48 protein-coding genes, 2 tRNA genes and 2 pseudogenes (2 of these 52 running past the window's edge) are annotated in these 57,671 nt (G+C 45.0%); 17 read left to right on the top strand and 35 right to left on the bottom strand.

Annotated features, from left to right (window positions below; genetic code table 11):
- Both D0A37_RS18515 and D0A37_RS18520 read left to right on the top strand, forming a co-directional pair.
- Nucleotides 1–2,188: the final stretch of a sll1366 family intein-prone helicase gene (locus tag D0A37_RS18515; RefSeq protein ID WP_242716535.1), read on the top strand. The gene continues 2,600 nt to the left of window position 1, outside the view; the window shows 2,188 of its 4,788 coding nt (coding positions 2,601–4,788); its start codon lies off the left edge, out of view; its stop codon occupies nt 2,186–2,188.
- Nucleotides 2,189–2,406: 218 nt separating this feature from the next.
- Nucleotides 2,407–3,234, top strand: a complete 828-nt coding sequence (locus D0A37_RS18520) for an SWIM zinc finger family protein (protein WP_242716537.1) — start codon at nt 2,407–2,409, stop codon at nt 3,232–3,234.
- Between the two features lie 181 nt (nt 3,235–3,415).
- On the opposite strand, the gene D0A37_RS18525 is transcribed toward D0A37_RS18520, so the two are convergent.
- From D0A37_RS18525 to queG, 3 genes are all read right to left on the bottom strand, one after another.
- The gene (locus D0A37_RS18525; protein ID WP_242716539.1) at nt 3,416–4,723 is read right to left on the bottom strand and encodes an NF041680 family putative transposase; all 1,308 of its coding nucleotides are present in this window, start codon (nt 4,721–4,723) and stop codon (nt 3,416–3,418) included.
- A gap of 283 nt (nt 4,724–5,006) precedes the next feature.
- The gene (locus D0A37_RS18530; RefSeq protein ID WP_242716540.1) at nt 5,007–5,645 is read right to left on the bottom strand and encodes an HAD-IA family hydrolase; all 639 of its coding nucleotides are present in this window, start codon (nt 5,643–5,645) and stop codon (nt 5,007–5,009) included.
- Between the two features lie 186 nt (nt 5,646–5,831).
- Nucleotides 5,832–6,797 carry a tRNA epoxyqueuosine(34) reductase QueG gene (queG, locus tag D0A37_RS18535; protein ID WP_242716541.1) on the bottom strand — a complete coding sequence of 322 codons (966 nt, stop codon included), beginning with the start codon at nt 6,795–6,797 and terminating at the stop codon, nt 5,832–5,834.
- Between the two features lie 279 nt (nt 6,798–7,076).
- Here queG and D0A37_RS18540 point away from each other — a divergent pair, with 279 nt between their 5' ends.
- A complete protein-coding gene (locus D0A37_RS18540; RefSeq protein WP_242716542.1) occupies nt 7,077–8,039 on the top strand; it encodes an orange carotenoid protein N-terminal domain-containing protein in 963 nt (320 codons plus the stop codon).
- Nucleotides 8,040–8,390: 351 nt separating this feature from the next.
- The gene (locus D0A37_RS18545) at nt 8,391–8,825 is read left to right on the top strand and encodes a nuclear transport factor 2 family protein (protein WP_242716543.1); all 435 of its coding nucleotides are present in this window, start codon (nt 8,391–8,393) and stop codon (nt 8,823–8,825) included.
- Between the two features lie 429 nt (nt 8,826–9,254).
- Here the strand turns inward: D0A37_RS18545 and D0A37_RS18550 are convergent, their stop codons facing one another.
- The 3 genes and pseudogenes from D0A37_RS18550 to rsmH all read right to left on the bottom strand — a co-directional run bounded on the left by D0A37_RS18550 (nt 9,255) and on the right by rsmH (nt 13,330).
- Entirely contained in the window at nt 9,255–9,677 is a 423-nt protein-coding gene (locus tag D0A37_RS18550; RefSeq protein ID WP_006633914.1) for an ATP-binding protein, read from the bottom strand.
- A gap of 509 nt (nt 9,678–10,186) precedes the next feature.
- Nucleotides 10,187–11,860 (bottom strand): SpoIIE family protein phosphatase, encoded by a 1,674-nt coding sequence (locus tag D0A37_RS18555; protein WP_242716544.1) that lies wholly within the window; start codon nt 11,858–11,860, stop codon nt 10,187–10,189.
- A 568-nt stretch (nt 11,861–12,428) separates the two neighbouring features.
- Nucleotides 12,429–13,330 (bottom strand): annotated as a pseudogene (gene rsmH / locus D0A37_RS18560) (16S rRNA (cytosine(1402)-N(4))-methyltransferase RsmH).
- 58 nt (nt 13,331–13,388) lie between these two features.
- On the opposite strand from rsmH, the gene D0A37_RS18565 reads away from it, so the two are divergent.
- The gene (locus tag D0A37_RS18565) at nt 13,389–14,573 is read left to right on the top strand and encodes an NAD(P)H-quinone oxidoreductase subunit H (RefSeq protein ID WP_242716546.1); all 1,185 of its coding nucleotides are present in this window, start codon (nt 13,389–13,391) and stop codon (nt 14,571–14,573) included.
- A 223-nt stretch (nt 14,574–14,796) separates the two neighbouring features.
- Nucleotides 14,797–16,032, top strand: a complete 1,236-nt coding sequence (locus D0A37_RS18570; RefSeq protein ID WP_242716548.1) for a class I SAM-dependent methyltransferase — start codon at nt 14,797–14,799, stop codon at nt 16,030–16,032.
- 51 nt (nt 16,033–16,083) lie between these two features.
- On the opposite strand, the gene D0A37_RS18575 is transcribed toward D0A37_RS18570, so the two are convergent.
- The 7 genes from D0A37_RS18575 to pedR all read right to left on the bottom strand — a co-directional run bounded on the left by D0A37_RS18575 (nt 16,084) and on the right by pedR (nt 21,718).
- Nucleotides 16,084–16,731 carry a hypothetical protein gene (locus D0A37_RS18575; RefSeq protein WP_242716550.1) on the bottom strand — a complete coding sequence of 216 codons (648 nt, stop codon included), beginning with the start codon at nt 16,729–16,731 and terminating at the stop codon, nt 16,084–16,086.
- A gap of 140 nt (nt 16,732–16,871) precedes the next feature.
- Nucleotides 16,872–17,390, bottom strand: coding sequence for a hypothetical protein (locus D0A37_RS18580; RefSeq protein WP_242716552.1), 519 nt, complete (start codon nt 17,388–17,390; stop codon nt 16,872–16,874).
- A gap of 98 nt (nt 17,391–17,488) precedes the next feature.
- Nucleotides 17,489–18,622, bottom strand: a complete 1,134-nt coding sequence (locus tag D0A37_RS18585; protein WP_242716554.1) for a DNA cytosine methyltransferase — start codon at nt 18,620–18,622, stop codon at nt 17,489–17,491.
- A gap of 96 nt (nt 18,623–18,718) precedes the next feature.
- Nucleotides 18,719–19,468 carry a Uma2 family endonuclease gene (locus D0A37_RS18590; protein ID WP_242716556.1) on the bottom strand — a complete coding sequence of 250 codons (750 nt, stop codon included), beginning with the start codon at nt 19,466–19,468 and terminating at the stop codon, nt 18,719–18,721.
- A 264-nt stretch (nt 19,469–19,732) separates the two neighbouring features.
- Nucleotides 19,733–21,010, bottom strand: coding sequence for a histidine--tRNA ligase (gene hisS, locus D0A37_RS18595; protein ID WP_242716558.1), 1,278 nt, complete (start codon nt 21,008–21,010; stop codon nt 19,733–19,735).
- Between the two features lie 116 nt (nt 21,011–21,126).
- Entirely contained in the window at nt 21,127–21,408 is a 282-nt protein-coding gene (locus tag D0A37_RS18600) for a hypothetical protein (protein ID WP_242725620.1), read from the bottom strand.
- 34 nt (nt 21,409–21,442) lie between these two features.
- Entirely contained in the window at nt 21,443–21,718 is a 276-nt protein-coding gene (gene pedR, locus D0A37_RS18605; RefSeq protein ID WP_006633901.1) for a photosynthetic electron transport-dependent transcriptional regulator PedR, read from the bottom strand.
- 60 nt (nt 21,719–21,778) lie between these two features.
- Here pedR and D0A37_RS18610 point away from each other — a divergent pair, with 60 nt between their 5' ends.
- The gene (locus tag D0A37_RS18610; RefSeq protein ID WP_242716559.1) at nt 21,779–21,964 is read left to right on the top strand and encodes a hypothetical protein; all 186 of its coding nucleotides are present in this window, start codon (nt 21,779–21,781) and stop codon (nt 21,962–21,964) included.
- 209 nt (nt 21,965–22,173) lie between these two features.
- A complete protein-coding gene (locus D0A37_RS18615; RefSeq protein ID WP_242716560.1) occupies nt 22,174–23,151 on the top strand; it encodes a carbohydrate kinase family protein in 978 nt (325 codons plus the stop codon).
- Nucleotides 23,152–23,477: 326 nt separating this feature from the next.
- Here D0A37_RS18615 and D0A37_RS18620 read toward each other — a convergent pair whose 3' ends face one another.
- The 6 genes from D0A37_RS18620 to D0A37_RS18645 form a co-directional block, all read right to left on the bottom strand.
- Nucleotides 23,478–23,966: a gluconokinase gene (locus D0A37_RS18620; RefSeq protein ID WP_242716561.1), complete on the bottom strand. Its 489-nt coding sequence runs from the start codon at nt 23,964–23,966 to the stop codon at nt 23,478–23,480.
- Nucleotides 23,967–24,188: 222 nt separating this feature from the next.
- Nucleotides 24,189–24,947: a DNA-binding protein gene (locus tag D0A37_RS18625; RefSeq protein WP_242716562.1), complete on the bottom strand. Its 759-nt coding sequence runs from the start codon at nt 24,945–24,947 to the stop codon at nt 24,189–24,191.
- A complete protein-coding gene (locus D0A37_RS18630; RefSeq protein WP_242716563.1) occupies nt 24,944–25,852 on the bottom strand; it encodes a HipA domain-containing protein in 909 nt (302 codons plus the stop codon). Before D0A37_RS18630 ends, D0A37_RS18625 begins: the two co-directional genes overlap by 4 nt.
- 34 nt (nt 25,853–25,886) lie before the next feature.
- Complete coding sequence (locus tag D0A37_RS18635; protein WP_242716564.1) at nt 25,887–27,209, bottom strand: 3-isopropylmalate dehydratase large subunit; 1,323 nt, start codon at nt 27,207–27,209, stop codon at nt 25,887–25,889.
- Nucleotides 27,210–27,460: 251 nt separating this feature from the next.
- Nucleotides 27,461–28,192, bottom strand: coding sequence for a DNA/RNA nuclease SfsA (sfsA, locus tag D0A37_RS18640; protein WP_242716566.1), 732 nt, complete (start codon nt 28,190–28,192; stop codon nt 27,461–27,463).
- A 95-nt stretch (nt 28,193–28,287) separates the two neighbouring features.
- Nucleotides 28,288–29,460 (bottom strand): DUF3095 domain-containing protein, encoded by a 1,173-nt coding sequence (locus tag D0A37_RS18645; protein WP_242716569.1) that lies wholly within the window; start codon nt 29,458–29,460, stop codon nt 28,288–28,290.
- Nucleotides 29,461–29,527: 67 nt separating this feature from the next.
- Between D0A37_RS18645 and murJ the strand changes: the two genes are divergently transcribed.
- Nucleotides 29,528–31,141 (top strand): murein biosynthesis integral membrane protein MurJ, encoded by a 1,614-nt coding sequence (gene murJ / locus D0A37_RS18650; RefSeq protein ID WP_242716571.1) that lies wholly within the window; start codon nt 29,528–29,530, stop codon nt 31,139–31,141.
- Nucleotides 31,142–31,215: 74 nt separating this feature from the next.
- On the opposite strand, the gene D0A37_RS18655 is transcribed toward murJ, so the two are convergent.
- The 3 genes from D0A37_RS18655 to moaC all read right to left on the bottom strand — a co-directional run bounded on the left by D0A37_RS18655 (nt 31,216) and on the right by moaC (nt 32,450).
- Nucleotides 31,216–31,518 carry a DUF3181 family protein gene (locus D0A37_RS18655; protein ID WP_242716573.1) on the bottom strand — a complete coding sequence of 101 codons (303 nt, stop codon included), beginning with the start codon at nt 31,516–31,518 and terminating at the stop codon, nt 31,216–31,218.
- Nucleotides 31,519–31,582: 64 nt separating this feature from the next.
- The gene (locus tag D0A37_RS18660; RefSeq protein WP_006633890.1) at nt 31,583–31,840 is read right to left on the bottom strand and encodes a 2TM domain-containing protein; all 258 of its coding nucleotides are present in this window, start codon (nt 31,838–31,840) and stop codon (nt 31,583–31,585) included.
- A gap of 88 nt (nt 31,841–31,928) precedes the next feature.
- On the bottom strand, nt 31,929–32,450 hold the full coding sequence (gene moaC / locus D0A37_RS18665) for a cyclic pyranopterin monophosphate synthase MoaC (protein ID WP_242716574.1): 522 nt from the start codon (nt 32,448–32,450) through the stop codon (nt 31,929–31,931).
- Between the two features lie 78 nt (nt 32,451–32,528).
- On the opposite strand from moaC, the gene D0A37_RS18670 reads away from it, so the two are divergent.
- A tRNA-Arg gene (locus D0A37_RS18670) sits at nt 32,529–32,602 on the top strand.
- A gap of 95 nt (nt 32,603–32,697) precedes the next feature.
- Here D0A37_RS18670 and D0A37_RS18675 read toward each other — a convergent pair.
- From D0A37_RS18675 to D0A37_RS18685, 3 genes are all read right to left on the bottom strand, one after another.
- Nucleotides 32,698–33,942 (bottom strand): MFS transporter, encoded by a 1,245-nt coding sequence (locus D0A37_RS18675; RefSeq protein ID WP_242716575.1) that lies wholly within the window; start codon nt 33,940–33,942, stop codon nt 32,698–32,700.
- 154 nt (nt 33,943–34,096) lie between these two features.
- Nucleotides 34,097–35,284: a glycosyltransferase family 4 protein gene (locus tag D0A37_RS18680; RefSeq protein WP_242716576.1), complete on the bottom strand. Its 1,188-nt coding sequence runs from the start codon at nt 35,282–35,284 to the stop codon at nt 34,097–34,099.
- A 248-nt stretch (nt 35,285–35,532) separates the two neighbouring features.
- Nucleotides 35,533–37,221, bottom strand: coding sequence for a DUF2079 domain-containing protein (locus D0A37_RS18685; RefSeq protein WP_242716577.1), 1,689 nt, complete (start codon nt 37,219–37,221; stop codon nt 35,533–35,535).
- A gap of 88 nt (nt 37,222–37,309) precedes the next feature.
- Between D0A37_RS18685 and D0A37_RS18690 the strand changes: the two genes are divergently transcribed.
- Complete coding sequence (locus D0A37_RS18690; protein ID WP_242716578.1) at nt 37,310–38,548, top strand: histidine kinase; 1,239 nt, start codon at nt 37,310–37,312, stop codon at nt 38,546–38,548.
- Nucleotides 38,549–38,637: 89 nt separating this feature from the next.
- Here the strand turns inward: D0A37_RS18690 and D0A37_RS18695 are convergent.
- Nucleotides 38,638–39,077, bottom strand: a pseudogene (locus D0A37_RS18695) (transposase); the annotation flags it as partial.
- A gap of 77 nt (nt 39,078–39,154) precedes the next feature.
- On the opposite strand from D0A37_RS18695, the gene D0A37_RS18700 reads away from it, so the two are divergent.
- On the top strand, nt 39,155–40,465 hold the full coding sequence (locus D0A37_RS18700; protein WP_242716580.1) for an IS701 family transposase: 1,311 nt from the start codon (nt 39,155–39,157) through the stop codon (nt 40,463–40,465).
- 52 nt (nt 40,466–40,517) lie between these two features.
- Here the strand turns inward: D0A37_RS18700 and D0A37_RS18705 are convergent, their stop codons facing one another.
- The 8 genes from D0A37_RS18705 to ald form a co-directional block, all read right to left on the bottom strand.
- Nucleotides 40,518–41,096 carry a winged helix-turn-helix domain-containing protein gene (locus D0A37_RS18705; protein ID WP_242716582.1) on the bottom strand — a complete coding sequence of 193 codons (579 nt, stop codon included), beginning with the start codon at nt 41,094–41,096 and terminating at the stop codon, nt 40,518–40,520.
- A gap of 69 nt (nt 41,097–41,165) precedes the next feature.
- Nucleotides 41,166–41,570, bottom strand: a complete 405-nt coding sequence (gene mutT / locus D0A37_RS18710; protein WP_242716584.1) for an 8-oxo-dGTP diphosphatase MutT — start codon at nt 41,568–41,570, stop codon at nt 41,166–41,168.
- 188 nt (nt 41,571–41,758) lie between these two features.
- A complete protein-coding gene (locus tag D0A37_RS18715) occupies nt 41,759–42,100 on the bottom strand; it encodes a DUF760 domain-containing protein (protein ID WP_172187001.1) in 342 nt (113 codons plus the stop codon).
- Nucleotides 42,101–42,321: 221 nt separating this feature from the next.
- Entirely contained in the window at nt 42,322–43,281 is a 960-nt protein-coding gene (locus tag D0A37_RS18720) for an RNA polymerase sigma factor, RpoD/SigA family (RefSeq protein ID WP_190661889.1), read from the bottom strand.
- A gap of 790 nt (nt 43,282–44,071) precedes the next feature.
- A protein-coding gene (locus tag D0A37_RS18725) for an IS630 family transposase (protein ID WP_242716586.1) occupies nt 44,072–45,071 on the bottom strand; the annotation gives its coding sequence in 2 pieces (ribosomal slippage) (nt 44,072–45,022 and nt 45,024–45,071; 999 coding nt in all).
- Between the two features lie 154 nt (nt 45,072–45,225).
- The gene (locus tag D0A37_RS18730; protein ID WP_242716588.1) at nt 45,226–46,002 is read right to left on the bottom strand and encodes a TrmH family RNA methyltransferase; all 777 of its coding nucleotides are present in this window, start codon (nt 46,000–46,002) and stop codon (nt 45,226–45,228) included.
- 73 nt (nt 46,003–46,075) lie between these two features.
- Nucleotides 46,076–46,157, bottom strand: a tRNA-Leu gene (locus D0A37_RS18735).
- Nucleotides 46,158–46,420: 263 nt separating this feature from the next.
- On the bottom strand, nt 46,421–47,509 hold the full coding sequence (ald, locus tag D0A37_RS18740; RefSeq protein WP_242716590.1) for an alanine dehydrogenase: 1,089 nt from the start codon (nt 47,507–47,509) through the stop codon (nt 46,421–46,423).
- A gap of 716 nt (nt 47,510–48,225) precedes the next feature.
- On the opposite strand from ald, the gene D0A37_RS18745 reads away from it, so the two are divergent.
- The 4 genes from D0A37_RS18745 to D0A37_RS18760 all read left to right on the top strand — a co-directional run bounded on the left by D0A37_RS18745 (nt 48,226) and on the right by D0A37_RS18760 (nt 52,650).
- Nucleotides 48,226–49,764, top strand: a complete 1,539-nt coding sequence (locus tag D0A37_RS18745) for a DEAD/DEAH box helicase family protein (RefSeq protein WP_242716592.1) — start codon at nt 48,226–48,228, stop codon at nt 49,762–49,764.
- A 245-nt stretch (nt 49,765–50,009) separates the two neighbouring features.
- Nucleotides 50,010–50,471, top strand: a complete 462-nt coding sequence (locus D0A37_RS18750; RefSeq protein ID WP_242716593.1) for a hypothetical protein — start codon at nt 50,010–50,012, stop codon at nt 50,469–50,471.
- 15 nt (nt 50,472–50,486) lie between these two features.
- A complete protein-coding gene (locus D0A37_RS18755) occupies nt 50,487–51,701 on the top strand; it encodes a DUF790 family protein (RefSeq protein WP_242716594.1) in 1,215 nt (404 codons plus the stop codon).
- Between the two features lie 229 nt (nt 51,702–51,930).
- Nucleotides 51,931–52,650 (top strand): DUF2786 domain-containing protein, encoded by a 720-nt coding sequence (locus tag D0A37_RS18760; protein WP_242716595.1) that lies wholly within the window; start codon nt 51,931–51,933, stop codon nt 52,648–52,650.
- Between the two features lie 78 nt (nt 52,651–52,728).
- Here D0A37_RS18760 and D0A37_RS18765 read toward each other — a convergent pair whose 3' ends face one another.
- Complete coding sequence (locus D0A37_RS18765) at nt 52,729–55,197, bottom strand: hypothetical protein (protein ID WP_242716596.1); 2,469 nt, start codon at nt 55,195–55,197, stop codon at nt 52,729–52,731.
- Nucleotides 55,198–55,281: 84 nt separating this feature from the next.
- On the opposite strand from D0A37_RS18765, the gene D0A37_RS18770 reads away from it, so the two are divergent.
- Nucleotides 55,282–57,671, top strand: partial view of a dynamin family protein gene (locus tag D0A37_RS18770; protein WP_242716597.1) — the 5' portion only. Its footprint extends 211 nt past the window's final position; only the first 2,390 of its 2,601 coding nucleotides appear in the window; the start codon lies at nt 55,282–55,284; the stop codon falls past the right edge of the window.

Below are 57,671 nucleotides of genomic sequence, written 5' to 3' on the forward strand. Positions count from 1 at the left end.
ATCGTACCAAAGCTTTCTTGAGTCTCAAGGCTACGAGTGGGGGAAACTGTCAGCCGAGAAAAGCTTCCCACAATTTATCATGCAAGCCAATCTTGACAGCATACGGATTTTCCTCAAAAACTACTTTGATGCTGAAGGTTCTGTCATTCCTAAAATGCGGACTATCGAAATTAGCACCGCTTCGCCTTTAATCATCCAACAACTTTCTACGTTGCTGCGGCGCTTTGGAATTTGGCTGCGAATCGCCACTAAACAGAAACGCGCCACCAATGGCAGCGGTATTTTTCGCACGTATTACATCGGCACTTTCGGCGGTAACTCAGCGCGCATATTTTTCCAAGAAATTGGTTTTGGCTATCCCGAAAAACAGCGGAAATTAGAGCAAATTTGCGAATCGGCTTGCAACACCAATGTTGAGGGAATTCCTGCTTCCGATCTCGTCGCTCGTGCAGTAGAAATTACAAAATTACCATTGCGCCATTTCGGAATGCACAATCCTGTTTATATTAACGGTTCCCAGCAGTTTTCCCGCATCAGCCTAGGAAAGGTGGTAGCAGGTATGGAAAATGTGCTGGGTGGTTCCGCAGAGCATGAGTACCGCCAGCTAAAGCCTTCTAAATGGACGAATCAGACCCTAGAGGCTTACGCAAATCTCAATGTAGCGCAGCTAGATACTGTCCGAGAAAATTTGCAACTTATACTCGATCGCGAAGTATTTTATTGCAGAATAGAAGAAATTGAGGATTTTGAGTACAGCGGGTGGGTTTATGATTTTGAGGTGGGCAAACATCACAATTTTGTTGCCAATAATATTTTGTGCCACAATACTGTTCAGCTAATTGCTTTTCTCCTGCATTTACAAGAAAAAGATTCCTTGGAAGGGCCGACATTACTGGTTTGTCCGACATCGGTATTGGGCAACTGGGAACGCGAAGTCAAGAAGTTCGGCCCCACGCTGAAAGTATTGCTACACCACGGAGACCAACGCGCTAAAGGCAAAGCATTTGCTGCAGCAATTAAGGGAAAGCATTTAATAATTACCAGTTACGCCCTGGTGTTTCGCGATGCGAAGGAATTTCAAGGCATTAAATGGCAAGGATTGGTTTTGGATGAAGCGCAAAATATTAAAAATTCCGAGGCGAAGCAGTCGCAAGCGGTGCGACAAATCGAGGCATCTTTTAGAATTGCGCTGACAGGAACTCCGGTGGAAAATAGACTGCAAGAATTGTGGTCTATTTTAGAATTTCTGAATCCGGGCTATTTGGGGCCGCGCAATTTCTTTCAGCGCCGATTTGCAATTCCGATCGAGAAATACGGAGATAGGGAATCTTTGCAGACTTTGCGATCGCTCGTTCGGCCTTTCATCCTCCGCCGCCTGAAAACTGACAAAGAAATCATCCAAGATTTGCCCGAAAAACAGGAGATGACTGTATTTTGCGGGCTGGCGACTCAACAGGCGGTATTATATCAGAAAATAGTCGAAGAGTCAATAGCTGAATTAGACTCAGCCGAAGGTATTCAGCGCCGGGGAATGATTCTGGCTTTGCTGGTAAAACTCAAGCAACTTTGCAACCATCCGGCTCTTGTGAAAGCCGAAGCTAAGCCGAAAGAATTGGAGATTAAAAGTCAGGAATCAGGAAAATTGCAGCGGTTACTGGAAATGTTAGAAGAGGTGCTCGCTGAGGGCGATCGGGCTTTAATTTTTACTCAATTTGCCGAATGGGGAAAACTCCTGAAACCGCATCTACAACAGCATTTAGGGCGAGAAGTTTTGTTCTTGTACGGAGGAATTCGGCAACAGCAGCGGGAAGAAATGATCGATCGCTTCCAGCACGACCCCCAAGGCCCGCCGATTATGATTTTATCTTTAAAAGCAGGTGGCACAGGTTTGAACTTAACCAGAGCAACCCACGTTTTCCACTATGACAGATGGTGGAATCCCGCAGTAGAAAATCAGGCAACTGACCGCGTATTTCGCATTGGTCAAACTCGCAACGTGCAAGTCCACAAATTTGTCTGCACGGGTACGCTAGAGGAGAAAATTCACGATATGATCGAAAGCAAGAAAGCTCTAGCCGAACAAGTAGTCAGCGCCGGCGAAAACTGGCTTACCGAACTCGATACAGACCAACTTCGCAATTTACTAATCCTCGATCGCAATGCTATTATAGAAACTGAAGAAGAATAATATAGCATTTCTCAGAAAGAGTATGTGCTATCGGTCATAGGGCATAGGGCATAGGGCATACCTCACTTTCTTGAGAACCACTATATGACCCATTCCCAACACCATGACACGGAAGTAAAGAATACACGGATAGCTGTTTTTTTCTTTCTGAATTCAACATCCCAATTACCAATGCCCGATGCCCAATTCCCGATGCCCAATTCCCAATTCCCAAATAAATGATTGACAGAGAATGGTGGACCCAACAGTGGTTAGATTTAATCAATACCTATCGCTTCAAAAAGCGCTTAGAACGTGGCTGGCAATACGCGCGGGAAGGTAAAGTTCTCAGCATTAAATTTCCCGATCAAGAAGTAATTGCCATAGTTCAAGGAACAGATCCTAAACCCTATCAAGTTTCTTTAGGACTCGATACATTGACTGATGAAGATTGGGATTATGTGATTGAAAATATGTCGCAAAGAGCAGTTTTTTCAGCTAAACTCTTAGCAGGAGAAATGCCGCACAATATTGAAGATGTATTTGCAGCAGCAGGCAAAACGCTATTTCCGTTAAGCTTGTCAGATATTCGATCGCGCTGTAGCTGTCCTGACCCGCAAAACCCTTGCAAACACATCAGTGCAGTATACTACTTATTGGGCGATCGCTTCAGTGAAGACCCCTTCGTACTCTTTCAAATGCGGGGGAGAACCAAAGAGCAAATCTTGACAGCACTCCGTCAAAGACGAGGTACACAAGGAGAGGAAAATTCCCAACTCAACTCCGGCGAAAATTCCCCCACAGCGAATTCTAAATTGCCAAAGGTCGATCGCTTTTGGGAATACAACCAGCAGCTAGAATCATCTTTAGTAGTGATTGTACCGCCGCCCAGCAGCGAAACAGTATTAGATATCTTAGGCCCAATTCCCCTCGCAACCGACGGAAAAGGAACCGCTAGTAAATCCTCGCCCGCATCTGACGCACTCAAGCAGCATTTTAGCAAAATCTACCAAGCAGTTAGCCAGCAAGCAGTTTTAGCAGCACTGAAACGGGGCGAAGGAGATTAAGATAATTTACTCCCAGAGATGATACTAGGGAATATGGCTGATAACAAATCAGGCTTTCATACCCCTTTCATTCTTTAGTCTCTCTCTGCTGGAACGAGAGTTTTGGAGTTTAGACTAAGCACAAATTGACTCAGCTAACGCTGAGTGAAATTCTAGTGAATTTAGAAAGAGTTTTCTAAGGTTAAATTACGAATTTGGGAGAGTTTTGGAACCGACCTTTACCCTTTTTGACCACGGGATAGCGACATCTTTGAGCGCGCAGTTTACCGGATGACCATCCAGCCGATTTTCCTCGGGATTTGGGAGCAACAGCCGGACTCCCAATCCTAATTAAAAGTGGAAGCATTGATTGTGCAACCCTTCCAGGTGTCAATTCAGGGAGAGGCTTTTGCCAGGGTAGACGAATTTCCCTGACTAAATCTTGAGCTAACCATAATTGCCAAGTTAGCAATGGCATCAAATCACTCCATCGTTCACATTGTTCTGGAGTGCTTAGCTTCGGAATTGTCCAATGCAATGTTTGTTTCGCTAAGCGATACCAGTGTTCGATGGCAAAACGACGTAGATATAGTTGCCAAATTTCTGTAAGAGGTGGCATTTGAACACCAACCCAAACTAACCACAAAGGTTGAGTTTTTAATTGACCCGTTACAGTGTCTAAGCGTTCTACTAAAATCAGAGTCATCGGATGTTTGGGACTACCTCGGAAATGTAAGTTATCCCATGTTCTCAACCTGATTCGTCCGAGTTTCGGCTCAAGGGATTCCAGGGTTTGTTCTGGTTCCCACCAGCTTGAGGAGTCGTTAAGCTTAAACTGGTTTCCATGAATTTTTGACCGTCCTCTACCACTATAGGCTGGGGGTGTTGACCATAAGCAACGATTGGAGCGAATACGCATTAGTTTATCAGCGGCGATCGCAGCAGTAGCTTTAACCAGAGGGGCGCACCCATACTCACTATCAAATAGGGCGATGGGTCTATTCTGAAGATATTCACAGACTTGTGCCAATTGTTCAGCGCCTTTACCGATTGGGTTGTCCCAACTGGTAATACGTTCGTGTCTTAATGGCAGCGCCCAACTCCCGCTAATCGTTGGTATCAGTGCGATCGTACTATATCCTTGACCGATACCAACAGGTATGCCGTGAGGTAAGGCTGTGGGTTGATGTTCATAGGTCCGTTCTTTGAGAGTAGGTGCATGGGGTCTCAACCATGCTGTATGATCGATCGCTAATACTGGACGTTCCACTTGTGACATCTGTTGGATATATAGTTGCATCAATTGGTCTCGGTCTGGTCTACAATCTTGCAGCGCTTCGTAGACGCTTGACCACTCACGCCGAAATAAGGGATTGAGGGCTAAATCTCCTAAACATGAGACGTGGCGAGTCGTCATTATCGCGTCTGCTAGTTCAAAGGTGGCGTCTTTGGCATTGCCGAGACATTCATAAGCTTGTTGACGAAATTCCCGTAATTGTTCAAACTTCATGGCAGGTAGATTTGAGATTTTTAGCTGAATTCTCAATCTTCTACCCTTACGCTGTCTGTTGAAACTATCGCAGACAGTTTTTTTTTGAGGTTGTCAGCCGAAGAGAACGTCAACGGTCGTCGGCATCTATGCTAGTGGTTGAGCCTCATAGCTCTTCACCAGCGACCATTGCCGTTCTTAAGTTGAAATCTAACCGTGCTTTAAGAGGTGCTTAGTCTAAACTCCAGGAGAGTTTGTTTAGAATAGATTTCAACCGAGGATTCTTACTTTTTACAATTTCCGTTTACACTTCCCGCAAATTAGTCATAATCTCTATCAATTCCTGGGGGCGTTTAATCAAAAAATCGGGATTGTGTGCCGCCAAAGCCTCCTGAGAATTAAAACCCCAAGCTACAGCCATTACCTTAATTCCTGTTTTTCTAGCAGCTTCTATATCTCTAATCTCATCTCCCACATAAACAACTTCTTTAGCATTTATATTTTCTCTTTTTAGCCATTTATTAATAACTTTATGTTTGCCAAAAGTTGACCCAGAGTAAATAAATGTGAAAGTGTCTTGCAAACCATTTCTTTCCAGCGAGGCCAAGACGTTCTCTCGGGAATTAGAGGTGATAATGCCGAGTTGAAATCCCAGTTTTTTTAACTCCAGTAAAACTTCTTTAATTCCCGGAAATAATTGAATGTTGGGAATTTCGCTGCGTAACTCTGCTTTCAACATTCTAATTAACAGCGGGAATTTGAAGATAGAAATGCCAGAATACTGAAGGAGTTGCCAAGAAGTTAAATTGCTCAGTTGAGCGATTTGCTCTTTGGTCGCAGACTTAAAGCCTAATTCTACTGACAAACGGTTGGTGATGCTCAGGAGAATATCGATTGTATCTGCTAAAGTACCGTCAAAATCAAAAATAATTACTTGGGTCATTGGACAATAGCAAATAAGGAACGGGGGATCATACAATTTTAGATTTTAGATTTTAGATTTTAGATTTTAGATGGGGAATGACTTACTGCATAATGTATTGAATCTTGGCGAGCCGTACATACCCTAGAGTTATTATCTATAGGGTAAGATGCCGCCTCAGCACCCTGAGCGCGAACATCTCACCTTTTAAGGGTTAATTTGATTTGCTTTCGCATTTCGCCGCAGCATTTCGGGTTTAATGCGCCGCAGCGCCGAAGCGGTAAATCTGCGGTTCCATTCCTCGTCGGAAATGTCGGCTAATTCTGCAAGTGTCGGTGCTATATTTTCAGGATAAGGCTCAAACTCTGCCACATCAGTTGGTTTTGCAAATCGCTGATTCCAAGGACAAACATCCTGACAAATGTCGCAACCTGCTACCCAACCTTGTAAATTAGATGCAATTTCGTCGGGCAATTTTTCGGCTCGATTCTCGATCGTGTGATAGGCTATACATCGATCGGCATTCACCACAAAAGGCTCAGTAATTGCTCCCGTCGGACACGCCTCAATGCAGCGAGTACAAGTACCGCAATGTTCTGTATGAGACTCATCCGACGCTAACTCCAAATTAGTCAAGATTTCGCCCAAAAACACCCAAGAACCGTATTCGCGCGAAATTACATTACCATTTTTAGCAATCCAACCAATCCCGGCACGCTGCGCCCACATTTTATCTTGAACTGGCCCGGTATCAGCATAATACCGCGCTTCAATTCCCTCGCCTTGCGATTGCAGCCAATTTGCCAAAATTTTCAGTTTTTTGTGCAAAATTTTGTGGTAATCCCGCCCCCAACCGTAGCGAGAAATTTTAGCATATTCGACCGCTGCATCGTCCCCCCCCTGCGACAGGGGATTTTCGGGGCGTTGGTGGGGCGTGTAGTAGTTGATGGCGACACATATTAATGACTGCACATCTGGCATGAGCGATCGAATATCCTGCCGTTTCGGGTTTGCCATCCAGGCCATATCCGCCTGATAACCCTTGTCCAGCCAAGCCTGCAATCTTTGTTTTTCTAAATCAAAATCCGCGTCTTTTGAGGCTATCCCGACTTTGTGAAATCCCAACTCAAGGGCTTTTTGCTTCACCAAAATGCTGCTAATTGGCGCTTTCATTTGATACCCGGTAAATATTTACCTTTTGTATTGACTCTTTTGATTTTATATGATATGTAAAGCAATTTTTAACGATCGGCTTCCGAAATAAACTAATTCGCCAGACGGTCTAGTGACAGCGATCGCATTTGACCAAATTATTGATTATAGTTTTGTAACTCAGATATATGTAATTTATATTTGCAAAAATTAACAAACCGTTACATAATGTTAATCAAGGGAGCTTGAGGTTTCCTAACTCAACTACCTCACAAAAACCACAAATCCCACAGCATACACATGGCAGTTAGCATTCAATCCGCTCAATCTATCTTCTCAAACACCGAGATTGCTAGCGTTGTTCCGGCTACCACCGAAGCCTTCTACAAACTCAGCGTTGAAGACCAACTAGCCTTGCTCTGGTATGCCTACACCGAAATGGGCGTTTCCATCACCGCAGCAGCTCCGGGAGTAGCCAGCATGGCACTTGTCGAAGGCATCCTCAGCGAAATTAAGCAGATGTCGCCGGAGGCTCAAAGCAAAACCATGTTTGACCTCGCCAGCAACGCCGACACCACGATAGGCCGGATTTACACTTCATTGCGCGTCAACACCAAACTCGGTTTCTGGTACGAGTTGGGACAGTTGATGAAACAGGGCCTTGTCGCTCCGATCCCCGCTGGCTATCAAATGTCTTCCGAAGCCACCCAAGTCCTTGAAACCATCAAGAAACTAGATCCAGGCCAGCAAATTACCGTACTTCGGAATACCGTAGTTAACATGGGCTATGACCCTGCTTTTAACCAAGAGTACAGCAAACGCTCTGCCCCCCGCAGCACTCCCACCGCTCCAGAAGAGCGGGTGAAAAGCACAATTGAGGGTATTAGCGAGCAGACTGTGCTCAGCTACATCGACTACATGAACGCCTTCGACTTCACCCCAGCCGTCGGTTTATTTGCTGAAGAAGGTGCCCTGCAACCGCCTTTCCAAAAGCCGATCGTTGGTCGCGAAGCTATCCTCAACTATATGCGGGAAGAGTGCATCGGACTGAAAATGATGCCGCAGCAAGGCGTATCGGAACCCGCAGAAGATGGCTACCGCCAAGTGAAAGTCACCGGCAAAGTCGAAACTCCCTGGTTCGGATCGAATGTGGGAATGAACATCGCGTGGCGGTTTTTGCTCGATCCCCAAGGTCAAATTTTCTTTGTGGCGATCGACTTGTTGGCATCTCCTAAGGAATTGCTCAATTTGATCCGCAAATAGAATATTCTGGTTCGGTCAGTCAAACAGACTTGCCCAGAAACCCAGATGCCTTTCGGTGTCTGGGTTTATATCATTTTAGATTTTAGATTTTAAATTTTAGATTCAAGAATTGAAGGATGGAAAATGACGGATGGTATCAGGGTTTACAGCTTGGCTACACTTGTATGTTTTGAAAGTAGGATTGATTCGGGTCGATCGCTCTGAAAGATAGATGCGCTCGATGCTCTCCGGTTCGCGGTTCCTCCTTTTTTCGGAGAATTATTTTCCTACCCCTACTTATATCTTTTGAGGGATTTGCTGCGACAAAGAGAATGATTACAGTATACTCATTCATTTGAAATCACTTCTTTTATGACCGCCACAACTCAACCTATTTTAACTAACTCTATAAAGACTGCAGGCATCACAATTCCAGCCGTACTGCAATATTTTGAAACTTTAAACGCGGGAGATTTTGAAGCGACGGCTAATTTGTTTGCCGATGACGGGGTTCTGCACGCGCCGTTTGAAGAGCCAATTATCGGCAGTATTTCGATCGCCACTTATCTCAAAAAAGAAGCGCGAGGAATGCAGCTAGAACCACAGGAATGTGTCAGCCAAATTTTAGAAGATGACCAAGTAGAAGTCCAGGTCAGCGGTCGGGTGCAAACTTCCGCATTTGGTGTTAATGTCGGATGGCTGTTCTTGCTCAATTCGGAGCAACAAATCCTTTCTGTCACGGTCAAACTGTTAGCTTCTCCCCAAGAATTGCTAAATCTGCGGTCGCAGAAGAAATTGGATGTTTGATAATCTGTTTCAGATTTAAATTGCCTATTTGGGTTTGACCGAAAGCATCCAGGATACAAGCCCCCCAATTTATCCGTGGGGTCAATGCTTCAATCTAAAATCTAAAATCTAAAATCGATTGACCTGTCGATCGCACGTAATAGCTAAAGTCGTGCGATCGACAGGTTAAGCGGCTTTTTCTGGCAAGAATGAGGCAGAAACCGAGTGTTTATCCAAATTTTTGGTAAAGTGCCACTCACGGTATAAAAATCCCGTTGCTTAGGTATTTGGGCGATCGGGACTCTACCCCTACAATCTTACAGTCTGGCGTTGTGCGGACAATATTGCACGACAAAGTGGCTGTCACCGCAGCGTGCGACAGACAGCCAAAGCGAGTCAAAAAGTGCATTGTCAATCACTAATCACTTATGACTAATGACTAACGACTAATTAAGATTTTTCCGGCAAACTCGCTTCCAACTTTAGACAGTTGCGACCGTCTATTTGCAAGGTGTAGTCCACCCGATCCATAAGTCTACTCATAATCAGCCAGCCGTAGCCGCTTTCTTGTTTAGCTTCCGGCCTCGGGGGATTGTAAGTATCCATTTCGTAACCTTTACCGTAATCCCAAATTTCTAAACCAATATCCCTATTTTTTAAATTCAAACGAATTAACACGGGCAAATTGGGTTGATCTTTGTGAGCATGGCGGATCACGTTAGAATAGGCTTCTGCTAACACCAAGCGCAAACGATTCGACTGACGCGGCCAATCGACGTGCTCTCCTAGCTCTACTTCCAAACTGCTCAGCAACCAATTTTCAACAATTGTTAAAAACCGCAAGTCGCTTGGCACATGAAGCTCAGTATTCATAAAAAAATCCCGTAAGTTTGAAAACCCTGTGTCTTCACACCAGGTATGAAACACGACGCGCCGAATTGATTCGGCCTCAATACTTGTCGCTACTGGGGGAATACTAGCCTTTTCTGTTTAAAAATCAGGCTTTCGTCATTCGGTAGAAGGCAGAAGGTAAGAGTATAGTTGAAAACTTTAGTTATGGGTCTAAAGCCCATTAACAATTGATAATTATACCGAGACTGCAAGCAGCGAGGTATAAAAAATCTGTGTTTCAATCCCTGGCTTTTAAGCGTTGGTTTTTTCTCACGAAGGCCTTCTACGTTAACCTTTTACAGGCGTTTAATCCCCCAGGAAAGCGATTCAGGAAACTAGCAGCGTGATAGCGCGCTAGGTTTTTTTACTGTTGTTTTTGACTGTTGACGATCGCGCCGTCCTTTGCAGGACTACTCTATGGGCCGTCAACAAGCAGAGCTTAAGTTTTTTCGGTCTCACCCCCGACTACGTGTCGGGAGTCGCTGACAGATTCAAAGAACCTCCAGAGAGAGTATGGTTTGGTCGTCTTCCTGAACGGGATTGTCAGCTCGGATGTGAGCCAACAAATTGTCCAAGTTGAAAGAACCAGGTTCCTGAATCAAAAGTTGCCAAAGCCCTTCTTGTTGTAGCATAGAACGGGTTGGTAGACCCCCTGCGACCGCTTCAGTAGTCACGCTAGCTTCAGTAATCCCGTCACTTGTCAGCAGAAATACATCTCCTGACTTTAATTCGATCGTACCTGCTTTGCCTCTCCAAACTGGTAGTATCCCCAAGGGAATGCCACGAGCTTTCAGGAAATTCGGCTCGACTGGCGTTTGACCGCTAGCGGCTTGAGCTTTCACCTCCGAGTGAGACCAAACAATCGGGTAAATGTGACCGGCATTAGCAAAAGCGAGGTGTCCCGTTGACGGAGTGTAACGAGCTACAACCATTGTAATAAAATGGTTGTTGCCGATCAGGTCGTCAGACATAGTGCTATTCATGTTCTGCATAACTTGATCGGGCTCTGGAGAAACTTCTTGGGAAAGTTCCCGCCGCATCACCGAAATCGCGCTGGCCATAAATAGAGCAGCCGGAACTCCCTTACCCGAAACATCTCCCACCGCTATCCAAATATCCCCCTGAGAGTGGACGTAGACTTCAAAAAAGTCGCCGCCAACTTCCCGCGCGGGATAACAGCAAGCTTGCACCCTGACTGTTTCAAAATCCGGCCAACTTTGGCGCAACAAGTTTGTTTGGATTTGGCGAGCCACTTCCAACTCGTTTTGCATCTGCTTGGCTAAATCCAGAGTGCGCTGGTAGAGCTTAGCTTGAGACAGGGCCAGAGCAGCTTGAGCTGCTACACCTTCTATTAACTCTATATCTTCTGCCGACCAAGGGTTAGCGCCGCCAATCTGGCACAAAGCCAGTACCGCCAGCAATTCTTGCTGGTAAGTCAGGGGCACGGCAATCTCAACCGAGTTACCATCCCCCCCACTGTTTGGGTTCACTTGAGTTTGGCGGCTGGCTACGGCTTGAACCAGCAAATTTTCATCAAAAGAAAAGCTACTGGCTTCAGAGGTTTGGGCTTGGTAGGGGAAGGTACTCGGCAATAGTCGATCGGTCTCTACCGGCCGCAGCATACAATAGTTGGCCTCAAAAGTTTGACCTACGGTTTGAACAATAGTTTGTACCATACTAGAGTAATCTAGCGACCCGCGAATCACGCTCATTACCTCATTGAACAGAGATTCCTTGCGTAAAGCGCGGCGCAATGCAACGCTGCGCTGCTTGTAGTATTTGTAAGTGTCTGAGGCTTGATTGATCACCAATTTGAGTTCTTCTGGATTCCACGGTTTGGTGATGTATTTGAAAACTTGACCTGAGTTGATGGCCTCAACCAAATCTTCAACATCTGTGTATCCCGTTAGCAGAATCCGAATCGTATCGGGAAATCGCTCGACTGTTTTCCCCAAAAACTCGGTGCCATTCATTTCTGGCATCCGCTGGTCAGATATAATCACAGCCATCTCGCCCTGTTCGTCTAGAACTTCCAGGGCGCTGAGGGCGCTATCTGCTTTGTAAACCTGAAAGTCGCGTCGAAACGTCCGGTACAATAAATCCAAGTTGTCGGGTTCGTCATCGACTACCATCAGTTTCAGCTTGCTTCCATCTCCCCGACTCATCTTTCTTCCCCCTTGAAAACCCCCACCATAGCTGTAATCAGCAAGGTGGCGGGAGGAAAAGGGGGGCTGGATATATGCAACATATCAGTTACGTCAAGTTGAGTTAAAGAAACCCGTTTTACCTCAAGGTGAGCATTCCTTTCGCACCATCTGTTCGCACAACAGATGAGAGGCTTTCGATACTGTAACCCGCCTCGGTAGGCCGCTTCAATAGGGAAAATTCCCGAGTCAGCTTTCACGCTGTGATACTAGCAATGACCTTGTTAGCAGTCGGTACTTTTCTAAACACACCAGCATTCAACACGGCTAATTAATGGTCTGATTGCAGAGTTCTTAACGAGCTGGGCACTGTCGTGGGTGTGAATTTTAACACTTACTACTAAGGCAGGTATTGCTACCTAAGTCTGGTCAACACCGACTGTATTTCAAGCCGCACTGTACCCGGAGGGTTAGTGGTGGGTTGTTGGCGCTATTCCCTACATCTTTGCCGAATCGCACTTGATTGCTGCATTCAAGTCCCCCTAATCTCTGAACTGTTTGCAGCAAGCATATTACTACGACTGCCGAATCAAGTTAATCTTTCTGCCAGTCTGAGCTTAGCAGAACGAGAGCGAGGATTTCTAGCTACTTCTTCGGATTGTGGCCCGATCGGCTTTTTTGTAAGTACCTGCAAACTGGGTGTTCCTCTGAGTTGGTGCTTGACTGGTCGGTCTTCCAGACTGTGAAATGTAATGATTCCGATTCTCCCACCTGGTTTTAACCACCTCGGCGCCCGGTGGAGGAAAGCTTCTAAAGAAGCGAGTTCGGAGTTGACAGCTATCCTTAAAGCTTGGAAAGTACGGGTGGCTGGATGGATTCTGCCGTTGCGCTGCTTGGGGGGAAGCTGGAGGCGATCGCCCCTGCAAGTTCTGTTGTAGTTTGAAAAGGACGCCCTTGCACAATCCGCCTTGCGATGCGCCGCGACAGTCGCTCCTCGCCGTACTTGTAAATAATATCTGCTAGTTTAACTTCTTCCCAGTGGTTGATAATCTCTTCTGCCGTCAAAGATTGCTGCTGGTTCATACGCATATCTAGTTGAGCTGGGTGGCGAAAACTAAATCCTCGTTCCGGTGTATCGAACTGAGCAGAGCTGACGCCCAAGTCTGCTATGATACCATCAAATTCGGCTTCTGAGGACTGATATTCAGCAAAGTTGCCGTGCCAAAACTCAACGGGCGAGTTGGCAAATCGGGCTTGGCAAAAACGGATGGCTTGTTCATCGCGGTCGATCGCCACCACTGTAACATCTGGCGCCGCCGCTAAAATCAAACTCGTGTGTCCGCCGCCCCCAAGCGTCGCGTCCAAATAGTGCCCGCCTGGACGCACAGCCAAACCCGCAATTAATTCTTGACCCAAAACTGGAACGTGATAGGTGTCAATACTGACATCTGATCCAGGGGTATCCTTCTCACAGAGCTCGATATCCTTCATAATCTATAACAGCGAAACAAAAATCAACAATAGTCAGTAATCATTAATTCATTTAATTATGTCAAGAATTGAGACTAGAACCGAACCGATGGTGCTCAACATGGGGCCGCACCACCCTTCCATGCACGGGGTACTCCGGTTAATTGTCACCCTGGACGGGGAAGATGTGGTGGACTGCGAGCCAGTTTTGGGCTATCTGCACCGCGGGATGGAAAAAATTGCCGAAAACCGCACCAACGTGATGTACGTGCCCTACGTGAGCCGCTGGGACTATGCCGAGGGGATGTTTAACGAAGCGGTGACAGTCAATGCACCGGAAAAGTTGGCGAATATTGCTGTCCCCAGACGGGCGAGTTACATTCGCGTAATCATGCTGGAATTGAACCGGATTGCTAACCATTTGTTGTGGTTAGGGCCGTTTTTGGCGGACGTGGGGGCGCAAACTCCTTTTTTCTATACTATGCGCGATCGCGAGATGATTTTAGACTTGTGGGAAGCAGCCACAGGTTATCGCATGGTGAATAATAACTATTTCCGCATCGGCGGAGTAGCCGCGGATTTGCCTTACGGTTGGGTAGATAAGTGCGAAGATTACTGCGATTATTTGATTCCCAAAATTGACGAGTACGAACGTTTAATTACCAACAATCCAATCTTCCGCCGCCGGATTGAAGGCCTGGGTACTATTTCTCGCGAAGAAGCGATTAACTGGGGACTTTCCGGCCCCATGTTGCGCGCTTCCGGCGTTAAGTGGGATTTGCGGAAAGTTGACCATTACGAATGTTACGACGACTTCGACTGGGAAGTTTGTACCGAAGCTGCTGGCGATTGTTTGGCCCGGTATGTGGTGCGGATTCGGGAGATGCGCGAGTCGGTTAAGATTATCTATCAAGCCTTGAAAGGACTCCCCGGTGGCTCTTACGAGAATTTGGAAGCGAAGCGCTTAGAAAGCGGGCCAAAATCTGAATGGAATGGTTTTGACTATCAGTTTATTGGCAAAAAAGTTGCGCCGACTTTTAAGATTCCCAAGGGCGAACATTATGTCCGCGTTGAAAGCGGCAAGGGTGAGTTGGGGATTTATATTATCGGGGATGATAGTGTTTTTCCATGGCGCTGGAAGATTCGGACTGGGGATTTTAATAATTTGCAGATTTTGCCTCACATTGTGCGCGGTGTAAAGATTGCGGATTTGGTGGCAATTTTGGGCAGTATCGACATTATTATGGGCTCGGTTGACAGGTAGGTTTTGTCGGTTTTTATCTGAGAATTTAACCCGGTTTTTTTAGGGAACCGGGTTGATTTTTTTTGAACCGCAGATAAACGCGGATAGATATCGATTAATTTTGCTCTTAAGGTAGTTAAAATGTACCTTGTTTCTCTCTTGTCTCTTCCTCTGTACCCTCTGCGGTTAATAAAAAAATCTCTTCTTCACAAATGAAATAACATCAACTTTGATTCGATAAATTATGAAAGTTCAGCAACCAGATATCAATGACAGCAACCCGGAGCTCTGTGCTTTAATCTGCGAAAGAATTGCCGCCAGCCCGCAGCGGCGTATTACTTTTGCTGAATATATGGATTTGGCCTTATATCATCCGCAGCACGGTTACTATAATAGCGATCGCCCGTCGATCGGCAAACAAGGCGATTTTATCACGTCGTCTCATTGGGGTGCTGATTTTGCGGAGGTTTTGGCAAAGCAGTTTGTGGAAATGTGGGAATTGCTCGATCGCCCTCAAAACTTCGCGATCGTAGAAATGGGCGCTGGGCGGGGAAACTTTGCCGAAAATGTGCTGCAATATCTGCAAATACAATATCCTGATTTCTTTCATATTTTAGAATACATTATTGTTGAACTTTCCCCTGTGCTCCAAGCCGAACAGCGGCAAATGCTAGCCGATATCAAGTGTGTTAAGTGGTGCAATTGGGATGAGATAGTTAATAACTCAATTGTCGGTTGTTTCTTTTCTAATGAGTTAGTAGATGCTTTACCAGTGCATCAATTTATTCTGGAACAAGGACACGTTAGGGAGATTTACGTTACCACCCAAACACCCAAAAATGAGCAAGAAGAAATTAAATTTGTTGAGGTAGTTGGCGAAGTTTCCACGCCTAAAATTGCTGAATATTTTGATTTGGTGGGACTCGATTTGTCGGCGAGTGTTTATGGGAATGGTTATCGCAGTGAGGTGAATTTGGCGGCTTTGGACTGGATGAGTACAGTTGCTCAAAAGTTGCAGCGGGGATATTTGTTAACTATTGATTACGGTTATCCGGCGCACCGCTATTACAATCCGAGGCGCAGTGAGGGGACGCTACAGTGTTATTACCGCCACCGATATCACAGCAATCCTTATATTAATGTGGGGCGGCAGGATTTAACGGCTCATGTTGATTTTACGGCGTTGGAAAGGCAGGGTGAATTGTGCGGTTTAGATGTGGTAGGGTTTACTCAGCAGGCTTTATTTTTGATGGCGTTGGGTTTGGGCGATCGCCTTGCTTCTCTGTCTACAAATGATGCGGAAGCATTGGATGTGGCAACGTTTTTGCGGCGCCGGGAGGCTTTGCATCAGTTGATCGATCCGATGGGTTTGGGGGGTTTTGGGGTTTTGGTGCAGTCGAAGGGGTTGAGGGAGGAGGAAAAGTCCGCGCGAGCGAAGCTATCCCGTAGGGAATCGCTCAAAGGTTTCACGGTGCCTTAAGTTAAATATAATCAGCAACACGCACTCTTTTCCAATTACTTTGGTCATCACTTAAGCGCACTGACTCAGTGGCGGAAATTCCCATTTTCCAGAATATAAAGTAGATGGCAGCTTTAAACAATAGGCAGCAGGAATCACCTCTATCAACCACCAATTAAACATATCTCGTTGAGCCGCAGCAAAACCAGAAATAGCATCTCCGGTAATGGCATCATACAAAATATCCAAGATGGCATTATAGGCTGTTTTGGTGTTGAGTGTTTGCAGCAAGCCGTAGAAGATATTATAAGCTTCGTTACTAGCTTGATATTTTCCAAGTTTGTTGATATTAGGAAACAACGTATCAGCCCAAGTTTCTGGGATTTCACAACCATCCTTAAGCCAACAAGATACAATTCCTTCAACGATATCAGCTTTGTGTTCTTCAGGAAAGTAATGTTTAATAGTCGGTTTAGCTGCTAATGCTATTGCATAAGCCATATAGACGTATCGCTGATGGGATATTGGATCATTAGGCATTCCAAAGGCTGTCATTACTTCTACAAAAGCTTCTTCTACATTGCACTTTCCACCTCGTTCGTATAAATCGTCATATTTTCTGTCCCAAACGGTCTGAAGTGTTTGCTGTAATTGCTCTGGAATAGCTGAGTAGCTCGGCAATTTAAAATCGGTGTAGTGACCTAGATCAAACTTGATCATTGACTTTCCCTCCTTATGTATTTTCCTTGATCGTCAACCAAGATCAAGCTAATTTTAAGATTAATATCACCTCCATTCTACCTTACCCAGAGAAGCCAGTAAAGCCTTCCTTGGCTCTACTGGCTTTTTATCCTATATTTCTACGGATATGGCTCCTCGTAGAAGATAATCACTTCAATGTTGGGGAACCACCTAGCAAAGTCTTCATCGCAGGTAGTGTTGCAGCCTGAACACATATCCATCTCCGTGTAAATGTAAAGCCTTCCTGTCACCTCAGAAGGTACACTATCTCGTTCCAACTCTCCTGCAAGTGCATTGAAGAGCTTGTACTCAGCGTGTTTTTCGTTGAAATTTTTAGGGAATGCTGCTCTGTCAATCCTTGCCGGAAAACACAACTTTGGCCCATTGTCTTGGCCTGGAATATTGAGAGGCTTTTTCTTGCTGGTAGCTTCTTCGCTATAAACTCTACCCATTGCGAGTTCTAGTTTGGCAGCCGCAGCATTACCAGAACTGGGTTTTCCAATATGGCTCGATCGAACCTCTTGAGCCTTAGTCCGCAGTTCCTCTACGATATCCGCATACTTCTCAGGTATGTCTTGGGGATACTCGTAATGAGGTGTGTTTCTATAGGGGTTTCCTGTAGTTAAGTTGTGTTTCACGCGATTATTTTTATTTTTATAGAAATTTTATATATAACCTGACTTAGACATAAGCTTAAAGCCTGGTATGACTCAGGTATTTTGATTATATCGTACTTTCAAATAAACTGCCAACTGCGCTCTAACACTTCTAATTCTGCATTTTTTAATCGTTCCTGAATTGACATACCCTGCAACTTTTTACTCATTTCATATAAATCAACTGGGGGATAATCCCCCTTAAATAACGGAATTAAAGCCTCAACAACAGCAGCGATTCCCTGCGGCGGCACTGCATTGCCAATCTGCCGCCGCACTTCAGTCGTAGAACCTTCAAAAACAAAATCATCGGGAAATGTTTGCAATCTTGCCCTTTCACGATTTGTCAAAGAACGCGGTTCTAAATAATGATAACCCCAAGTTCCGCCACCTCCACCAGCAATGATTGTCGATGATGGTTTATCTGGATGAATTCGCCGATAAACGTGGCTGATCATGCCTTTGACATAGTAGGGACTGTCCTTGGGAATATCAGAGAAATTGCCTCCCGGTTTAATTCGATTTAAAATTTCAACGGTGCGGGCTTGAATTTTATGATGTTTGTTATTGTCAAGAACTGCTTCCACATTTTTTAGTGCTTCGCCCGCAGTTCGATAAGGATTTTTGCAATTTTGACCGTATTCTGGCTGAGGATGCACAAAGTTAAATCCTGTATCCATCCGAATGCCAACTAATAACACTCTTTGGCGAAATTGCGGAACTCCGTAATCAGCAAAGTTGTAGAGTTTAGGCTTAACTAAGTAGCCTGGAGCGATACTTTCAAAATCAGAAATTATTTGTTTTATTGCTTGATAATTATTGGCACTTAATAAGCCTTTGACATTTTCTGCTACAAAAGCTTTGGGCTTTTTTTTATTTACAAATTCGAGAAAGTATGTATATAAATTCCCTCTAGTTCCTTCAAGTCCCGGACGTTTCCAAATTAAGGAGAAATCTTGACAGGGGAACCCCCCTATACATATTTCTGCTTCGGGCACTTGTGCAATGTCTATATTTTCTATGCTGTCGTTGATGATGACATTGGCGATGTTTCTGCTGAATGTTTTGCAGGCGTATTGATTGGAGTCGATCGCCCAAACTACCTCAAATCCGGCTTGGTGGAATGGCAAATCCATGCCGCCGCAACCAGAAAATAAGGATATGAGTCGCGGTTTTTTTGTCCAGGCGATCGGCTGGAGACGTTCGATTAACATAGGAGTGTAAAGTTAGCCCGGGGCGGGCTGGATGCCCACACCACAAGAGTGTCATCATACCAAAACACGATCGAGCTCGACTCATCCATTGATATTTCACTCTTCATCATCTAACTCGATCCCCGCTTGACGCAATTTTTCAGCCAATTTTTCAGCGCGCAGTCTTTCGCGATCCGCTCTTTCTTCCGACCACAGCAACAACTCGCCTTCAGAATCCCACCACCTCAACCAACAGCCTGTTCTCCCTTCGTGCGTTCCTTCCCACATTCCTAAAAATAAGTCTAATCCCGGTATCCAATAACGTCCGTTTTCATCGGGTTTTTGCAAGTTGTAGTGCTCTGATTCTAAAGCGTAAACTTCTAAATGAGCTGTTTTTGCTCGGAATATGACGTATCTCGGTACTTTGATTACTTGCTCGTAAAAATACCACTTTCCCACCCGCGAGGTAAACTCTACAGAATATTCTTCTCCATAGGTTTCTGAAAGAAATTCCATCACGATTTGAGGAATGGTTCCTTCTGTGTGTGGCGTGTAACTACGGCGGACTTGCGAGACATTTTTTGGATTGACGGGTTTCACGTACATCCAATCTGGTGCTTTGCAGATAATACGCTGTTCGTCACTGGTTGAACCTGGGAAACTAATTCCGGCACACAAGGCAAAGTTGGAAACAATTAAAGCATCCTGCATTAATTCAGGAAATCCTGTTAGCGGCTGGCGCAAAGCGGCGGCTAATAATGGTTGGCTTTCGTCTTCTACGGGGTCGTCTGGTAGTTGAAATTCTTCTGGTAGTAGCGGCCAGGTGATTGTGAGTTTTGTTTCAGGATTTTTAGTTGCTACAGACATAGTTTATCAGAGGTTAAATATTTTAATTATATCTCTGGGTTTTTGGAATTCATGTTAATGCCTTAATGACGAGGCAGAGCCTTTGGATCTGGGTTGCCAAGCAGACCCAATGAGTAACGACTTAAGCCGGCAGTCCGCCAGGGGTTTCAACCCCTGGCTAATAGCTAAAGTCCTCTTAAGAGGACTGAGAAGAAGACTGTTAAAATAATTAGTCCTCTTCAGAGGACTTTAGCTTTGAGGCAGGGAATTCATTCCCTGCCGGACTTAATATGCAGCTATGATCTTCTGCTGTAGTTCGTTTGTCATTGCTAGTAATTCTGATTGCCCGATCGCACTTTGTTCACCACTCGCCAACCACTTCAATTGTACCGTCTCGTTTTCAGCTTCCGCATCTCCCAAAACTAAACACCCAACTGCACCGCTTCTGTCGGCTCTTTTAAACTGTTTTCCGAAAGCACTGCCGCTCAAATCTATCTCTACACTAAACCCCGCACTTCGCAATTTTTGAGCTAACAATACCGATTGTTTTTCAGCTTGATCGCCTCTGGATACCAAATAGAAATCTAACTTCGGCGCGGGCAAAGGTTGCAACTTTTGCAGGAGGAGAATTAACCTTTCGATACCCATTGCCCAACCGACTGCAGCCGTATCTGGGCCGCCCAATTCCTTGACTAAACCGTCGTAGCGGCCCCCTCCGCAAACTGTTGCTTGCGCTCCCAAATCGTCGGAGATAATTTCAAATGCGGTGTAGGTATAGTAATCTAAACCGCGCACTAATCGGGGATTTAACTGATAGGTAATTCCTAAGTTTGTGAGCATTTGCTGCACTTGCTCGAAGTGCGATCGCGATTCCTCTCCCAAATAGTCCAAAATACTCGGCGCACCAGCTACAATTTCTTGAGTACGCTGATTTTTGCTGTCCAAAATCCGCAGCGGGTTTCGAGTCAAGCGGTCTTGAGAATCCGCGTCTAATTCGTCTTTGTGCGGTGTAAAATAATCTATTAATGCTTGGCGATAATTTTGTCTGTCTTCCTTGTTTCCGACAGAGTTAATATCTAGTCGCAAATTTTTTAAACCGAGGGTTTGCAGGATATCGCAGGCGATCGCAATTACCTCGACATCCGCACGAGGATTCGCACTCCCCAAGACTTCCACGCCAATTTGATTAAACTGCCGCTGTCTTCCTTCTTGCGCGCGTTCGTAGCGAAACATCGGCCCCGCATACCACAGACGCTGCACGTCTCCTGCTGCGTACAAACTGTTTTGAATAAAAGCTCGCACTACTCCGGCGGTGCCTTCTGGACGCAAAGTAGTCGATCGATCGCCCTTATCCTTAAAAGTGTACATTTCTTTGCCCACAACATCGGTAGCTTCGCCAATGCCGCGTTCAAATAAAGATGTCTGCTCAAAAATTGGCGTCCGAATTTCTCGATAAGCCGCTTTTCTTAAAATGGTTCTAGCGACTTCTTCTATATTTTGCCAATATTGAATTTCAGCGGGCAAAATATCCCGCGTTCCCGGTAAAGTTTTAATTGCACTCATTGTGTTAGTCAGTTGTCAGTTGGCAGTTGTCATTAGTAATTAGTAATTAGTCATTAGTTCTTAGTTATTAGTTAACAGTCAACCGTCAACAGTCAACAGTTAACAATTCCCAATAACTAATGACTTAATAATTCCCACGCTCCATAACGATCGCCATAATAAGCCAAAATGCGATCGATCCGCTCGCGACCTGCCAAATCGAACCCTTCAGGATACTGTATCCACAAACCCCCAACTTGGCTGTCGTAGTAATCAAACCGCTGCGACTGCTGCGGAATTAAACCGGTTTCCACCCCTTCAACTTGACGCAAATGGATCGCCACTTCGCGATATACCGCCAGCGGCAATCCAGGGCTTTGAATTTGATAGCGGAGTTGTTTTTCTTGTGCCGTTTGCATCATTTCTTTGCCTGTCCCCAACCAGAATCCCTACTTAAGATACTTCTTTATCGATCGGCCGCGGTAAAGGGCAGCAGTTAATATTATCCAAACATACTTTTCCCCACTGCAACGCCCAGCGTACAAGCGTAACTCGATTGTCAGCGCGTGTCTTGTTCAAGATATTGCTAATGTGGTTGTCAACTGTACGCTTGCTAATCTCTAACTTTTCGGCAATTTTCTCATTAGTCAATCCCGCCGCTACTAACTCTACCACTTGCAATTCTCTGTCCGACAGGGTGACAGGGGTCCCAGAGACAATCCCACTCATAAATTTTTCCTATGTCTGCATATTTACCTATCTACAATTCTAAAGGATGAGGGATCAAGTATGAAGAGAAAATTAAAGTTGCTGTGCTACTCTTTCGGGCCCGAAGCACCAACTGGCTGGCAGAATCACCCGGAGTGCAAACCAGGGCCGACACAACAAGACGCACAGCCACTTGCACTGCTTGTGCGTCGGGTGGCCGATGCTGCCTTTACCTACGCCTATCTCACCTCCGGGCCCAACCTGTAGATGTTTGCACGTAAAACAACTAACTGATACGCCCGCACTATACTTCAGCCTTAAGGGAGTAACTGCCAATAATATCAGTAGGTCTGATATTATAGGAGCAGCCATTAAAAAATAACTTGCAATTTTTCTGGGATGGGTTAAAAATAATTATTGACCTGTCTACTGCTGGTCTAAAATCTAAAATCTAAAATCTAAAATCTAAAATTCCTATGACTTATCCTCGCGTTTTGTGTCTGGGTGAAATTTTATTTGATTGTTTAGCAGATAAACCAGGAGTATCTCTCGAAGAGGTAGAATCTTGGACGGCATATCCCGGCGGTGCTCCTGCTAATGTTGCCTGTGGTTTGGTTAAATTGGGGACGGCGGCGGGATTTATTGGTGCTGTAGGTGGGGATGAATTGGGGAATTCCCTAGTGCAGGTATTGCAAGAAGTAGGGGTGGATATCGCTGGAGTGCAGCGACATCCAAGTGCGCCGACGCGACAAGTTTATGTGTTGCGGAATCAAGCGGGCGATCGATCTTTTGCCGGTTTTGGCGAATTCGATACTGCGGATTTTGCCGACACCCGCCTCCTCGCTGCACAAATACCGCAGATGCTGTTTGAAAATGCCGAATTTTTAGTGCTAGGCACTTTAGAATTAGCTTATCCTGAAAGTCGAGAGGCGATCGCCCGAGCGATCGAACTAGCAGAACAGTACGACGTTAAAATTATACTTGACATCAATTGGCGTCCGGTGTTTTGGCACAATCCAGACGAAGCAAAAGCGCGCATTAGAACAATCTTAAAAAAAGTTGATTTTGTCAAGTTATCTGAGGAAGAAGCCGAATGGTTGTTTGACACTACCGACGCTGGAGCTATTACCTACCGCCTCGATTCCGTAGAAGGCGTTTTGGTGACTGCGGGCGAGAAAGGTTGCGCCTATTGTCTATCCGAAAATGAAGGAAAAATCCCCGCATTTAAAGTAGATGTTGAGGATACAACAGGGGCCGGCGACGGGTTTCTGGCTGGTTTTGTCAGCCAATTGTGCAAGGTGGGAATTAAGAGTTTAGCCGCTCCAGAAATAACAAAAAAAGTTGTAACTTATGCGAGTGCGGTAGGTTCGATGACAGCGATGAAACCGGGTGCAATTGCGGCTCAACCAACCGCCGCTGAAGTAGAAGCTTTCTTGTATTTGTACAAAAATTAGGGCGCCAAACCTCTCCCCCGGAAACGGAGAGGGGGCTAAATTTGGTTCAGAAACCCGGTTAATCCGAAAAAAAAATAACTCTTATACTACATCCGCGTTAAATTAAACTCTCAATAATACTGTTTGAAATCGCTACTATACAAACTCTCCTCATAGCTGACAGAAACTAAGAAATCAAGGGGTATTTAAGCCAGATTTGGTATTAAACTGTTGTGCATTAAAATTATATGTTGAGGACGGGCTTTCCTGAGGACCCCACAAGAGTAAAGATTTATTTTACTATGCAATTTAAATGCGGATTAGCTGAGAGGTTTTATTGTGGCCAATTAACCACGCATCAGATGAATTTTAATTTGGCGCAAGATCACCTCTAACGGCTGCGAAGCATCTATGATAATTGCATCTTCAGGTTCTTCCAGACTGCCTAACTGACTTAACAGCAAATCTGCTTTCATGTAGTGATTTTCGCGATTTTTTAACCTTGTGGCTAATAGCTGAAAAGAACATTTTAGATAAACTATGTTCATTCGCTTGTGGTCTCGGTAGAGCATTTCGCGGTAAGATGTTTTTAAAGCAGAACAAGCCAAAACCACATTTTTATTTTCTAAAAGCCACCTGTCTATTGTAGCTTGCAATTGTAATAGCCAAGGAAGGCGATCTGCATCTTCTAAAGGAATGCCCCGACTCATTTTCTCGATATTAGCTGATGGGTGAAAATCGTCGGCATCGCTGAAATCCCAGTTGAGAGATTGCGCCAGCAACTGGCCAACAGTAGTTTTTCCAGAACCTGAGACTCCCATCACGATCGTAATCATGGCGCATCTTTACCTAATACTTGCAATTTTATCGAGTTGTGCGATCGAGAAACCGGGTTTCTTAAGTGACCCGATGAATCATACAATTATAAACAATTCAGCCAACCCAGTCTATTTCTAATTCTAGAGCAATTTTATTCCCGAGTGGGTCTAATGAATTCACAATAATTAACTTGGGTTCTTGCCTAACTTTGTGATGATAATTTTACTTCTTGTTGCTGATTATCCGATCGCACTTGCAGCTAAAACATCACTGCTAACCGGCTGGTACATCGGGCCTTGGAAGGGGCGAAAGTCTCGCCAATCGGCGGTCATCTTGCACAGCAAGCGAAACTGTAGCGGCGTTGGGGGTTGGTTGAGGCGATCGACTTCTACGCGAACCAATTCTGGATGCTGCGAAATAATTTCCAAAATATCCTCCACAAGATAGCGCTGACAATAGCCGACAATCCAGTGATCTTTAGTACAAAGAAGCACACGGGAAGTGTGCGGATTTTGAAATTCCTGGGCTAAGTACAAAAGTTCGCCCACTTGAAGCCGATTAATCCGTTCAATTGCCGACTTTGATAGGTATCGCAGTCCATCTGCAAAAAAATGGATGCGGTAACGTCCATTTTCATCCGGTTCGGGACAAGGGAACACCTCAAATTTATCAGTTACCCGTTTCCCTCCGCTGCGGGCCAATAAAGCAATTGGGTCATCTTGGTGTTGAGGGATATTCAACCACTGTACAAATTCAGGGTAGTCAGGGCGCGATCGCGGCATCACTCGATTGGAAAACAAGGGAAACAGTTTCTGTGAAGTGTAAACATTATTGAAATTCGGGAAAGATGGCAAGGGTTCAAACCCGCACTTAAGTTTCGCTTCTAGAACACCATTTGTATAATTGAACTGATATTCTTTACCGTTAAATGTCAATCGACCAATCGGAAACCAAGAACCTCTGCCGGGGTCTTGCCAAGCCACAAATAGTGTTTTCAAAGCAAATCTCCTGTCAATTCAAGTAGCCTTTCTCTGTTAAATTTAAGTATTTGTTGAGAAAACTCAATGGTAATTTGTGAAATTCTCTCGCGCGGTATCCCGTTAAAAATAGCTAGCGTATCATTAGCTGAAATCCTGGTAAGGCAATTTAGCCAAACTTGGGCTGCTTGGGGATAGTATAGCGCTGCGGAGCGGAATGCCTCAAAAGTCTTGAGAGGCTTTGGTTCATTATCGCTAGCATATAACTGAGAAAAGCATCTTTTCGCATAAGCTTGGACAGAATAGCCAGTATCTTTTGTAATCAATCTCTTTTGCCGTTCTTCATCAGATATCCGCACTGCCAAACTAGAGGCATGGTCGTGAGTTGGTGCTAGATATCTGGCGATATTTAAAGTAGGATCACTTTCGGGTTTATCTAATACACCCCAATTCTCTGAGTGACGGTCTGTATTGCCAATCCAGGCATCTAATAGCAAAGATCCGACAAAAGTTTCTACGGCTGTTTCTATCCCGACTGGCGGAACCCAATCGAGGGGCAAATTAACAGAATTGTCTGCGATCGCATTTAACACAATATTAACTCTGTGCGGTGCGATCGCAGACAAAACTTGATTCCCCGGAATGAAACTGCCACCATCGGGCAAAAATGATGGTGAGACAGTTCCGCGTTGACTTTTCCAAGTGGCCAGTTCATATTGAGCATGGGGCAATCCGAGCAGTTTGCACAACTCGGCTGCAATTTTTTCCGCCCAATCTTCACCTGTATTTGGTCGAGACTGTTTGTACAAGCAACGCCCTAAATTTGGATGGTCAAACCAGAACTTGTACTTAGTTCCCATAGTCTCGGTTTCAGATAGCTCATAGGCTGCTTCTGGAACTACAATAATAGGGAACTCTTCAGCCATTGTGTCAACCTTACAGAATGCTAAAAGCAACTATCTAACACAGGAATTCTCGCGGATCGGTGACATACCCAGTCAGCGCAGACGCCGCCGCAGTGTAAGGCGAAGCTAGATAAACTTGCGCTTCTTTATTCCCCATCCGGCCGGGGAAATTGCGGTTAGTTGTAGATACACAAATTTCGGGTTCGTTCATCCGCCCAAAAGTATCTTTCGGCCCGCCCAAACAAGCGGCGCAAGAAGGCGCTGCGGGTTCGATGCAGCCGGCCGCTAAGAAGATTTCCGAAAGCGTTTGACCTTCGTATTTTGTGAGAAACAAATCTTCGTAAACTTTCTGAGTTGCTGGTACTAAATAAGTCGGAACTTTGACTTGGTTTCCTTTGAGAATGCGGGCGGCATTCAGAAAGTCGGAGGTTTTGCCGCCGGTGCAGGAACCGATGTAAACTCGATCGATCTTGACATCGCGGCAGTTGCGGGCTAAGTCGCGGTTGTCGGGAGAGTGCGGTTTGGCGACGACTGGTTCTAATTTGCTGACATCGTAGGTGCGATCGCTATAAAATTTAGCATCCCCATCGCTGTAAAATGAATCGAAGGGTTTGTCAGTCCGCGAAGTAACGTAATCAAACGTAGTTTTGTCGGGCGCAACCGTGCCGTTTTTACCGCCAGCTTCAATTACCATATTGCACAGCGTCATCCGTTCTTCCATCGTCAAACGCTCAACTGTATCGCCGGCAAATTCCATCGTTCGGTAGTTAGCACCGGCAACGCTAATATCACCAATAATCTGCAAAATCAGGTCTTTTGCTAACAAATAATCCGGCAGTTCACCGTTGAACACAAAGCGCATGGTTGCGGGAACTTTGATTAACAGTTTGCCGGTTCCCATGATAAAAGCCGCGTCTGTATTGCCGATACCGGTGGCAAATTGTCCGAAAGCGCCGGCATTGCAGGTGTGGGAATCTGTGCCGAAGAGCACTTCGCCTGGCCGGGTGTGGCCTTCTTGTGCTAAGGCGATGTGGCAAACTCCTTTGTAGTCGGGATTTGCTTTGAAGTCCGATCGATCCGTGATGTCGTAAAAGTATTTTATCCCTTGTTCTTGGGCAAAATCGCGGAGAATATCGACGTTGCGGTTAGCGCGTTCGTCGTTGGTGAAAATGTAGTGGTCGGGAATGAGGACGATTTTGTCTGGGTTCCAGACTTTAGCATTCTCACCGAATTCGCGTTTGAAAACGCCGATAGTGCCGGGCCCGCAGACATCGTGGGTCATCAACACATCTGTTTCTACCCAGATATTTTCTCCGGGCTCGACTTTAGTGCGGCCTGATGCTTTGGCTAATATTTTTTCGGTCAGAGTCATTCCCATAGTGCGATCGCTCTTTTTTATTAGATGCTATATAGTGTATTGTACGAAACATCGCCTGATGTTGAGAGGGAATTTATTATGAATATGAGCGTCTTCTCCTCAAAGTGGGAGTACGCCTGATTGTGAAGTTATTGTTCAGCCGCAAAAAACTTATTTAGTCAAGCGCGAGCGAACTATTAGTTTTAGTGAAAGGTCAAGGAAAGTTTATTGCAGTATTAGTAGACTTATAAAATCCCAATTTTTAACTAGGATTAAAGGCTATAAAGATTTAGCTTTGCCAATCCCAAATAGCGAATCCCTTCCGGCGTCACGTCAAACCGACAGGGCAAAATCTCTACACCTTCACTCATAGCCTGTCTGAACAATTCTCCGTAAGTGCGATCGGCACTATCCCCAGGAGCAAAATCTGTACAATCCCCGCGATTAATAAAATACACCATTACAGCCCTCGAACCCTGCCGCACCACTTCTATCAATTCTCTCAAATGTTTCTGTCCCCTCTCCGTCACTGTATCGGGAAATAAAGCCAATTCCTCTTTTACCCACGTTGTATTTTTTACTTCCAGAAAAATCGGTTTTTCCTCACCAGTTAGCCAAAAATCCACTCTACTTTTTTTATCAGTGCCATAAACAACCTCCGGTTGAATTAAACTGTAATTGCCCAACTCTGGAAACAATTTCAATTCCAAAGCTAATTTAACTACTCGATTTGGCAGCCCAGTATTAACTCCCACCCAAGTTGGCACAGTGTCGCAAACTTTAATTAATTCCCAAGTATAAGCTAACTTGCGTTTAGGATTGTCGCTGGGAGATACTAGGACTGGATTGCCCGGAATGTAAACACCAGTCATCGGGCCAGTATTGGGACAGTGCGCGGTGATTATTTCTCCCGAATCTAGTTCTATTTCGGCAAAAAATCGCTTGTAACGTTTGATGAGAATTCCCGGTAAAAGAGGAGGATATTTGTAAATTAAGCCAGTCATTCGATTTTAGATTTTAGATTTTAGATTTTAGATTTTAGATTTTAGATTGAGGCATCATAGCATGAAACGACGGTTTGTAGTTTAGGTAGGCTTACTTATTCATTCATTCTTTGTTTCATATCCTTTGCAGCTAAAGTATAACCTCCATCAGCACCGTCTATAAAATGTACTTGGCGACCGTTGCGTTCAAAGACCAAACAAGTCATCAACGCTCTGTCAGCAACGTGCAAACCGTACACCAGCTCGCCTTCTCGGTAATTATTTTCCAAGTACGCCGTCAATTTTTTTCGCTGCCACCCATTCCCCGAAATTACCATTCTCAACATATCATCAAATTTGCGGTAATCCGTAGCGGCGATCGCAATATCTTTATAAACTCCCCAATCTAACTCTTCTGTCTTAACTTTTAAATTCATTAGCAGCGAGCCAAGTGCCGTCTCTAACTGTATTTTTGATAAATCTCTCTGGCGGTAAAACCAACTAGCCTTGTACGCTTTAACTTGAATTTCTTTGATCAGCTTTTTGCTATTCAATGTCAAATTAAGATTTTTACCATTAATAGGATTTAAACAATCTTCCTGGCCGTAAATGGATTCGATTTTTTCTAAAATATTTCTATAACGTTGATGGTTCTGCTGACCCAAATCCGCTCGCACCATTACCAGCAGCGTTACTATTTCCCCGTACTTGCTGGGAATATCCTGCCATCGGCATTCCAATCCCGAAAAATCGGCGGTTTCAGAAATGCCATTATTTTTAATACTGTAAATATTACCACCAGGAGCGTCTTTAATAAGTTCAGTAGCACGGGTTAATCCGCCACCCATAAAAACAGCTTGGCTGTAATTTTCGGAAACTTTAAACTTAGCTATTTTAACCGGATAATTAGCTGCCACCACAACTTTAATCGGCACAGCCCCAACTCGCAAATCCATGTCAAATTCAGTCTTAGCCATTTGTTGAGTGACCAGCAAAACTTTCTGGGCAGCGGGTAAAAGCGATGGGCCCATTAAAAGAGTAGCGCCGTCGCCACCAAAGACAAAGGGAATTTCTATTTTACCCGCGATATTCAAAACAGCAGCGATCGAACTAGCCCCCAATAAGTTAACTTCTTTGTAGCGTCCAGCTTCAATCGCTTTGGTAGAACCGCGAATATCTGTGACAATAATGTACCAGTCATCGGGTACATCAACAAAATTCCGCAAGTCAGTAATATCGATAAAATTGTCCAGTAAACGCAATTCGGAATAGAAGTTTTCTGAGTTCATGATATGATTCTCCCGATTCGCGATTAAAATAAGTGAATCCTTTTAGCATTAGCGTTTGTAACCATTTGTGTCCCAATTACAGAAGCCCTCTCGTTCCCTCGCAGGGATTGCCGGCATTGTCGCAGTCGCCACTCTAATTAGCAAAGTCTTTGGATTGGTGCGCCAAATTGCGATCGCCGCAGCCTTTGGAGTCGGTGTCGCCGTCGATGCCTACAACTACGCCTACGTCATCCCTGGTTTCTTATTTATTTTGCTGGGAGGGATTAACGGGCCATTTCACAGCGCCATAGTCAGCGTTTTAGCTCGCCGGGATAAAAAAGAAGCAGCACCCTTAGTCGAGACTATCACCACCTTAGTCGGGGGCTTGTTGCTGTTGGTGACGATCGCTTTAATTATTTTTGCCGATCCGCTGATCGATTTGGTGGCACCGGGGTTAAATAGAACAGCAGAAGGTTTACAAATCAAAGCAATTGCCGTCCAGCAATTTCGGATTATGGCGCCGATGGCATTACTTTCAGGCTTGATCGGCATTGGTTTCGGCACTCTCAATGCCGCCGATATGTACTGGTTGCCATCAATTAGCCCTTTATTTTCCAGCGTTGCACTTGTTGGCGGTTTGGGTATTCTCGCACTGCAACTCGGAAACAAAATTATTCAGCCAGAATACGCACTAATGGGTGGCTTAGTGTTAGCTTGGGGCACTTTAGCGGGAGCAGTTTTGCAGTGGTTGGTGCAACTGGTGGCGCAGTGGCGCGCCGGCTTGGGAACATTGCGTTTGCGGTTTAATTTTAAACGGCCGGGAGTGCAAGAAGTAATTAAGGTGATGGTTCCTGCGACCTTATCATCAGGAATGCTGCAAATTAATGTTTATACTGACCTATTTTTCGCATCCTACATCCCTCAAGCTGCCTCTGCGATGGGTTACAGCGGCTTGTTAGTTATGACGCCTTTAGGCATCATTTCTAATGTAATTCTAGTGCCATTTTTGCCCATATTTTCTCGCCTCACCGATCCCAGAGACTGGCCGGAATTAAAAGATCGAATTCGTCAATCTTTAATGTTGACCGGGATTACGATGCTGCCCCTGAGCGCTTTAATGGTAACACTTGCTGGGCCGATCGTCCGCGTGGTTTACGAACGCTATGCTTTTGATCGGTCAGCCTCGCAGTTTGTCACGCCAATATTGATGGCTTACAGTATTGGAATGTTTGTGTATTTGGGACGCGACGTTGTGGTACGGGTATTTTACGCTTTGGGAGATGGGGAAACGCCTTTTCGCATCAGTATTATCAATATCTTTTTGAACGGACTGCTGGATTATTTATTAGTAGGGGCCTTTGGCGCGCCCGGATTAGTTTTGGCGACGGTGGGAGTGAATCTTACTTCGATGATTATGCTTTTGTACTTATTAGATAAAAAGCTGGGTGGCCTGCCTTGGGGGCAGTGGAGTTTACCTTTTCTGGGGTTAACTTCTGGCAGTTGTCTAACTGCTTTCGTTACCTTGGCTACTCTGCAAGCCTGTCAAAGGGCTTTGGGTACTGAAGGTTTGGTAATTCAATTAGTGCAGTTGAGTGTGGCAAGTTTTGTAGGGTTAGGAGTTTTTGCCGTTTTTGTCAGTCAGATGAAGTTGCCGGAAGTTGATATGTTTGTCGATCGCATTCGCGGCCGTTTTCGCAAATAAAATTGTCGGGGCGGGTTAAGGGCGAACTACCAGGCACAACGCCCACAATCTGCGTACAAAACCCGCCCTTTACTTTACATTTTCTTCTGAAATTCCTCAAGAACATCCATCAATTGAACTTGACACTGCATCGGAATCAAATCTGCCAGGGGCACTTCCCGCTTGCCGCCGCCCAACTTGACTGGAATTCCTTGCAAAACTTGTCCAACTTTGTCAGCATCTAAATTCCCATCTTCCAGCATCCGGTAAAGTTGTTCAGCAACAACTGTATGCAGGTGGGCATCATTGAGATACAAATGCCACTTGGCAATGTCAATGTAGACATTTTCGCCGATTTCGGCTGCTAAGGATTCGATCGCCTGTGTGGTATTAGCCATATCAAAAAAGCCAAAAGTTATTTGTTATCAATCAAAAGACTTAACAAATCGCCGCCAACTGCCTTCAACCAGAATCTTTGGTGAGGGGCGAATAATCGGCGATCGCAAAATGGTAAATCGCGTGGGCCAAAACTACTAGAGCCCATCCACCCGTTACCGAAATTGCCCAAGGCCAATCAGCCTTTTGCAAATTGTGAACAAACCACAAACCAGAATTGGTAGCAGAAAAAAGACCGACGTGGATAGCAAAATTCATCCGGTCATCTAAACGGCGATACTCTGGATCATTGCGATCGGGTTTGCGAGGCCAACGAGGAGGCATAGTTTTTCACTTGATATTAGTAGTTCTGTGCCTATTCTAATCATAATAAGTGCAGCTTTTTGTCTACATCCCTCTTTCGGCAGAAAATTTATGTCTCTAAATTTTCATAGTCCCCTGACTTGCCGCCGCTTTTGCTCACCAGTCGAATTGACTCAATGGCGATCGACTTTTCCAATCCTTTCGCCATATCATACAAAGTCAGCGCCGCCACCGAAACCGCCGTCAGCGCCTCCATTTCCACCCCTGTTTCCGCCTTAATTTTCACCGTCGCCCGAATTTGATACCCCGGCAACTCAGCATCCGCTATCACCTGCACCTCCACGCTACTCAGCGGTAGAGGGTGACACAGAGGAATCAAATGTGCAGTCTGTTTCGCCGCCATAATTCCAGCCAGCCTTGCAGTGCCCAACACATCACCCTTCGGCGCATTCCCCGCTTCAATCGCCGCAAACGTCTCCGGTAACATCCGCACCCGGCCAGCAGCCACAGCTTGTCGCACAGTCGGCACCTTCGCCGAAACGTCCACCATTTGGGCTTCCCCGCTGTTGTCGAGGTGAGTTAGCTGTGCCACATCGGGCAATTTAGAAAAAGTTTGCGAAAAGTCTTGCATTATTTTGGTAATGGTGTTACTGTTAGATTCTGTGAGAAAAGAACTTAATCAATTTTAGATTAAATCTGAACTCAACAGGGGCTTGTAGCTTAGTTGGATAGAGTGCATGGCTACGAACCATGAGGTCGGGGGTTCGAATCCCTCCAAGCCCACTACTAAAAGTTATGAATTTTGACTTTTGAGTTTTGAATTAAGAAATTAATTCAACTCACGACTTAAAACTCATAACTTTTTTAATTTGGTACGTTTACTGATTCAAAGCATAAATATCTTTGCCTCGACCGATCGCAAATTTCATCGAATTAGACAAGCCCTTGCTCGACAGAGTAATAAAAACCAGCAAAGCCAAGCCAGCGAGTCCAGCCGCAAAACCAAACATATTTCTGTAGCCAACTTGTTCAGCAACAAAGCCTAAAGTCGGCCCAGCAATCGCAATTCCCAAATCAAATCCGCCAATACAAAGCGAAAACAAGCGGCCTCTTTCATGAGGTTCACACCGATCAGACATCAGCGTTACCATCATCGGCAAAACAGTACCGCCCGCGCAACCTTCAACCAAAGCGGCGATTAAAAAAGCATTGCTGTTGTTAGCAAAATACAACAATAACATAGAGACGGCATAACAGATTAATCCGCCCGAAATAAACAAGCCGCGGCCGTATTTGTCCGAAGCCCGTCCCGTGAGCAACCGTATACCGAAACTGGCGATAGCGGCCGTAGAATAAAATAATCCCGGATTCAAATTAGCCTTCGTTTCTTGGATAAACAAAGGCATAAAAGTGCTCAAAGTTCCAAATACTAAACCAACCACCAATAACACTAAAGCCGGAATCCGCACTCTCGGATTCCAGAGCATTTTCCAGTATCTTTGGCTGTTTTTATCCTGAGATAGCGAGTCCAATTTTGTTAAATCTGCAAAATTAGGTTCCGCAACTTTGCAGGTAAAAAATATAGCCATTGCAGCGAAAGCCGCCGACATCGCAAACAAAGGAATATAACCAACCCAAGCTTGCACAAATCCGCCAATAGCCGGCCCAACTGCTAGACCAAGAGGATTCACCAAGCTCATGTAACCGATTAATTCGCCCCGCTTTCCTGGCGGCGATAAATCTGTTACCAAAGCGCTATAAGCGGTGGTAAAAGCGGCGATACTAATGCCGTGAAAAACGCGAATAAGTAATAGTAAGGGGATAGATTGAGCTAACAGGTAGCCCAAAGGGGCGATCGCAGCGACTGTCGCGCCTAGCAGCAAAACTTGTTTTCGCCCCCTGCTGTCGGCTATTTTACCCAACGGTGGCCTCGATAGCAAAAGTCCGATCGCAAATGCACCCATCACAAAGCCAATTTCCTGTTTTGTGCCGCCCACAAATTGAACGTACAGCGGCAAAGTTGGCAGCAGCGAAGCCAAACTTGACCAGAATAGCAGCCCTGCGGTGAATAAAGTCACCAAGCTGCGTCTGGGTTGGGGATCGATGTCCCTAAAAATATTCAAGATGCGAATTCCCTTTAAATCTTCTGAGTGCGCTCAAGCTGAGGTCGAGTGTATCTAGATCATTATGTTACAATTTCTTAATATTTGCAACAAAAAAACTTGATATTCTACTCACAGTCAACCGTGAACACTCAACATTCAACAGTCAGCATTCTTACCAATCAACCTCAGCCCTTTCCTCCACCACCCGTTCATAAACCCACTGGGTTTCTATCGCCAACTTCGGCCAACTAAACCGACGTTCCAAATCCTGAGAAGCATTGTCAACCAACCACTGCGCGTAACCCGGATTTTTGAGCACCTCCAAAATTCCCCAGGCCAAAGAATCCCGATTGTTTGCCTCAGTAACAACGCCAGTTTTCGTGTGCAGCACCACCTCTGGAAGTCCGCCCGCATCCGACACCACTACAGGCACTCTTGCAGCAAAGCTTTCTAACGCTACAATCCCAAAAGGTTCGTAAAGACTGGGGAAAACCGCACAGTCAGCCACCGTCTGGAATTTGTCGAGATGTTCCTCAAACATGAACCCAGTAAAATAACACTTATTCCAAATTCCTAAATGCCAAGCTAAGTGTTTGAGCTGGTCGGTATTGCCGCCGCCAACAATTACAATTTTTGCTTTACCCCCCATTTCCCAAATTACTTTAGGTGCAGCATTGAGAAATACAGCAATACCTTTTTCATAGCTAATTCTTCCTACATAATAGACAATTTTCTCATCATCAGCAGCAAACCTGCGGCGGAAATCCATCGCGTCAAATTCGTGCCACCGGGGCTTTTTATCTGGTCTAATTCCGTTGTAAATTACCTCTATTTTGTTCCACGGAGTCGATAGTACCCGTTCGGCTTCCCGCCGCATATAATCGCTGCAAACAATTACCCGCCAAGCATTGTAAGCGAGGTCGTTTTCCTTGGCGTTAATGTAGCGTTGCCCTTCATTGTGGATACCGTTGAAGCGCCCGTATTCGGTGGCGTGGATCGTGGCAATTAGCGGTACTTTAAAGGTGTGCTTGAGAGCGATCGCCGCATCTCCCACTAACCAATCGTGAGCGTGGATGATATCAAAGGGGCCTTCCTCCAGCATCAGTTTTCCGCCTTGGTGACCCATGCTTTGGTTGAGATTCGCCACCCAGTGAAAAAAGTCCCTAGCCTGCCCCACCAACACCCGATGCACCCGTATTCCTTCCACCACTTCGTACATCGGCGCGTGGCCGAACTCTACTGTAATTAAGTGAATTTCGTGGCCCAGCTTTATCAATTCAGGATACAGTTCCGCTACGTGGCGGGCGATACCGCCTACGATTCTGGGAGGAAACTCCCATGCCAATACCAAAATTTTCATCTTTCTTCCTCCAAATAATTCATATAACTTAATGTTTAGGATTAACAGATTTATTGTAGAATTATCATCCTCAAATTTGAGTTGATCGTAAGTTGATGCCCAATGCCTGACTTTTGGCAGCAACAAAGACAGAAAATCATGCCTAAACCTGGTTTTTGCACGAAATTGCTCGATCGCCATTGCTGCCAAAAAAACAGGTTTCCTCAAGATTTGGGCCACTGAAGGAAGCAATGGCGAGATCGTCTACCCTACCGTTTCTTCAAAATCGGCTCCAATTCGCCGCGAAAACGGGTCCAAGCAGCAGCCGATGCAGAATTAGAAGCAGCACCCTGACGCATCAAAATCGCGCCGTCTTCAAAGCCAACAATTCCGTACTCTCCAGATTTGGACATTCGATCGATCGCCGGTACGATATCCTGCAACTGTCCCCGTTCCGCCCGAAACGCAGCCTGATACTGCTGCAACTGCCAGATATCGGCAATTACATATTGCATCTTCACCGCCTTCCCCGCATCATTGCGGAGTTCAAACATCGGAAACCTGAGAATTTCCCGCCTGCTTGACAAAAGCGGCACAAGAGTATTCGTCGCTGCCACGCTAGCATCAGCAGGAATTTGAGCCAATAGCGGCCGCACTTGCAAAACGTGCTGCCATTGTCTGACGAGAGGAACCTGCACCCAAGGATCGATCGCATCGGGCAAAATCAAAGAAAAAGTCCGATTGGGGTTAGAAGTGAAGGTAAAAAATAGCGACAAGCAGATACAAAACGCCCAAAAGCGGCGAAAATTTGAAGATGAAGGCAGAGGAAATAAAGCAGAAGGAAAACGCAAAAATGTTCTTTCCTCTCTCACCATTCTATCTTCTTCCTTCTGACGCTCGGCCCACCACAGAATCGCCCCATAAAAAAGCCCTGGAACCACAGTCATCGCATAGCGGATATTAATCGCCAGCACCGATTGTCCTTTCGCTAAAAATAGCTTCAGCAACGGAAATCCAGCTATCATCCAAGACGCAGGCGCGAAAGCTGGAACCAAAGCTAATGGCAACCACTGGCCAAGCAGGTATCTAATCTTACCAAAAAACGGCGTAAATAACTGAGCCACCAACCGCCCGGGATTGCTCACCATTCCCCAAATAATTTCCAGAGTCGAAGCTTCATCTCCATCGGCATATTGACCGAATCGCTCCATCATAAACCGCTGAGATATATCAGCAGAAAACAAAGGCATAATCAGATTGGTCAGGACGATCATATAACCAAAACTGAGTATGCAGACGGCTAAACCAGTCCGAGGGTAGCGCCGGCTCAAAATCAGGTAAACTCCGACGCCAAATAAAACAACGCCCCCATCTTCTCGCACGGCCAAAATTAAAGTTGCCAGAATCCCAAACAAGGGCCACCAGCGCTTCTCCATCGCCAGCAGCAAGCCAAAGACATACAGCGGCATTTGACAAATATCGTGAAAATTACCCAAAGTCGGACCGATGACGGCGTTAGCGCAGTAATAGCTCACAACAATTGTCGCCGACAGCCTTGGTTCCAGATAGTGTCTGGCGAGAAGCCAGAGCACTCCTCCAGCCGCCGTAATTAAAGTCACCTGCAACACAGTCAAAGTGACGGGCGAGGGAAACAGCGAGTAAATTGGCAGCCACAGCATCAGCGCGGGGGTGAAATGCTGCCCCAACCGGTAGTAAGATACTTCCGGGAGCTGATTTTGGTGAACCACATTAGTGGACAAAGCCGAAGAGAGGGAACTCTCAAACAAGTGACCCCGAGTGCCGTTCCAAAAAAGTTGATTGAAAATGCCTTGGTCGTAAGTAGCGTAAAAGCTGTAGTAGCGGTGCAGCGTCAGCAACAGGCACAGCACAAAAAAGGCCGCCGCCACTTGAACCACCACCCGCAGCGACTCATTTTTCTTCCATCTCAAAAATATCATCTGCCCGCCGTAATGAAATTATCGGACAATAGCATAAATCTAAAGTAAGTATTAAATTAAAGTAGAAGTGAAATAACTCGGCTCGGCAATGCTCAATTATTTTCACCCGATCGAAAAGCTCAACAGCGTCCATCCAACACCCGGCACCAGCGGCACTGACTGTTCTCCCGAACAGCAGGTCAATTCCCCACCGCTTTTACAGCTTTTGCTTTTTGTAGACAAGCGTTCCTCTTCCCGGGAACAGACTAGACACATCCGCAAGTCCCTCAAGGATTTGAAAGCAGACTGCGACTTTGAGCTTCAAATCATCGACGTAGGAGAACAGCCCGATTTAGCCGAACACTTTAAACTTGTAGCCACTCCCTCGCTGCTCAAAATTCATCCAGATCCGCGACAAACTCTCGCCGGCAGCAATTTAATCGCCCAACTCGAACACTGGTGGCCCCGCTGGAAGCGTTCTGTAGAAGAATACGCAGCTCAGCAGCAGTCAGCCGCAGCACTTACTGAAACTTTGACTGACCCAAAACCCATCTATTCCGTTGCTTGCGCCGCCGAACTTGTGCAGCTTTCCGATGAAGTTTTTCGCCTCAAACAGGAAAAAGAACACCTGCAAGAGCAGTTGCAGTTGAAAGACCGGATTATTGCGATGCTAGCCCACGACTTGCGAAATCCCTTGACGGCGGCATCTTTGGCTTTGGAGACTTTGGAGTCAAGTCAGAAGGTGAAAGAGGGGGAAAAGTCGCGTTTGACACCGAGTCTGGCGGCTCATTTGATGAAACAAGCCCGCCGCCAAATCCGAATTGTCGATCGTATGATTACAGATATCCTGCAAGCAGCCCGGGGTACAAACGCTCAACTCCACATTGAACCAAAAAGAATCGAACTGGGGGCGATTTGTCAAGATGTAATCATGCAGTTTCAAGACAAATTTCAGGCGAAAAGTCTGAACTTAGAAACAGACATTCCCACAGATTTGCCCTTGGTTTATGCCGATCCCGATCGCATCAAACAAGTCATGGTCAACCTGCTTGACAACGCCAGCAAGTACACGCCAGACCAAGGAATTGTTAATCTTTCAATTCTCCACCGCACCGCTTACAAAGTTCAAGTCAGCATTTGCAACAGCGGCCCGGGAATTCCTGAAGAAGATTGCGCGAGCATTTTTGAAGACAGCTTTCGCTTGCAGCGAGATAAATCAACAGACGGTTACGGCATTGGACTGTCTCTGTGTCAAGGTATCATCCGCGCCCACTACGGTCAAATTTGGGTAGACTCTGTACCGGATAGAGGCAGTTGTTTTCACTTTACTCTGCCGGTTCAAAAATAAAAGTTAACTTTTATTTGTCCGTTAACAGTGGTCAGTGGTCAGTAGCCACGGAATTTGATATTCTATCAAGTCCGGTCGATTGACCATGATTAAGATTTTGCCTCTGGCCACCAATAGAAATGAGTCAAACCACTGATTAGCTGTTTGAGATTTAAGGGTTTTTGACATCGCTCAAATAACACTGCTTCTAATTCATCTAAGCTCTTAAAACAGCGATTGGCTATCGGTTCATTTGTCAGTGGCCATAACCTTTCTGCTGGTTGCAGTTGGGGCGAGTGTGAAGGCAGACAATACAAATGTATCCCGTCGGGGATTTTCACGCTTTCACGCTCAGTGCCATCCAGCTCCGTCTACTACTAAAATTACTCTTTTTTTCGGCCCCACTTTCCAATGTCGGGCAAAATCTTCTAACACTCGCTCAAAAAGCTGGCTATTGACAAATGGCAGTATCTACCAATAAGTTTCTCCCGTACTCGGATGTACTTTCGCCGTATAACCATAACCATTGAAACCGCCAGTTAACAACAGCAGTAGCATTACTAACCCTCTTTTGTCACTCTCGTGGTAGTATAAGCAGTAACACACCCCAAAAGCATTGCCAATCCTATGGTAGAGCCTCGTCAACCAGTACCCACAGTCAAATTTATAGATGAATACTGTCAAATTTACCAAAACATATTTCCAGAAGTTAGGAGCTTTGAAGCTTTTAAGTACTTACATGTCGGTATGATATCGGACATAAAACGCAAAACCCTACCATCAATAGCGAAAGTTATAGGGCTAGATAATCATCAAGCATTACACCATTTTTTAACACAATCACCTTGGGATGTAAAAGAATTAAGTCAGCAACGATTAGAATTAATATTATATGTACTTCAAGGGCGTCCAATAGTACTAATAATTGATGAGACAGGAGATAAAAAAAAGGGGAATGCGACTGATTATGTAAAACGGCAGTACATTGGAAATTTAGGTAAAACAGATAATGGTATCGTTGCAGTTACAGCGTATGGTGTTTTATCTGGTCTGACTTTTCCTCTATTATTTGAAGTTTATAAACCGAGAGAAAGACTGCAACCAGGAGATGAATATCTAACTAAACCTGAAATTGCCGCGAAAATGCTCAAACAATTGCGTGCGATGGGATTTAAATTTAATCTTGTCCTAGCAGATAGTTTATACGGAGAGAGTAGTAAAAATTTTATTCAAATACTAGAGGGATTGAATCTAAATTTTATTGTGGCAATTCGCTCTAACCACAAAGCCTGGGGAGTTACAGACGCGAAAGTCAAATATTCAAAGTGGCAAAGATTCAAACGTGTCTTCTCAGATTTAAGCTCGGAATACAGATATATAAGAGAGATTTTTTGTGGTGATAATCCGGAAATTAAATATTGGCAAATCACAACTGATAAAGAGGAGCTGCCCAAAAACACTACTTGGTATGTAATGAGTAAATTTCCCAACATTACACCCCGAGAAGTAGGTAATTTTTATGGTTTAAGAACTTGGGTAGAATATGGTTTGAAGCAAAGTAAAAACGAATTAGGATGGGCAGATTTTCGCCTAACTAATTACCCACAAATAGAAAAATGGTGGGAAATTATTTTTAGCGCTTATTTGATGGTTAGTCTCCACTCTGAACAACTGCTAAAATTACCACCACAATCTGAATCTAATTTTTCATCACATCCTTGGTGGGATCAAGGAAATGGGTGGAAGAATATTCTTAACAACCTCCGTTTAATACTTCAACCATTTGTACTATTTAACTTTATTAAACCTTGGCTACGAGTTTTTACTATTCCTAAGTTATCCGAGGGCTTTTTTCAACTTCAAATGCTTGTCAATAATTTAACTCGTTCAATTTTTCAAAACCTCAATATCCCTTATTTCCAGTTTTCCTCTGCGTAGAGTGACCAAAGAGGGCTAAACTCATCGACCCATTCTCGCCTCAAAACAGGTTTCAATCAAGCAACGATGTTCGTCCATTGACCAGACTTCTACGTCGCTTTCTAGGTTCTCCTTCTTGATTTTCTTGACGAACTGACCCAGATTTTTTTTTCCATTCCTCTTGTTCGAGGAGATCTGATTCCTGATGTTCCGGACGAGGAACTCTCAATCGAAACTTCATTGACTTCAAATATTCCCATCCTCGTTGACGAGAGACTTTGTAACCTTTGAGTTCACTCATCCAGTCTGCCACTTTACGACCATTCCACAGCCCGCCATCCGGGGGTGGCTGCTGTAGAACTTGCCATAGCTGAGCTTGTTCTAGATCATTGAGCAGAGGATCGTGATCGCGATTTTGGCCACGCTGATCTCCAAGAGATTCTGGTCCTAAATGGTTGTATCCCCACACTAATTCATAAATCCAACCGCGACTATAACCTGTCACTGCCATCACTTCTGCGGTGGTTTTTCCGCTCGCTAACAGCCAAATAATTTGATAATGATGGACACAAGTGGGCGTTTTGGCCTGACGGAAACGAGCCTGTAGCTCTTCTACACTCAGATGAGGTGCGATCGTAATTCGTTTTGGCATTCTTGATCTGACGCGGTTGTGTTTCTCAAGATTATATCATGGTTAATCGACCGGACATGATATTACAACTCAACTTTTCCGCAGTGCAGCAATAATCTGTGCGTTTGCCTTGGGAAAAGTAAATTGGTCAATTTCGTCGAGTGTCACCCAGCGAATTTCATCGCATTCGATCGTTTGCGGTTCCCCGCTGACGTGGCGGCAGTGGTGCACGTATAGTCTAACTGTAAATTTAGTGTAGTCGTGGTCAATTGTAATCAAGCGATCGCCAACTTCTACGACAATCCCCAACTCCTCCATAATTTCCCGTTTTATGCAAGCTTCTATTGTTTCCCCAGGCTCTATTTTTCCGCCCGGAAACTCCCAGAAACCCCCGTGCAGTCCATGTTGTCGGCGCTTGTCAATCAAAATTTGTTGGCGATCGTTCCAGATTGCAGCAACGCCGATAACTTTGTGGGCAACAGGAGAAACAGACATATTAATTAGGAATTGGGAATGGGGAATTGGGTATTGGGAATTTAAGAATAATATCAATAATTATTCAATTATTTAATCTAAAATCTAAAATCTAAAATTTAAAATCTAAAATTTAAAATCTAAAATATTGAGCCCCCATCTTGCGAGGGGGGGCTTGACACTTGGATTACTTAAATGTTAAGAATCTACTAATCGTCCGAGCCATGTCTCTCACTGGCTTGTATGGACTTTTCAAAAGTCATTCGCTGTTCGGCATTTTTGAGAAAATAACCGCTAATCATAGCTGAGGCGAGCAATCTACCCAAATGTTCGCGACTGGTAGTCACTGTCACCCCGAAGTGTTCCGAAGGCAAATTACCCAATAGTCCAACAATATTGCGCTCCATTACTTGAAACACTTCGTGAGAAGTCGGCTTAGACAACTGAGAAACTGTGTCGGGAGCCATTGACTGCACGTATTGCCATAATAAGTTGGCATTTTCTCCGTCTTCTTCAAAGAATTCTGGGGATTTATTAGATGAGTTGCTCACGAGTACCTCCGTTTCAGAGACAGCTTGTTATGTTAGACGCGGGCAGTTAAATTAAATAACCCTTATCTGATCGCTGCTGATCTTTATTACTAAGTAATTACTAATGTAGCAGGACAGTCATAGCAACCAAGTGGGCACAACCGAATTAAAAGCGGCGGTTTTTACGATTTTAGATTGGGGATTGCAAGTGGGGGGGACCCGATCGCCAATCCCCAATCTAGCTAGCTGGCTAGATAATCGTTGATATCTTGCTTGCGCTTGCGGAGTTTGGTCAAAGCTTCCCGTTCTATTTGGCGCACTCGTTCCCGACTGATGTTGAGACGATCGCCTATTTTTGCCAAAGTTAAGGTTTGCCCGTCTTCTAAACCAAACCGCAAGGCGAGCACTTCTCGCTGTTGCTGAGTCAGTTCCGCCATCAGGTGGTCTAAGTCAGTCCGCAGGGAAGATTGCAGGGCAAAATCTTCCGGGGTAGTACCCGTATCTTCCAACAAATCGCCCAACTCTGTATCTTGATTGTCTCCCACGCGCAAGTCCAGGGAAAGTGGCAGGCGCGCGCGATCGAGATATTCGCGAATCTGTTTGGGAGTCAATTCTAGCTCTGATGCCAATTCAGCAGCCGTGGCCGCGCGACCAAGCTGTTGAGCAAGTTGGCGCTGAGCCTTTTTAATTTTGTTGAGCTTTTCGGTAATGTGGATCGGTAAGCGGATGGTGCGACCTTTTTCGGCGATGGCCCGAGTAATTGCCTGACGAATCCACCAATAAGCATAAGTCGAAAATCTGTAGCCCTTAGTCGGGTCAAATTTTTCTACTCCCCGCTGCATCCCGATCGTGCCTTCCTGAATTAGATCCAGTAAATCTACGTTGCGCTTGATATATTTCTTGGCAACAGACACTACCAGGCGGAGATTCGCTTCCACCATTTGGCGCTTAGCCCTTTCCCCGTGCTCGATCGTCCGCTGCAACTGTGCCTCAGACAGCCCAACTGCCTGTGCCCATTCAGCCGCCGTCGGGTCGCGGCCTAACTCTTCGGCTAAAATATTTTTCTCCTGATGCAGTGCGGTTGAGCGCTGTACCTGTTTCCCGTAGAGTATTTCTTGCTCATGGGTTAACAAGGGAACGCGGCCGATTTCCCGCAAGTAAGCGCGAACAGAATCTGTATCTGAGGACTTAAGAGTTTTCATGAGCTTTTCCCGCTGAGGATCTGTGCCTCTAAAGGTTTGCGGTAGTCGCAAACCCCTAGCTTTAGCTGGGAAGGAAAGCGGGCGGGGACTTGCGCTTTCCTTCCATTTAAAGAGGCTTAATTTTATGGTAGCTAGCTACTACTCCCAGTCAGCACCGTCTCAGGTTAGGTTTTGGTTGGGGCGTGCACAATACTACGTTATGTTAAGAATCTTAACATTTGTGAGAGCAGTTGCCTACACTTCTTCATATTTATTTCATGCCAGCCTGAACTGTTGATACGAGAGTACCCGCTTTCCTAGCTTTCAAGTTTGCATCAATATAAACAAAATCCGCCACATCTCAGAGGGGTAGATGGGGAGATGGGGAGAGGGGGAGATGGGAGAGGATTTGATCCTTTTGGCACAGTGCAAGTAAAAAATACAAAAAATACAATTAAAATGCCCAACAGCTTTTCAATACCCTGAATGTCAGGAACCTCAGCTATCAGGCATGAGGCTTGAAAGAGAAATCTAACAAGCCATCCTGACCAGCCTAAGTCTTAACTGACTACGTTTTTTGAGTCACGACACCGGGCGGATGCGAAGCTAGTCCCCTGCTCTGTCGCTAGTAGTTAAACAACTTTAAGGTCACTCTCGGTAGTGCTGCTAGCCTCACAAGCTCAGAAAACCTTGGCGAAGCTAACTTTACCCCAGAAATGGGAGTTTGAGGCAACCATACCTCATCGGAGGGGCAACCATACCCCTCCACCCCGCGAGGGGATTTAAATTAATGTAAAGCCGTGCTAAGTAGCTAGACAAAATTAATTACATAGTTTTCTCCAAATTCTTTCAGGATTTTTTCCACAGATGTAACAAAAGTTCCCCAACTCTTGTAAGCAGATATCTCAATCCATTCATACTTAATAAACCGCCATTTAATTTCAATTAAATTTAATTCAGGAGAGTAAGAAGGCAACTCAAAAAGAGTAATATTACGTTGTTTCCACTCTTCAAGTTTGTCAACAATAGCATCACTGGTATGAATAGAAGCTTGATCTGTGACAATTACCGTTGGCTTATGTACTGCGGGTAAAAAAGCATCAATACAGGCAATAACTACATCTGAATTAATACTTTGAGATGAAATATAAGTTTCAAGATGGTTATTTCGATTCATGATTCCTAGTACATTCATTCGCTGACTACGACGACTAGGAATTGTTAAATATTCTCCGATATCCTGCCAGCCATAGGGGACACAAGGAATCATACAAAATCCCGTTTCATCCAAGTAATATAAATCAATCTTACCCTCATCATCCAATTGTTTTAATTCTTCTAATTGCGCCTTTTTATCTTGATATTCTTGGGCTGGAGGCTTTTGATCAACTCCTTTACGCATACGATGCCAACTCATCTTCAGCATTTTTAGTATTCTTTGAATTGTTTTTATACTCGGACTTATCCCCCAGGCTTCTTGAACTTTTTGGCTAACCTTTTTTAATTGCCTTGGTTCTTGTTTGGCCCACTCTTTGATTTGGGCTTTCTGCGAAGAGTTAAAGAGTGCCTTAGCACCTCTTCCTGGTTTATTATAAAGTCCTATTATTCCCTCTAATTCCCACCGATTGAACCAGTTGTAGAGTGTCTTATAACTTATTCTAAAAATATTTATTAACTCTCCTTTTTTTACTCCTTGCGAAGCTAATATGAGGCAATGTGCTCTCTGACGTACCTGATGATGTCGGCTTTGGCGATGAATTCGAGTCGAGCAATTTAGACGAAAGAGGATTTATTTCCCTGATAAACAGCATATGAAATTCTAATTAACTCATAATTTTGCTGGGAATATCATTTTACTATGTATTTGTGTAATTAATTCTGTCTAACTACTTAAAAGCACGGGGTTTCTACCCATTTTTCTGATGAAGTTACAGATATTGATGAACCTGCCCCAACAGATAATTACTAATGACTTCTTTGCCGTTGAGCTTCATACATGATGAGGGCTGCGGCGATCGACACATTTAAAGATTCTACGCCCCGACTCAGGGGAATTTGGATTTGTCGATCGGCCAAACTCCTCAATTCTTCCGACAAACCAGAGCCTTCGTTGCCCAAAACTATCAGAGTCGGCACTCGCAAATCTACTTCCCAATAACTTAAACTGGCCCCGGCGACGGTTGCTAAAATTTGCATTCCTCGATTTTTATAGGCGGAGACTTCCGCCGTTAAATCTGGACTGACTGCCATTGGCAGCTTAAACCAAGCTCCTGCTGAGGCGCGCAGCACTTTTGGATGGTCTAAATCGGCGCTGTCTGCGCTCAGCAGCAAACCGTCGGCATTAGCAGCCGCAGCCGTGCGGACGATCGCCCCCAAGTTGCCGGGATCTTGGATGGTTTCTAGGGCTATTCCTAAAGTTGACAATTTTGCGGGTGCTGTTGCGGTGCGGGGTGCGGTGGCGACAATGCCGTCGGGTTGGACTGTAGTGGCGATCGACTCTAACACTTTTGCACTTACTAATTCTGTGCGATCGGCTAAATTACCAACTTGCTCCCAAAGTTCCCCGTGCTGTTCCAGCCATTCGGGAGTGCAGCAAACCGTTGCTAGCGGGTATTTGGCAGCGCAAGCTTCTTCGAGTAAGTGCGTCCCTTCGAGTAAAAATAATTGTTGTTCCCTGCGTCCCTTCGAGCTGTGCAGCTTGCGAATTTCTTTAACTAGGGGGTTTTGAATACTTGTCAGCATTGTTTAATTAAGCAGAGCGAATGGGGTTATTGCCTTTACCGGGTTAACCCCAAACTTCCTTCTGCCTTTGGAATGCGGAACCCGGGACTTGAACCCGGAAGGCTTGCACCACATGAACCTGAATCATGCGCGTCTACCAATTCCGCCAGTTCCGCATCGGTCACGAATTAATACTTTGCCATATGTTCGCGAATCTGTCAAGTGTTTTGGGGAATTTATTTTTTTGTGGGCTGCGAGTAATATTTTGCACAAATTACTGTTCGGGTTGAGAAATGCTATAGTTTCGAGGATTTACTGTTAGCCAAACATCGCAAAACGCTGTGTAGTTGAGTAGGGTGCCTCAGAGCGCGTCCGGTTATTAATAATCCACAAGCTTCGATCTGACGCACCCTACGGGATTTGCTGAAAAAATGGGAATCTAATCGGCCAAATCGGGGAAAACCTCGCGCACGGCCGGATGCACCAATCGGTGATTCTGCACGTTCAATCCCTTCGCCAAACTCGGATTCATTTCCAAAGCTTTAATCCCGTTATTTGCCAACTGCAAAACATAAGGCAAAGTGCTGTTATTCAAAGCTTGAGTCGCAGTCCAAGGCACGGCACCGGGCATATTCGGCACGCCGTAATGCACGACTCCTTCCTCAACATAAGTAGGATTTGTGTGAGAAGTTACCCGCAAAGTTTCCACGCAGCCGCCTTGGTCAACGGCTACGTCAACAATCACAGAACCGGGGTGCATCTTGGCAACAAATTCGCGAGAAACCAGCACCGGAGCTTTTTTACCTAAGACCAAAACTGCACCGATTAACAAATCAGCATCGGGGATAACTGCTTCTATTTGCAAAGGACTGCTGTAGAGGTATTCTACTCTGGAACCGAACAGAGTTTCCAAGTAGGCTAAGCGATCGACATTTACGTCTAATATCTGCACTCTCGCGCCCATTCCTACAGCAATTCGCGCTGCTTCTGTGCCGACGATGCCGCCGCCCAAAATCACAACTTTACCCGGTCTTACCCCCGGTACGCCGCCCAAAAGTACGCCCCGGCCGCCTTGCTGTCGTTCCAGAAACCGAGCTCCGAACTGCACGGCCAAACGCCCTGCAATAATACTCATCGGCGTCAGCAGCGGCAATTTTCTGTCCGGGAGTTCGACGGTTTCGTAGGCGATGGCCTGGACTCCGCTATTGATTAAATGCTCGGTTAATGTGCGATCGGCTGCCAAGTGCAAATATGTAAACAGCAACTGCTCTTTTTGAATCAGCGGATACTCAGCAGGCAGCGGTTCCTTAACTTTAACAATTAGTTCGCGATTCCAGACATCAGCAGGCTTTAAGACAATCTTAGCCCCTGCTTCAACGTAGTCCTCGTCCGCGAAACCGGCCCCAGCACCAGCATTCGTTTCGACGAAAACTACGTGGCCTTTGTCCGAACAAGCCCGGACACTTGTGGGACTGAGCCCGACTCGAAACTCCAAATCCTTGATTTCCTTGGGGACGCCTATTTCCATCTATAACCTCTAATCTCAGCCATACGTAGATCGAATCTAACCTAAAAACCATCCCCAGCGGGACAATACTCTTGTAGATTTTAGATTTGGCAATCCGGCTGGGCTAGGAGAATTTTTGTGGGATTTTCCGCCAGTGCGATCGCAATTTCCCAAATTGATCGTTTTCCATCAAGTCGATCGTCTTTTTAGCTTGTTCCTACTTTATTTGATATCCGTGGTCGGCATTGATATACATTCCGTCAAGATACTCGTAAGGAAAGCTACTTAAAATGGTTAAATAATTCCCTTCGGGAAGCTCTATATTGACTTTTTATACCCCCTTTTTTTTATGTTTTTTTGGTGACTTACTTTTTCTTTAAAGGACTCCAAATTATTATCAATGAGGTGCAGTTTTTGGGGCTTGGTAAGAGAAATAATTTTTTCTGCCCGCCCGTATTGAGTACCCACCTCAGCAACCATACTATCTTTAGATCTTCCAACATCTTCGCCAGACTTTCAACTAACTAGGTAGGTGCAAATGAACTTTTGACATTTGGGGAAACTTATCTGCTAAAAAAAATGGTCAAAATCTTAACAAACAGCCCTAAACGGTATAAAGTAGATGGTGGTTCTATAGATTTGCTTAGAAAAAAACTAACTTATAGAGAGTTTGCTGTCAATATAATTGAGCGGTCACTTATAATTTAACAGGCATAACTCGCCCCCTATCTAAACCAATGCCACGCATACCTACCTTAACATTCGATCGCGGAACGCTACTGCTACACCCGCCGCCCAAAGGCAGAGACTGGGTGGATTTTGCCACTTGGGACGATCGCGTGGAAAAATACCGCATTCGAGCCATTCACTACCGCCCGCTGGTAGAATGCCTCCAAGCCGAGTGCATTCACTTCACCGACGAAGCTAGGGGATACGAACTACTCGAACTCGTACCCAGCGTGGAAATGCAGCCTTACCCACATCAAGAACAGGCCCTCGTAGCTTGGCAGGAAGCAGGAAGCCAAGGAGTAGTCGTACTCCCCACCGCTTCCGGCAAAACTTATCTGGCACAATTAGCGATGCAAGTCACTGGTCGCAGTACATTAATTGTAGTACCAACTCTCGATTTAATGCACCAGTGGTATGCTAATTTAAAGGCAGCTTTTCCCGACATCGAAATCGGATTGTTGGGCGGAGGTTCGCGGGACAAAACGCCAATTTTAGTGGCAACCTACGACAGTGCAAGTATTCATGCAGAAACCTTGGGCAATAAATACGGTTTGCTGGTTTTTGACGAATGCCATCATTTGCCAACGGACTTTTATCGAGTAATTTCCGAATATGCGATCGCACCTTTTCGACTCGGACTGACAGCTACACCCGATCGCACAGATGGCCGGCACAGCGATTTGCATTTTCTGATCGGCCCGACAGTATTTAGCAAAAGACCAGAAGATTTGGCAGGCGATGCTTTAGCCGACCATAAAATAGTTCAAATTATGGTAAAACTGTCAACAGAAGAAACCGACCGCTACGCCGAATTAATCAACATTCGCAACGACTTCTTAAAACAGTCTAACATCAGAATATCCAGCCTCGAAGGTTGGAAACAGTTTATCATGGCAAGCGCGCGATCGCCCCTGGGACGGCGCGCCATGCTAGCCCACCGCCAAGCTAAAGAAATCGCGCTTTGTACCGAAGGAAAACTGCGAGTTTTAGCCCAAATACTAGCAGAACACTCTCCCCAGCGCACCCTAATTTTTACCGGAGACAACGCCACAGTTTACCGAATTTCCCAAGAATTTCTCATCCCCACAATTACCCACCAAACCCCAGTCAAAGAACGCCACGAAATCCTCGATCGCTTTCGCAGCGGCGAATACAAAACCCTCGTCGCCTCCCACGTTCTCAACGAAGGAGTGGACGTTCCCGACGCCAGAATTGCTATCATATTGTCAGGGACTGGCAGCGAACGCGAATACATTCAGCGATTGGGTAGAGTTCTCCGCAAAAGCAGCGATGTAAATAAGTTAGCAATTCTCTATGAAGTCGTCACGGAAGACACCAGCGAAGAAAGAACTTCTCAACGCCGCAGAGGAGGAATGCAGCCTCACAAACCCCAACCACAAACACAAATAGAACCGCCAAAGCCAGAATATGAGAAATTAGAAACTGTCAAACCGACACCCATTTACGGAGTCAACCGAGAGACAACCAAAAAAGCAGCAGAATCACCCGCCAAATGGGGAGAAGACAATGATGAAATTCCCTGGTAGCAAGCCTAAATAAGTTAGTTGTGGGATGGGTAGTCTTAGCGAAAAGATGGCTAGATAATTAAATCACTCCTAGGTCTATTTAAAAACTACAATCTACAATCGATTTACGGAGTCAACCGAGAGGCGACTAAAAAGCAGCCGCATCGCCAGCAAAATGGGGAGAAAAAAAATGATGATTATAAGGAAGATTGAAGATTGCCAAAGTAGAGTATAATCTCAATATCAACTAATTTACATTACTAAGAATGAGCGAAACTGCACAACTAAGTAACTTTAAAGTCTTCCCCAAACATACAGGAGTTTGGGAGGGAGACTGGGCAATACTCGATGCCGACTGCAAGGAAACCGTGCGTTTTACAGCAGTGTTAACCCAGAAAATAGTTGATAACGAGTGGAGGCAAACTAACGTTCAAACTTATGCCAATGGCAAGAGTGAAACCCAAAATTTTGTGGGTCATGTTGTCGGCGAAGGGCAAGTGCAAATTGAAAGTCCCGACTCGGTTTTTTCCAACTACAAGACACTTGCGACAGAAGTTGGAGATAATTTGATAATTTTTCAAATATGGGACAAAGCAACTGGCATTCTGAGGGCGGTTGAAACCATCAATCTTGTCAGTTCCGATCGGCGAATTCGGACTACCCAAAGCTTGACAGAAGAGGGAAAACTTAGGGGAGTTATGGTGATTGTTGAACAAAAAATTGAGTAAAACTTTTCACTGCTTATGCTACCCACTGATTTATTAAGTCACCGCCAAAACGGGGAATCAATCGTCCCGCTACGCCTCAAGATAGATGCTAAAAACTTAGAAGCAGCTACCGAAATGATCAACTGCTTCCAAGAGTCGATCGGCAAAACCCAAGGCGAGCTCGACGGACGCTTGTTAGAATTAGAAGGCGACAGCCCGGATTATCGGCTGAAAAGGGGATTAGCGCACCTGCTGAAAGGCGGTTTCTCTACGTTGGAAGTCATCAGTCCCCTAGAACCCTCAGAGTTGAGACAGCGGGTTTTTGCATTGTCAGCGCGATCGACTCCCAGCCCTCAATCCACCCAATTAACCCTGGAAAAAGTAGCCAGTGAACTCAGCCAAGAGTTAAACAGAGAAGTTTTTCCTCACGAAATCACTACAGGTTTATACGCCGATTTAAACGAAAACAAAATCCTCACTGAGTTTAATCCACCAACTCCCGAAAACTTGCTTCACAAATACAATCTTTCTCAAGTTCAAGGCATATTTTACCGAGCAAGTCAAGTCCAATTAACCGCCCACCGCAACGATCCAGGAGAATACAAACTCTTATTTCGCTATCTGAAACTATTTCAATTAATGACTTACATCGAAGGCGATGCAGACCACGGTTTTACACTGACAATAGACGGCCCTACAAGCTTATTCAAACCCAGCACCCGCTACGGCTTAGCCCTGGCGAAAATGCTACCGGCACTGCTGCACGTCACGAAATGGAGTATGCACTCGACACTGCACACAAAAGACCCTTTTAGTGGCGTTTTGAAAACAGGTAAATTCACCCTAGATTCCGACTGCGGTTTAGTCAGCCACTATCCCCCTGGCAAGCCTTATGATAGTATGTTAGAAGCCGCCTTTGCTGAAAGATGGAATTCCACAAAAACCGAGTGGCAACTAGAGCGAGAAGTTGATTTAATTCCGATTCCAGGTAGTGTGATGATTCCCGACTTTCGGTTGGTGCATCCCGACGGGCGAGTATTTTTATTAGAAATAGTTGGCTATTGGCGGCCGGAGTATTTGCAAAAGAAATTTGCCCAAGTACAGAAGTCTGAATGCGATAACTTGATTTTAGCTATTTCCGAACGGCTGAATTTAGAAAAAGCGGGGGTGAATGTAAATGATGTGCCAGCAAAAGTAGTCTGGTTTAAAGATAAATTGCTGCCGAAATCAGTGCTGGAAATTCTCGAATAGTAAGTTATTCTGCATTTCAAATTAACTTTTAGGGCGGGCTAGAAGCCCACCCCACAAGAGTTTAAAGAAAAATAAATCTACTGTTTTCTGTCTCTCTCTGCGCCCTCTGCGCCCTCTGCGGTTCAAAAAAATCCTCCTCAAAAAATATCGCACATTCCCAGCTATACTAAAATGAGAATATCGCCGAATCCTTGCCACCGCTTACTCTCACCCTAAAATTGATTGAAAAATGGCAGACACAAGTATTGTCGAAAGAATCAAAAAGCTTTTAGCCCTCGCCACCTCATCCAATGAAAACGAATCGACTGCGGCGGCCGAAAAAGCTTCCCTTTTACTGGCACAGTACAATCTCAGCCTCGCGGATTTAGGGCCAAATCACCAAGAAGAGATTGACGAAAACTCTGTTGAAACAACATCGAAGTTTGTCACTTGGAAAATGATGCTGCTTTCGGGAATTGCCGACGCTAACGGGTGCGAAGCCATGCGAAATACTTATACGGGCAGTATGTTTTTGGTGGGAACTTCTACTAACCTGATTGTTTGCAAACATCTGTACGAGTATTTGAGTTCTGCGATTGAAAAAAGGGCTAAATACCGCAAAGGAAACGGGAGGGGATTGGCGTATCTGAATGCTTTTCGGGTTGGATGCGCGACGAGGTTGAGACAAAGATTGTTGGAACAAAAACAGGAGATGGAAGAGTCGGGGATTCCGGGTTCGGGGGATGTGGCGGCGACTCCAGGGATTGTAGTGCGATCGATGTTTGAGAGAAATCAACAGGCGATCGCGGATTATCTAGAGGGCCGAGGGGCTAAAGTTAAAACCAGAAGTAGTTCTCAAGTCAGCAGCGCGGCGGGTTTTAATTCGGGGTATGAAGTGGGCGACAAAATTAGTTTGCACAAGCAAGTGCAGCCGCAAGGGGATATGAAACAACTTAATGAAAGTCTTTGACTAGGGCGTGCGGTCGTGAAAATCAGCTTCCTAGGTGTAATAAACTAGGGTTATTTTGTCTGTAGTGCGTAATTATTGCTACATTAAGGCTTGATTTCTTTCGAGTGCTTTCTTCAAATACTCGATCGCTCTTTTGAGATTTTCGATTTCTTTGTGATTTTTTTGCTGGTTCAGAAGTAGCTCGTCTAGTTGATCTTCAATGGAGCGTATGGCGAGGCGCTGTTCTTTTAGAATTTCTTGAGCCTTGCGGATGTCTTTTTGAATGACAACAATCTCGCGCATCACAACTTCTAACTTGGCTGCTTGGATTAAAGCGGTGTCGGGAGATTGACTGAATAAAGCGCCAACACCAACTCCCGCACTAGCACCGAGAATTGAACCGCCAGCAACAATTACGGCCATTCCGCCAGCCATTCCCATGCCACCGGCGGCGATCGCACCTCCTCCAAGTGCGGCTAAAACGGCGGATACTGCGGCGGCACCTGATAAACCAGGTGCTAGTATCGGTGCAAGTAAACCTACTACTAATGGTGTAGCAAATATACCTACTACTCCTAACACAACGGCTCCGACTGTACCAAGTAACCAAGGATTTATGCCGCCTTTAATTCCTTTGATGGCTTCTTTGTAGTTGGACTTAAAGCGGAGAACACAATCTGGATCTATGTCTAGTGTTCTAGCAAAATACCTGAGCTTTTCGGTGTATTCTTGTTCAAGTTTTAAATCTTTGAATGCTTCATCACGACTATCGCCTAATGGGTAATAGGGTTGAAACAGTGTTACTTCTAATAAAATTAGATACCGAGTCAATTGATTTCCCGGAGAGATGAGGTGGGATTTTACCGAATTTTTGAGGGATTCAAAATCAGTAATTAAGTTCAATGAACTGTTGTGTGGAGTTTCAGGTGCAATTTGGCTGTTCAAAAACAGTGTGGTTGAATTTTCCCAATTGCGTAACCACTCTTGCTTAAGGATTTTTTTAATGGGCTCTGATTGATTGTCAATATCACCTTGGAAACCGCGTAAAAACTCTTGCTTAAGGGTGTTTTTAATGTCGTTATTTGATTGATTGTCAATATCGGCTTGCACCAAGTGGTAGTGATAGCTGAACATGATTCTGGTTTGTTCAGGAGTCAATCCAAATTTTTTTATAGCTTGCGAATCCTCTTCGAGCGAGGCTTCTGTTGTTTCAGGATTTTTCTGCTTGACACGATCGCTTGCGGAAGATTCCGCCGCAATGGTAGCAGTATCAGTCGTAGTTTCATCGAACTCTAATTCTAATTCGTCTTCCGATTCATCCCGGACTCTGAAATAGTAAAAGAGATTAGCAACAGCCAAATCAGAGGCTTTCTCCAAATTCGACGATACTAAAGTTTTATGACCCGCTCTTTCCCCTTGCTCAATAATATAATTTTCATACTTTTCACGCCGCTGCCGATCTAGCATCAATTCCAGTTGAGTGCGAAGCGCATAAAAATGAGACTTCGGTCGCAAATTTTCATAAAATAACTGTTCATCGGGTATTGCTAAAGCTGTTGTACCTGACTTTTTCTCCCCAATAACAGCTAAGTTGGATTGACTGAAATCAGCACTTTGTAACTGTTTTAATTCACTTGGTGACAAAGCTTTCGTCCATTGAATCTGATTAAGCCAAATGTCTAATGCGGCTAAATCGTGATTGTGAATTCGCGTGATTTCTGGGAAGAGAAAATCTAGTTCGTCGTCTGAGTCGCAGCCGACAATTACTGTTAAGCCATCTTGACGGATTTGTTGTTGTAGTTGAGAGATGCGATCGCCCGCAGCACCAAATTCATTTTGCACCTGATACGTGCCGATAATACTTTGCTCGATCGCCCAACTGCACTCTAACCGACGCAACTGTCCCGCCGCACAAGTTTCTTCTAATAAATGCGGATTTCTGTAGTCTGCTAAAGCTTCAAACAACATCCCCCGCGCTGCATCAATTTCAGCATTGCGACGGTTAATGTCTTGAATTTGCAAAGCCGATCGCATTCGTTGAATCGCTTGATTAAATAACCCGTAAGCCCGCACTAAGACTAGGCGATGGTTCTCAAATTTTATATCTGCAACCACTTCTGAAATTAATTGCTTAATTTCCGCGCCTTGACCTTTCAAAAGTTGTTCTAAATTGATGAAACCATTTTCTACTTTAACTTCCAGCCTCTCAACCGCTTTTTTTAGTTTCAATGTCTGGTGCAAATTCACCGCTGACAAGGCTACCCCGGCGAAAGTTCCCACACCAATGACGGCTGTTGTCGCTTGCAGCACGCCCAAACTGGCTTGGACGGCTTGAAAGCCCATTTGCGTTTGGTACATCTGCAATCCGCCCATAGCAAGCTGCACGGGAGACACTAACGGCGATAGCGGGCTGTTGTTGAGGGCCGCGCCCAGGGCATGGGCGACGAACTCTCCCGTCGCTGCATCTCTCGCCATGCCGATCGGCACTCCAGCAGATGTAAACACTTGTGCGTACTTACCAGCCTCGATCGCAGCCTGTACCGCCGGGGGAAATACAAAGTTCATCATCAATTTTTACCGTGTTACCAATCCACAGAATAACTAATATATTATGATAGTTTCAATAAAAAAAATTATCTAAAGGCGCGGCAAATGGACACTTCGCTAATTAGTCCGCAAACGGTTGAGCTTATTTCCCGACTGACAGGGCAAAACCTACGAAAAGATGATATTACTCCGCCCGTGCTTTTTCTGGCGGGATTGGTGACGGTATTGCTGGGAGTCATTCATGCCGACGGTACGGTAAGTGCTGAGGAAACGCAGCGATTGCGGACAACTTTTACGGAACTTATTCCCGCTAACAACAATTTGCGCCCATTGGTAATGCCGATGGTTAAGAGCGTGCGGGAACAGCAAGTTTACAAGAAATTGACCGCGTTGCTGGCGCTGACAGCGTGTTTTTCTGAGGAGGAAAAACTGCTGCTGATTAGTTTTGGGTATCAAATGTCGGCGGCAGATGGGACAATAGATAAACGCGAAAAAGAGTATTTGACGATTGTCGCCAACAAACTCGGAATCGCTGGGCGATTTTTGACTGTTTTGGAAGCCAGTTTTAGCAGTCAAGCAATAAGCGATACAGCAGCTTTAACAGAACTCCACTTGTTACTAGATGCAGCGCAATTTCAATCTCTCGATTCTATGTTTGTCCGTGCTGCCAGTCACATTATCGGACATTTACCAGCCAAACCGAAACACAAAACAAATCAAAAGCAATCAGTTTCGTCCTATCAGGAGTTGAAAAAATTTCAGGAGTATCGGCAACAACTGAATGCTCTTTGTGAAAAACTAGGTTTAACTCTCCAAAATGGAATCGATCGCAACGTGCTATCTCCTACTTTAGCAGAAGAAGTAACGAAAGTATCTCAAAGATTGCAATCTCCATGTTTTCGCGTTGCTGTTGTCGGCGAATTCAGTAAAGGCAAATCAACCTTACTAAATGCTTTACTTGGTGAGGAAATCCAACCAGTGCGCGATATTCCCTGTAGTGGTAATGTGACTATTTTGAAATATGGTTCGCAGCGCCGGGTTATTTGTCGCTACCACAATGGACGGGAGGAAGAAATTTCACCTGCACAATATCAAGAGAAAGCTTCGATTTCGGAACAAGCGGCTTATGGTTCTTATGCCGATGAAATTGCTAAATCGGAAATTGCCGAAATCGTTTTTGAACATCCCGAATTAGAGTTGTGTCGCAATGGGGTAGAAATTATTGATTCTCCCGGATTAAACGAACAAGCCGAACGCACATTAGTCACCCAAAAGGTCCTCAAAACAACTGATGCGGTTATTTTCTTAACTCATGCTCAAAATGCTTTAACGGAGAAAGAGCGGGAACTGCTTTTGTACTTGAGAAAAGAACTAAATTATGGTAATAACGAAGGCGCGAGTAATATTTTTATGGTAGTTAATTTTTTCGATTTGCTGCGGCGCGAAGAGAGTCGCCAGCAGGTACGAAAAAGGGTGGAAACGATTGTTACAAGTCAAAATTTGATTGCTGGTGAAAACCGGATTCATTTTATTTCTGCTCAATCTGCATTGGAAGCGATTTTAGCAGGCAATGAAAATGATCATTATCTAAAATCTTTTCAGGGTTTTACTGATTCGGTTGAGAAGTTTCTGACAGTTGAACGCGGGGCGATCGCACTTCGGCAGTCCGCCACCGGAATTAAGCAAATTATTGACATCGGTTGTGAGGAATTGAATCAATGGCGGGAAATGTTAGAGGGAAAATTGACAGTTGATCAAGGAGATAAGCAAAAAATATTTGAACAAATGGCGGAAGTAAGCGGTCGCGAGGTTAAAATTAGATTATTAGCTAATGAATTGATGGAGCAATCTTTAGAAGAAGCTCTTGAATCTTGGCATGAATGGGCGGAAGAAGTGGGACAACGCCTGCTATCAAAAAGTCATCGCTGGACTTCCCAACACGGACACATCATGAGTCAAGACAAGTTGACTAAAGATTATGCAGATCAATTTGTACGAGACATCACCGAAGAAATTGATGACTGGGGCAATCAAAAAGTACAGTCTATTTTAAAACAAAATATGGGAGTGCTAGACAGCCAAATCGGTGAAGATATTTCTGCAATACGGCACGAATTTCAACAGTTTGACCAGCAACTCAGCACTAGCCTTGTCGCTCAATTCAATAACTTAGCAACAGCAGGTAGCTTAGGCGGAATTGGCAGCAGTGGAAGCGGAATAGCTTCATCAATTGGCGAGATTGAGGATGGTGGATTTTTTGGGGGTTTAGGAATTGGTGCAGCAGTTGGTGCTGCGTTGCTATTTTTTACAGGACTTGGTTTTATAGGAGTTGTTTTGGGTGGCTTAGCCGCTGGTGCTGGTGGCGGTTTGGGCTTGAGTTTTTTAGATGGCGATGCTGTTAAAGCTCAGATTAAGGAAAAAGTTTGTGAATTAGGCTTTGAGAAATTTGGCGAATCGGCAGAGTCTATTTTTGAGAAGGTACAACAAAGAATTAT

The organism is Microcoleus vaginatus HSN003, from assembly GCF_022701255.1.
Classification (GTDB): domain Bacteria; phylum Cyanobacteriota; class Cyanobacteriia; order Cyanobacteriales; family Microcoleaceae; genus Microcoleus; species Microcoleus vaginatus_B.

Excerpts from the sequence above, each read along its gene's own strand:
- D0A37_RS18520 (WP_242716537.1), top strand. The coding sequence starts at position 2,407 with ATGATTGACAGAGAATGGTGGACCCAACAGTGGTTAGATTTAATCAAT.
- D0A37_RS18525 (WP_242716539.1), bottom strand. The coding sequence starts at position 4,723 with ATGAAGTTTGAACAATTACGGGAATTTCGTCAACAAGCTTATGAATGT.
- D0A37_RS18530 (WP_242716540.1), bottom strand. The coding sequence starts at position 5,645 with ATGACCCAAGTAATTATTTTTGATTTTGACGGTACTTTAGCAGATACA.
- queG (WP_242716541.1), bottom strand. The coding sequence starts at position 6,797 with ATGAAAGCGCCAATTAGCAGCATTTTGGTGAAGCAAAAAGCCCTTGAG.
- D0A37_RS18540 (WP_242716542.1), top strand. The coding sequence starts at position 7,077 with ATGGCAGTTAGCATTCAATCCGCTCAATCTATCTTCTCAAACACCGAG.
- D0A37_RS18545 (WP_242716543.1), top strand. The coding sequence starts at position 8,391 with ATGACCGCCACAACTCAACCTATTTTAACTAACTCTATAAAGACTGCA.
- D0A37_RS18550 (WP_006633914.1), bottom strand. The coding sequence starts at position 9,677 with ATGAATACTGAGCTTCATGTGCCAAGCGACTTGCGGTTTTTAACAATT.
- D0A37_RS18555 (WP_242716544.1), bottom strand. The coding sequence starts at position 11,860 with ATGAGTCGGGGAGATGGAAGCAAGCTGAAACTGATGGTAGTCGATGAC.
- D0A37_RS18565 (WP_242716546.1), top strand. The coding sequence starts at position 13,389 with ATGTCAAGAATTGAGACTAGAACCGAACCGATGGTGCTCAACATGGGG.
- D0A37_RS18570 (WP_242716548.1), top strand. The coding sequence starts at position 14,797 with ATGAAAGTTCAGCAACCAGATATCAATGACAGCAACCCGGAGCTCTGT.
- D0A37_RS18575 (WP_242716550.1), bottom strand. The coding sequence starts at position 16,731 with ATGATCAAGTTTGATCTAGGTCACTACACCGATTTTAAATTGCCGAGC.
- D0A37_RS18585 (WP_242716554.1), bottom strand. The coding sequence starts at position 18,622 with ATGTTAATCGAACGTCTCCAGCCGATCGCCTGGACAAAAAAACCGCGA.
- D0A37_RS18590 (WP_242716556.1), bottom strand. The coding sequence starts at position 19,468 with ATGTCTGTAGCAACTAAAAATCCTGAAACAAAACTCACAATCACCTGG.
- hisS (WP_242716558.1), bottom strand. The coding sequence starts at position 21,010 with ATGAGTGCAATTAAAACTTTACCGGGAACGCGGGATATTTTGCCCGCT.
- D0A37_RS18600 (WP_242725620.1), bottom strand. The coding sequence starts at position 21,408 with ATGCAAACGGCACAAGAAAAACAACTCCGCTATCAAATTCAAAGCCCT.
- pedR (WP_006633901.1), bottom strand. The coding sequence starts at position 21,718 with ATGAGTGGGATTGTCTCTGGGACCCCTGTCACCCTGTCGGACAGAGAA.
- D0A37_RS18610 (WP_242716559.1), top strand. The coding sequence starts at position 21,779 with ATGAAGAGAAAATTAAAGTTGCTGTGCTACTCTTTCGGGCCCGAAGCA.
- D0A37_RS18615 (WP_242716560.1), top strand. The coding sequence starts at position 22,174 with ATGACTTATCCTCGCGTTTTGTGTCTGGGTGAAATTTTATTTGATTGT.
- D0A37_RS18620 (WP_242716561.1), bottom strand. The coding sequence starts at position 23,966 with ATGATTACGATCGTGATGGGAGTCTCAGGTTCTGGAAAAACTACTGTT.
- D0A37_RS18630 (WP_242716563.1), bottom strand. The coding sequence starts at position 25,852 with ATGGCTGAAGAGTTCCCTATTATTGTAGTTCCAGAAGCAGCCTATGAG.
- D0A37_RS18635 (WP_242716564.1), bottom strand. The coding sequence starts at position 27,209 with ATGGGAATGACTCTGACCGAAAAAATATTAGCCAAAGCATCAGGCCGC.
- sfsA (WP_242716566.1), bottom strand. The coding sequence starts at position 28,192 with ATGACTGGCTTAATTTACAAATATCCTCCTCTTTTACCGGGAATTCTC.
- D0A37_RS18645 (WP_242716569.1), bottom strand. The coding sequence starts at position 29,460 with ATGAACTCAGAAAACTTCTATTCCGAATTGCGTTTACTGGACAATTTT.
- D0A37_RS18655 (WP_242716573.1), bottom strand. The coding sequence starts at position 31,518 with ATGGCTAATACCACACAGGCGATCGAATCCTTAGCAGCCGAAATCGGC.
- D0A37_RS18660 (WP_006633890.1), bottom strand. The coding sequence starts at position 31,840 with ATGCCTCCTCGTTGGCCTCGCAAACCCGATCGCAATGATCCAGAGTAT.
- moaC (WP_242716574.1), bottom strand. The coding sequence starts at position 32,450 with ATGCAAGACTTTTCGCAAACTTTTTCTAAATTGCCCGATGTGGCACAG.
- D0A37_RS18680 (WP_242716576.1), bottom strand. The coding sequence starts at position 35,284 with ATGAAAATTTTGGTATTGGCATGGGAGTTTCCTCCCAGAATCGTAGGC.
- D0A37_RS18685 (WP_242716577.1), bottom strand. The coding sequence starts at position 37,221 with ATGATATTTTTGAGATGGAAGAAAAATGAGTCGCTGCGGGTGGTGGTT.
- D0A37_RS18690 (WP_242716578.1), top strand. The coding sequence starts at position 37,310 with ATGCTCAATTATTTTCACCCGATCGAAAAGCTCAACAGCGTCCATCCA.
- D0A37_RS18700 (WP_242716580.1), top strand. The coding sequence starts at position 39,155 with ATGGTAGAGCCTCGTCAACCAGTACCCACAGTCAAATTTATAGATGAA.
- D0A37_RS18705 (WP_242716582.1), bottom strand. The coding sequence starts at position 41,096 with ATGCCAAAACGAATTACGATCGCACCTCATCTGAGTGTAGAAGAGCTA.
- mutT (WP_242716584.1), bottom strand. The coding sequence starts at position 41,570 with ATGTCTGTTTCTCCTGTTGCCCACAAAGTTATCGGCGTTGCTGCAATC.
- D0A37_RS18720 (WP_190661889.1), bottom strand. The coding sequence starts at position 43,281 with ATGAAAACTCTTAAGTCCTCAGATACAGATTCTGTTCGCGCTTACTTG.
- D0A37_RS18730 (WP_242716588.1), bottom strand. The coding sequence starts at position 46,002 with ATGCTGACAAGTATTCAAAACCCCCTAGTTAAAGAAATTCGCAAGCTG.
- ald (WP_242716590.1), bottom strand. The coding sequence starts at position 47,509 with ATGGAAATAGGCGTCCCCAAGGAAATCAAGGATTTGGAGTTTCGAGTC.
- D0A37_RS18745 (WP_242716592.1), top strand. The coding sequence starts at position 48,226 with ATGCCACGCATACCTACCTTAACATTCGATCGCGGAACGCTACTGCTA.
- D0A37_RS18750 (WP_242716593.1), top strand. The coding sequence starts at position 50,010 with ATGAGCGAAACTGCACAACTAAGTAACTTTAAAGTCTTCCCCAAACAT.
- D0A37_RS18755 (WP_242716594.1), top strand. The coding sequence starts at position 50,487 with ATGCTACCCACTGATTTATTAAGTCACCGCCAAAACGGGGAATCAATC.
- D0A37_RS18760 (WP_242716595.1), top strand. The coding sequence starts at position 51,931 with ATGGCAGACACAAGTATTGTCGAAAGAATCAAAAAGCTTTTAGCCCTC.
- D0A37_RS18765 (WP_242716596.1), bottom strand. The coding sequence starts at position 55,197 with ATGATGAACTTTGTATTTCCCCCGGCGGTACAGGCTGCGATCGAGGCT.